A 56,045-nucleotide genomic window follows, 5' to 3' on the forward strand; every position below is an offset into this window, starting at 1 on the left:
GCGAGGGCGGCCGGATCTCCCACGACGCCGTCGGGCTGGGGCAGAGCGGGCGGCGGGGCCGCGCAGACGCGGCGGAAGGCGTCGAGCGCCGCCTCCGTCCCCGCACCGGGGAAGCCCGGCAGGTCGGCCGCGGCCACGGGGGTCAGCACCGCGCCGCCGACCGCCGTCGGCGCGGCGGACACGGCCTGACTCAGGAGGGACGCGAGGAGGGCGGCCGGGACTGCTCCGGACCGGGCGCGGGACATCGGCACGGCAAGATCGTCACGGAACGCCGGTCACGGACTCAGGCGCCGGCCTCGGTGGCCACGAGCTGCCAGTTCGGGTCCCGCGAGCCGAGCGTGCGGGCGAAGGTCCAGACATCCGGCACCTCGACCACCGTCTCGGCGCTGCCGTCCACCACCTTGCCGTCGGCGTCGCGGGTGGCGGTGATCAGGTTCGACAGGAAGCGGACGGTGACGTGCGCCACGCGGTTGCGCACCTCGACGGCGACGATCTCGGCCTTGTCGATCGACACGAAGGTGGTCTCGAGCGTCTGCCGGTTGCGCTCGCGCTCCGCGATCGCCCGCTCGAACGCCTCGCCGACCTCTTTCGAGAGGAGGCCGCGCAGGGTCTTCCGGTCGCCCTTGGCGAAGGCGATCATGATGGCTTCGTAGGCCGACTTGGCGCCCTCGATGAAGGCGCGGGGGTCGAAGCTGGGCTCCGCCTGGATGCAGGCCTCCAGGCCGCGCGCGACCTCGGATCCCGGCTCGGCGATCCCGCGCCAGTCCCGCGGGGCGGCGGCGGGCTGCGGCGCGGCCTGGACCCGGTCGGCGCCGGGCAGGCGAACGACGTTGTCGCCGTCGGAGCGCGCCTGGGGCTCAGTCCGGCTGCGGTCGACCGGCTTGAACGGCGAGCGCTCGGCCCCCGTCTTCTGACCGAGCACCGAGCGCAGACGCCAGATCACGAAGACGGCCAGCGCGAGGAAGATGATCGTCGTAACGTCGAAACTGTCCTGCATCACCGATCCGATGGTGGCCGCGGCGAGACCCTGTGCCCCTTGCTCAGGTCGCGCGCGGTGCGGCGCCGGCTAAGCGCGCAGAGGTCTGGCCGACTCATATCCGACCAACGCGTCGGGAGCGAGCCGGTTGTGTCGGCCGGACGATCGAAACCACGCGTCAATTGCGATCCGGTCGATATGGGTCGTGGGGGCCGCCGGCGCCAGCGCCGCGCCCGCTCGCTTGTCCAGGCCCGGCCCGCGTGTTAGCGGCCCTGCCGTTTGGGCAGTTCCGCGGCGTGATCCAGCCGCTCCCGCCGCGACAACAACCCGCGCCGGCCCTGCCGGTCGATCGAGAAGGATGATCCGCATGGCCGATTCCCCGGCAGCGAACGGCAACGGCGGCGGCATGCCGCAGGGCGATGCGCCGACCATCAACGCCCTGGCGCAGTACACGAAGGACCTCTCCTTCGAGAATCCGAACGCACCGCGCTCGCTCCAGCCCAAGGAGGGTCAGGGGCCGCAGATCAACATCCAGGTGAACGTCAACGCGCAGCAGCTCTCCGAGACCGATTTCGAGGTCGAGCTGAAGCTCGAGGGTGACGCCAAGATCCAGAACGAGGTGCTGTTCGCCTTCGAGGTGACCTATGCCGGCGTCTTCCGGCTTCTCAACATCCCGGCCGACCAGATCCATCCGGCGGTTATGATCGAGTGCCCGCGCCTGCTCTTCCCCTTCGCCCGCCAGATCGTGGCCGAGGCGGTGCGCAACGGCGGCTTCCCGCCCCTGTACATCGACCCGATCGACTTCGTCGGCCTCTACCGGCAGAAGGTGATGGAGCAGCAGGGCGCCCAGGGCCCGCTCGCCTCCTGAGGCAGGACGAGCCGGCGGCCGCTCAGCGGCCGCCGGGACCGCGATAGGCCGCCGCCAGGGCGCGCAGCGCCTCGGCGGGGCGCCCGGCCAGGCGGCGGGCGCGCAGCACCACGAAGGTGCGCGGCAGTTCCGGCAGCCCGAACCGGCCGCCGACCTCCACGGCACCGGCCGGGGCCGTGCTCGGCGCCAGGGCCGCCACCGCCAGCCCCGCCATCACGGCCGCCCCCACCGCCAGCACGCCGCCGCCGACGAAGACCTCGGTCCAGGGGAGCCCGGCCGCGTCGAGAACCCGCGTCGCCGCGCTCCGGACCGTGCAGGGGCCCGCGAGCCCCGCCAGACGCAGCGTCTCGCCAGGCCGGGGCGCCGGGAAATCCGGTGCGGCGAACCAGCCCAGCCGCTCCTCTGCCAGGACCGCGCCGCCGTGGCCGGCCTCGTCCTCCGTCCGGAAGATCACCGCGTCGTAGCCGCCCTCGCCGGAGGATCCGAACGCGGCCGCGAGGTCGCGCGACGGGACGATCCGCACCTCCGTGATCAGCCCGGCCCGATCCAGGCCCAGGCGCCGCAGCAGCACCGGCAGGTCGGGGCCGGCGACGTGGTCGCTGATCCCGAGGCTGAGCCGGGCGGGCTGCGCCGTCGCCGCGTCGGCCACGGCGCTGTCATGGGCGTCCAGGAGGCGCCGGGCCGCCGGCAGGAACAGGGCGCCCTGGCGCGTCAGGTCCACGTGCCGCGGGGTCCGGTCCAGGAGGCGCGTGCCGAGCCGGTCCTCGAGCCGCTTCAGCCGCAGGCTGATCGCCGCCTGCGAGGTGGCGAGCGCCTCGGCGGCCCGGGTGAAGCTGCCGAGATCGACCACGCGCACGAAGGCCAGGACGCCTTCGAGGTCGAGGGGACGGTCGGCAACCATAACGCACTCTTATCGTAGATATCGATACAGATATGTCGCCGTTATCGATGCGGCGTGCAAGCCTGTGGGCCTCTTCGGGAGTGCCCCATGCTGATCACCCGCTACCGGCATCGTCTGCCGGCCGACTACGCCATGGACAGGATCCGCGCGCGCGTCGCCACCCGCGCACCGGCCTGGGACGCGGTGCCAGGCCTCGTCTTCAAGGCCTTCACGGTCGAGGACCGGGCTCGCGGGGCCGCCGCCAACGCCTACAGCTCTCTCTATCTGTGGCAGGATGCCGGCGCCGCCGCCGCGTTCCTGGCCGGGGCCGGGTTCGGCGCCGTGATCGCGAGCTTCGGCCGGCCGCGCATCGAGACGTGGCTGGCGGTCGCAGCCGCGTTCGGGCCGGGCGACGCCGCGGGCGCCCTCTCGGAGGAGACGCGTCTCGTCGGGCCCGCGGAGGATCTCTCCGCCCTGCGCGACGACGAGCGGGGACGCGGGCACGACATCGCGGCCGGGCGCGACGTCCTCGCCACCGTGGCCGGGCTCGATCCCGACGGATGGCGCCTCACCCGCTTCACCCTCCGCGCCGAGCCGGCCGCCGGGCTGTCCGGAACCGCGATCGCCCACCTCGCCGCGCCGGGCCTCGCCGCGGCGCGCGGCCGCTGATCTCGGACCGATCGAGGAGTGAGACCATGCCTCTGACCCGCATCTCCCTGCGTGCCGGGACGACCGAATCCTACAGGGCCGCCCTCGTCGCGGGTGTCTACGACGCCATGCGCGAGACCTTCGCGGTACCGGAGGGCGACCTGTTCGCCCTGGTGCACCAGCACGACGCGTCGGACTTCGTCTACGGTCCCGACTATCTCGGGATCCGGCGCAGCGACCGCCTCGTGATCGTCCAGATCACCGCCAACGCGACGCGCGGCACCGCGCAGAAGCGCGCCCTCTACGCCGCCGTGACCCGCAACCTCGCCCGCGATCCCGGCGTGGCGCCGGGGGACGTCTTCATCAACCTCGTCGAGGTCAACCCGGAGAACTGGTCGTTCGGGGAGGGACTGATGCAGTACGGGCCGCCGGAACCGTGAGGTCGGAGCCGTGAGGCCGGGGCCGCGAGGCCGCCGCGGGCGCGGTGCGGCGATGATGGCGGCGATCCGGGCTTGACCGTTCCGGGGGCGGAGTACAGGTCCGGGGCCCGAAACGGCTCCAGGATCGCATGGCCCCCACCGCAAACCTCGCCCTGATCAACCTGTTCATCGGGGACATCCAGGGCGGCCTCGGACCCTTTCTCGGGACCTGGCTGGCAGAATCGGCCTCGTGGAGCCCTGCGCGGGTCGGGTTCGTCATCACGCTGGTCGGCATCGGCACGCTGTTCCTGAGCGGACCGTTCGGTGCCCTGGTCGACCGGTTCCCGCGCCCGCGCCTGCTGATCGCGCTGGCCTGCGGGGCGATCCTGGTGGGAACGCTGCTGCTCCTGCCGGCCCGCAGCTTCCCGGCGGTGCTGTGCGCGCAGCTGTTCGCGGCGGCCGGCGGCACCCTGCTGCTGCCGGCCGTCGCGGCGCTGACCCTGGGTATCGTCGGCAAGGACCGGTTCCCTGCGCAGCAGGGGCGTAACCAGGCCTTCAATCACATCGGTATCCTGATCGCGGCGGGCGCCATCAGCCTTGGCACCGGCTATTTCGGCCCGGCGATCGCCTTCTGGGTGCTCGGCGGCATGGCGCTGGCGGCGATCGCCGCGACGGCGACGATGCCGGCCAAGGCGTGGAGCCGCCGCCGCGCCGTCGGCTGGAAGGAGGACGACTCGGACGAGCCGGAGCGCAGCGGCCTCCGCCAGGTCCTGGGGAACCGTCGCCTGCTGGTGCTGACCGTGGCGCTGACCCTGTTCAATCTTGGGAACGGCGGCATGCTCTCGCTGCTCGGCCAGAAGCTGGTCGCGACCGCGGCCGACGCCACGACCTGGACGGCCCGCTACGTCATGGTGGCCCAGCTGGTGATGGTCCCGGTGGCGCTGTTCGCCGGATCGCTCGCCGACAAGCGCGGGCGCCGCCAGCTGCTGATGGTCGCCTTCGCGGTCCTGCCGGTGCGGGCACTCCTGTCCGGCCTGATCGACGATCCGGTCTGGCTGATCGCCGCCGAGGTGCTGGACGGCGTCGCCTCCGGCATCGTCGGGGTGGCGGTGCCGGTCATCGTCGCTGACCTGACCTGGGGCTCCGGCCGGACCCAGACGGCCATCGGCAGCGTCAACGCCGTGCAGGGCGTCGGCGGCGCGCTGTCGGGCTGGTACGGCGGCCTGTCCTACGGCCTGTTCGGCTGGACCGGCGCCTTCCTGGCCCTCGGCCTGCCGGCGCTCGTCGCCCTCGCGCTGGTAATCTGGCTCGACGCGACGCCCGAGCCCGGCCGGCGCAGCCGCCGGCGGGAGCGGCGCAGCACCGCCGCTCAGGGAGCCTGAGCCGGCCGCGCGATCGGGACCCCGCGTCGACCCGCTATAGGACCCGATCGGGGCCGCCCCCGCGCGTTGCGGTGCCGCCGGACGCGGGGCCCTCTGAAACGCGAAAACCCGGCCTCGGGGCCGGGCTTCGCGTCGGTGTCGCTACCGTGTGGGCTCAGCCGATATGCGGGCTGCCGGTGGCGGCGGGGAAGCGGTCGGCCAGGGCGCGGCGCAGCTTCTCCAGGGCCCGGTTCTCGATCTGGCGGACGCGCTCCTTGGAGATGCCGAGCCTCTGGCCCAGGGCTTCCAGGGTCGCCTGATCCTCGGCGAGGCGGCGCTCGCGCAGGATGCGCAGCTCGCGCTCCGACAGCACGGTCAGGGCCTGCTGGAGCCAGCTCAACCGACGCTCGCCGTCGACCGTGGCGCTCACGGTCTCATCCGGCAGGTCGGCGCCGTCGACGAGGAAGTCCATCCGCTCCGACGAGGCGTCGCTGTCCTCGCCCACGGGGGCGTTGAGCGACATGTCGGGACCGGAGAGGCGCGCGTCCATCAAGGCGACGTCGTCCCGCGACACGCCGATGGCGCTGGCGATGCGGCGGTGGATCTCGTCGCCGACATGCTCCTCGGTGGATTGCATCAGCCGGGCGCGCAGCCGCCGCAGGTTGAAGAACAGGGCCTTCTGCGCGGAGGACGTGCCGCCGCGCACGATCGACCAGTTGCGCAGGATGTAATCCTGGATCGACGCGCGGATCCACCACGTCGCGTAGGTTGAGAAGCGGACGTCCCGCTCGGGCTCGAACCGGGCCGCGGCCTCCATCAGGCCGACATGCCCTTCCTGGACGAGGTCCGCCATGGGCAGGCCGTAGTGACGAAAACGCCCCGCCAGGGCGATGACGAGGCGCATATGGGCGGAGATCAGACGGTGGAGGGCCCGCTCGTCGCGCTCGTCCTTCCAGCGGACGGCGAGGCCGCGCTCTTCTTCCCGGGCCAGGAAGGGTGCCTCCATGGCAGTCCGTATGAACTGCCGTCGAATTCCCGCGATCTCAGCCATCCGCCTGCCTCTTGTTGTCGAGTGCTGTTGCGGCGTCGAACCGATAGCCCGACGCGCAGGCGCCACCGGGAGGCGACGCCAGGCAACCGACAACGGAAGGCAAAACGCGAAAGTTCCGTCCCGATGCCCCACAATGCGACAACCGGGCGGCCACGAAATCGTGTTCCATCCCGGTCAGATGGGATCCGGCCGCGCGCCGTCCAGCCCGGATGTCCCGAAACGACCGGGCCGGCGCGCCGGTTCGGACCGGTCCGGGCACAAAAAACCCGGCCACAGGGGCCGGGTTCGATGTCGTCCGCGGGGGAAGCGCGCCTCAGGCGGCCTCCTCCTGGATGTCGTCGCCCTCGCTGTCACCGTCGGCCTCGGCCTCGGGCTCCGCCTCGTTCTTCGCCCGGCGGGGCGACTTGGCGAGGCTCTGCTCGATCAGCTTCAGCGCCTCGGTCTCGGTGATGTGGTTCACCGACGAGATCTCGCGCACGATCCGGTCCAGGGCGGCCTCGTAGAGCTGGCGCTCGGAGTAGGACTGCTCCGGCTGAGCCTCGGACCGGAAGAGGTCGCGCACGACCTCGGTGACGGCGAGCAGGTCGCCCGAGTTGATCTTGGCCTCGTATTCCTGCGCGCGGCGCGACCACATGGTGCGCTTGATCCGGGCGCGGCCGGTCAGCAGGTCGAGCGCCTTCTTGACCAGCTCCGGCTCGGCGAGCTTGCGCATGCCCACGCTGTTGGCCTTCGCGGTGGGGACGCGCAGGACCATCTTGTCCTTCTCGAACGATACGACGAACAGCTCAAGCTTGTAGCCGGCGATCTCCTGCTCCTCGATCGCGGTGATGCGACCGACGCCGTGGGCCGGATACACGACAGCCTCGCCGGTCTTGAAGCCCTGCCGGCCTGCGGTCGTCGTCTTCTTGGCTGTGGTCATGCGAGAAGGGCCTCCACTGGCGCGCAGCGTTCGGCGCCGCGCGAAACCGTGTTCTTCCGGGCGGGACACCCGGTCTGCCTCGCCGCTCCCGGACCCGGCGCCGAGCGCACGAATCCGGGCGTTCCCCGGCGCGGCCGTGCGAACGCCTGGCCCGCCCGCCGAAGTCGCCTCCAGCGGTCGAGCGCGTACTACTCCTAACCCACGAAAAGCGAAGGCGTTTCAGCCGGAGGGAGCACGTCAGGCGCGAGCGACGGCAGGCGGATTGTCTACCACAATCCGGCGCGCAGATCAAAGCATCCCTGAAGACGCACGCGCGGACCAAGCGCGGCGTCAAAGAGTTTTACACTGGTGCGGCGGGACAGGAATGACCTGGCCGCGTATCAGGCCCTCGTATGACGCAGCCCCGCCGCGGGGTTCAGCGGCGGCACGGGCCCGACAGATCTTCCCGCAATCTGGGAAGCGGGCCGCGGGCCGGCGTCAGAACCTGCGGGGCCGGCGCGGGGTCAGTCGCCCGAGCCGGGGTTGGGCGAGAAATGCGCCTCGAGCTTCCCGCTCTTGCCGTCCCAATCCTTGGCGTCGGCCGGGGCTTCCTTCTTCTGCGTGATGTTGGGCCAGGACTTGGCGTAGTCGGCGTTCAGCTTCAGCCACGTGTCGAGATTCGACTCGGTGTCGGGCTTGATCGCCTCGGCGGGGCATTCCGGCTCGCAGACGCCGCAATCGATGCACTCGTCCGGATGGATGACGAGCATGTTCTCGCCTTCGTAGAAGCAGTCCACCGGACAGACCTCGACGCAGTCCGTGTACTTGCACTTGATGCAATTGTCGGTGACGACGTAGGTCATCGGATGTCTTCGTCCTAAAACTCGACTTGGCCCGGGCGGAGCCTGGAGACGGCCCGCGCGCCCGGAGGGTGCTGCGAGGGGAACGCCGGTGAGACCCGACACGGGGACGGATCTCGGAGGCCCACGGCTCTAGACGCTGCCTCCCGGACTGACAAGCGTGCGGGCGCCGCAAGGGTTCGCATCGGGTCGCTCGCGCGGCCGCTGTGGCGCGACCTCATCACTCGGAAGGCCCGTCCGGCCCGTCCTCGACCGACAGGGCACCGCCAGAGAGGTCGTCGTAGAGCAGCCGCGCCTCCGGCGCCGGGCCGCGACGCAGGCCGAGACCGAGGACCCGCACGGCCAGGGTCGCGTGGGGCGCCGCCACCGTGACCACGTCACCGATGCCGATGGCCTTCGCGGGGTTCTCGACCCGGCTGCCGTTCACCCGCACGAAGCCGTCGGAGGCCAGCCGCGCCGCGAGCGACCGGGTCCGCGCGAAGCGCGCGAACCACAGCCACTTGTCGAGGCGCTGCCGGTCCTCGCGCATCCGCCGCGGATCAGCGCTTCCCGCCGTCGCCGGCCTCGAGCTGCGCCTTCAGGGCCGCGAGCTTGGCGAAGGGCGAGTCCGGATCGGGCGCCCGCTCGCGCCGCGGCGGCCGCTGGTCGGGCCGCGGGCCGGAATGGCGCTGCTCGGCGCCGCGCTGGTCGTCGCGGCGTTCCGGACGGCCGCCCTCGAAGCGGTCGCGGCGCGGGCCGCGGTCCCGGCCGGGGCGCGGGCCACCGTCGCCCTCGGCCCGGCGCTGCTCCGGCCGGCCACCGTCGGGACGCCCCTGTCCCGAATGCTGGCCCTGCTGGCCGCCGTCGCGCCCCCGACCGGCCCCGCGGGGACGGTTCTGCGGGCGCTGGTGGGCCGGGCGCTGGTGGCGCTGCAGGCGCCAAACCTCGATCTGTGGGATCTCGGCTGCGCCCTCGCCCTCGGCACCAACGGCCTCGGCCGTCTCGGCCGCGTCAGGCTCCGCCTCGGCGGCCGCGTCGGGCGCGGTCTCCTCGGCGATGGCTTCGGCCGCCGGCGCGGCGTCCGCCTCGGCCGGCTGCTCCGCCTCGGCGTGGGGCGACTCGGTCGCAGATGTCTCGGTCGCTAGCGCCTCGGTGGCCGCGTCGACCGGCGTGCCGGCCAACTCGTCCGCAGTCTCGCCCTCGGCGGGCTCCGCCTCGGGGGCGGCCGGGGCTTCCTCGGCCGCGTCAGCGTGATCGGCGGTGGTCTCGACACCCTCGGCGGCCGGGGCCTCGTCGCCGACCGGCTCGGCGGCATCAGCCTGCGCGGCGACAGCCTCCTCGGAGGAAGCCTCGGCGGCGGTCGGCGCCGCCGGCGCGGTGGCGGCAGCGGGGACGAGCGGCACCGTGATGGCCGGGCCGGGGCGCGCCTCGGAATTGTAGCCGAGCGACTTCAGGATCGAGGCGAAATCCTCGCCCGAGCAGCCGACCAGCGAGGTCATGCCGACGGTGGCCACGAAGCCGTCGCCGTCGGCGGTGCCGTCCGGCGGGGCGCCCGGGGTGGTGCCGGGTCGGTAGGCGATCGCCGGGCGGATCAGGTCGGCGAGCCGCTCCAGGATGTCGACCCGCACCGCCCGCTCGCCGCTGACCCGGAAGCCGGCCGCGCGGTAGAGGCCCTTGGCGATCTCGCGGTCGACCTTGATCGAGGTGCGGCCGGAGCCGGCGAGATGCGCGATCTCGTCGAGGCCGCGCTGGTCGAGGCCGCCGTTGCGCAGGGCCCAGAGCTGGGCCGCGAGCGTGCGGGGCGCCGGCTTCAGCAGCGCCGGCAGGAAGATGTGGTAGGCGCCGAACCGGACGCCGTGGCGGCGGAGGGCGCCGCGGCCCTCCTGATCGAGGCTGCGCATCTCGTGCGCCACCTTCGAGCGCTCCAGCACGCCGAGCGCCTCGACGACTTGGTAGCCGATTCCCTTGGCGAGGCCGGTGAGGTCTGCCGCGGTCTCGATCTCCATCAGCGGCCCGAGCAGCCGCACGATGTAGGCCTTCAACCACGCGTCGAGGCGCGCCTCGACCTTCTCGCGATGCGCGCCGGTCAGGCTGTCGTCCGCCAGCAGACGGATCTGCGGGGCGAACAGCTTCTCGCCGGGGGTGAGCTTGGCGACGGGCGCGCCGGTCCAGCGGATCGTGCCGTCGTGCGAGAGCACGAGGGTCGAATCGGCCGTTGCCGAAAACCGCTCGGCCCGGGACTCGATCTCCCCGGCGAGCGCCTTCTCGGCGGCGCTCCTCAGGGTTTTGGCCTCGTGCCCCTCGGCGTTGGCATCGGGAACGAACAGGAATCCGTGAAGGTGGCCGACATGCTGACCCTCGACGGTGACGTCACCGTCGGCGGTGATCTGGGCTTCGAGCATCGTGTTCTCTCTCAGGCGCCGCATCAGGACGCTTGTGCGCCGGTCGACGAAGCGGCTCGCGAGGCGTTCGTGCAGGGCGTCGGACAGCCTGTCCTCTACCCGACGCGTCTCGCCCTGCCAATGTTCTGGGTCGCGCAGCCAGTCGGGACGGTTCGCCACGAAGGTCCAGGTGCGTCCCTGGGCAATCCGGCGGGACAGCGTGTCGATGTCGCCGTCGGTCCGGTCGATCATCGCGACCTGCTCGGCGAACCACGTGTCGGGGATGCGGCCCGCCATGCCCTTCATGAGGAACCGGTAGAGCTGCGCCACGAGATCGGCGTGCACCTGCGGGTGGACCTTGCGGTAATCCGGCACGCCGCAGACGTCCCACAGGCGGCGCACCGTGGCGGCGCTCCGCGCCATGTCGCGGATGTCGTCCTCCTTCATGAGGATCTCGAGGGCCTGCTGGTCCTCCCCCATGGGCGCGCGCGTCAGGCCCGATTCGCGCGGGTGCTCGTCGAGGCTCGCCTGCAGGCCCTCCAGGCTGCCGAAGCTGAGATCCGGATTGCGCCACTGCAGGATGCGCAGGGGATCGAAGTCGTGGCTCTCCAGCCGCTCCACCAGCTCGGCCTCGAAGGGCGGGCAGCGTCCGGTCGAGCCGAAGGTACCGTCCGCGAGGTGGCGGCCGGCGCGCCCCGCGATCTGGCCCATCTCGGCGGGGGTGAGCTTGCGGAAGCGGGTGCCGTCGTACTTCCAGTTGGCCGCGAACGCGACGTGATCGACGTCGAGGTTGAGGCCCATCCCGACCGCGTCGGTGGCCACGAGGTAGTCGACGTCGCCCGCCTGATACATCTCGACCTGGGCGTTGCGGGTCCGCGGCGACAGCGCGCCCAGCACCACCGCGGCGCCCCCGCGCTGGCGGCGGATCAGCTCGGCGATCGCGTAGACCTCCTCGGCCGAGAAGGCGACGATGGCGGTGCGCCGCGGCAGGCGCGACAGCCGCTTCTCCCCCGCGAAGGTGAGTTGCGAGAGCCGCGGCCGGGTCGTCGTGTGGACGTTGGGAATGAGGTCCTGGACCAGCGGCAGCATGGTCGAGGAACCGATCAGCAGGGTCTCCTCCCGGCCGCGCACGTAGAGCAGGCGGTCGGTGAAGACGTGGCCGCGATCCATGTCGGCGGCGAGTTGGATCTCGTCGATGGCGACGTACGCCACGTCGAGGTCACGCGGCATCGCCTCGATGGTGCAGATCCAGTAGCGCGGCCGGTCCGGCTTGATCTTCTCCTCGCCGGTGACGAGGGCGACCTTCTCGGGGCCCACCTTCGCGACGACGCGCAGGTAGACCTCGCGGGCGAGCAGCCGCAGGGGCAGCCCGATCATGCCGGTCGGGTGGGCGAGCATCCGCTCGATGGCGAGATGCGTCTTGCCGGTGTTGGTCGGCCCGAGGACCGCGGTGACGCCGCGGGCGCGGGCCTCGCGGGACAGCGAGCGGCTGGGCGTGGGGCGGAGCAGCGCGTCGATGGTCGGCGGTTCCTTCGAGCGGGAAGGCCGTCGCGGCGCCGTCGCGGCGCTGGCGGGGAGGCGGGTTCGACCGGCCGACCGCGTCAGGGACGCTAGGGCCGGTACGGTCCTCCCCCATATGGGATGCCGCCGCCGCCAGGTCCAATCTGCGGCGTGATCATCGGGTAGACGTCGATCTGCGTCGTCGGCGTGCCCGGCTGCGGCGCGAGGTCGGCGCAGAGCGTGTCGGGGGTCGCGACGAGGGGGCCGCGGCGGGGCGGCCTGTTCTCGACGACCTCGGCCGACGAGAAGGCGTCACCGCCGCACCCCGGATCGGCGGACCCGGCACTGAGGGACTGCGCCGCGGCCGGCCCCGCGAGCGCGGCCAGGGCGAGGGCGAGGGCGAGGGCGATTCGGAGGGCAGGCGAGCACATCCGGGCATTATCGCCGGGAACGTGAAGATTCCCTCCACCCGCGCGGCCGCGGTCCCCGCCGCGAGGGTTCCCACCGGCCCGGCGCCTCCCTGGGTCATCTCGCAGCACGCGCGCGGATGGCGCGGGCCGCGTCGAGCCCGGCTGCGACCGGTACGTCGATCAGTCGACGCCCTCGACGAGCACCACCTCGCCGATGCCCGCGGGCCGGCGCTTGGCTACGGCAGCCTGGTACTCGGGCGAGAAGTAGTAGGTGCGCGCCGCCTCGTAGGACTCGAATTCCAGCACGACGTTGCGCGGACGGCCCTCGCCCTCCAGCGCCTCGCAGCGGCCGCCGCGCACCAGCGGCTTGCAGCCGTACTTGCGCATCGCCTCGGAGGCCATGGCGGCGTAGTCCTTGTAGGTGTCCGGGTCGGTGACCGTCATCCGGACGATGATGTAGCCCTTGGGCACTGCTGACCTCCCCGCGCGGCTGCCGCGCCGCGCCGAGGTGCCGGGAAACCGGCCGCCGGTCAAACGCTCCCTGACGCGCCGCTACTGCCCGGACAGGCTCGCCTGCGCGACACTGTTGCCGGCGGCGCCGGCCGTGCCGGTGGTCGTCGGCGTGCCGCTCTGGCTCCAGCGTGTGGCCTCGATGATGTTGGTGCCGATCGTGGTGAGCACCGAGATGCGCAGCGGAATCAGGACGCGCGTCCCCTCGACGGGGGCGAGCCAGACCGACATCTCGCGGTTCTCCTCCATGAACTTGACGCCCGGCCGGTCCGGCCGGTGGCCGGCGACCGCTTGGTAGCGGGCGTTGCATACGAGGACTTGCCCCGCAAAGCCGGGCTTCTGCACCGGGCGGGTCTCGGCGTAGCTCAGCACCACGTTGAAGCGGGTGGCGCCGTCGAAGACCGGCAGGGTCCGGTTGCAGTTCTCCGGGTCGAGCGGCTCGCCGCGCCCCTGGGTCGGCATCAGCAGCGCGCTCACCGGGTCGATGATGCCGCGCTTGTTGGCCGGGGTGACCGGCACGCGGTCCTGCATGTCGACGAGCGGCGGCGTGATCTCGGCCTGGACGACGTTGCCGCGCGCCAGGGCCATGCGCACCGCGATGCCGGAACTCGCCGTCTGGGTCGCGATGGCGAAGGCGCCGGGCTGCGGCGCGGCCGAGAAGCTTCCCGAGGCCCGGGCGGAGCCCTTGCCGCCGGTGATCGCGCCGACGAGGCCGGTGAGCACGGCCGACACGTCCATCATGTAGCGGTCGCGGTCGAAGGAGCCGGCCAGGCGGGCCGTGCCGATCGGGAGACCGGCGAGGTTGATGCCGTAATCGACCGCCACGGTCGCGGCGGCGGGCGCGGCCCGCTTGGCCCGCGACGTCCGCGCGCCGGCATCGGTCGGGGCCGCGAGGACCGCGACCGCGAGGAGGCTGCCCGCGAGGCGCCCGGCAGCGTGCTTCTTCGACGGCTTGATCATTCGACGGATTGGCGTGGCGCTCATGATCCGGATCGCATCCCAGGGCGGGCGGGCCAAGACACTCGCTCGAACGCACCCTCTCGAACACACCCGCTCGCCGACGTCCTCTGCGACGCACGGAGCGGGGAGAGGCGCCTTCCTGCAGGTGGAAGAAGGCTATATCCCGGCATCGTGGTTAACAGACCGTTGGTCGTCCGGCGCGATGCTGAACCCCGCCGGCACCTTGACGCACCGCGCCTTCGTCGCCTATAGGCTCGCGCCTTCAACAGGACTCCGCCGGACCTGGAACACGCAATGGGCGCCGCCCGCTGCGACGATGATCGCGCCGGCCGCGATCGGGTCTTCACCGGGCGGAACGAGACGGGATCGTTTTTTATCATGGCGCGCCGCTGCGAACTCACCGGCAAGGCCGTTCAGGTCGGCCACCTCGTGAGCCACTCGAACCGCAAGACCAAGTGCCGGTTCCTGCCGAACCTGTGCAACGTCACCCTCCAGTCCGACGCGCTGGGCAAGCGCGTCCGCCTGCGGGTCACGGCGCACGCCCTGCGCTCGGTGGAGCACCGCGGCGGCCTCGACGCCTTCCTGATCAAGGCCGGCGAGGGTGACCTGTCGCAGACTGCCCGCCTCCTGAAGCGCGAGATCCATAAGAAGCTCGCCGAGACCCCGGCCGCCGCGGCCTGAGTCGTCGGGCTTCACGCCCCTATCGGACGGTTTGAACCGCCGTGGCCGTCGAGGCCGCGGCGGTTTCCGCTTGTTTGCGGCTGGCATGCCACTCCAAGCAATCCAGAGCTCGGCCGCAGGCTGCCGTCAATGTCCGGCCGATGCCCCTGCGCCGTCTTTGCGAGCGGAGCGAAGCAATCCAGGCGGCGCCACGTGGACAAGCCCCGCGCCGCCCTAGGTCACTTCGCTGCGCTCGTGATGACGGAGGGGGCTTCGCCGTCCAAGTTGCGAACACGAACCGTGTCGAGGTTCGGTCCGGATCTGCCAGCTTCCTCGACGCGGATCGTCTGTTGCGCGCGGCAGCGCGGGGCGTGATTACCGCCGCCCGCCCGCTGCGCGCAGCATCCGCCCCGTCGGCGCCGCGCCGTCCTCCTCGAACAGCTCGGCGAGCTTCTCGGTCATCGCCCCGCCGAGCTCCTCAGCGTCGATGATCGTCACGGCGCGGCGATAGTACCGGGTCACGTCGTGGCCGATGCCGATGGCCAGCAGTTCCACCGGCGAGCGCGTCTCGATCTCCTCGATCATCCAGCGCAGGTGCCGCTCCAGGTAGTTGCCCGCATTCACCGACAGGGTCGAATCGTCCACCGGCGCGCCGTCGGAGATCACCATCAGGATCTTGCGCTGCTCCGGCCGCCCAAGCAGGCGCTTGTGCGCCCAGTCCAGGGCCTCGCCGTCGATGTTCTCCTTGAGCAGCCCCTCGCGCATCATCAGCCCGAGGTTCTTCCGCGCGCGCCGCCAGGGCGCGTCGGCCGACTTGTAGACGATGTGGCGCAGGTCGTTCAGGCGGCCGGGATTCGGCGGCTTGCCGGCGGCGAGCCACGCCTCGCGGCTCTGGCCGCCCTTCCAGGCACGGGTGGTGAAGCCCAGGATCTCCACCTTCACGCCGCAGCGCTCCAGCGTCCGCGCCAGGATGTCGGCGCAGGTCGCCGCCACGGTGATCGGCCGGCCGCGCATCGAGCCCGAATTGTCGAGGAGCAGCGTGACCACCGTGTCGCGGAAATTGGTGTCCTTCTCCTGCTTGAAGGAGAGCGGCTGGTACGGGTCGATGACCACGCGCACGAGCCGCGCCGGGTCGAGCTGACCCTCCTCCAGATCGAACTCCCAGGCGCGGTTCTGCTGGGCGAGAAGGCGGCGCTGGAGCCGGTTGGCGAGGCGGCCGACCACGCCCTGCAGGTGCGAGAGCTGCTTGTCGAGGTAGGAGCGCAGGCGCGACAGCTCGTCGGCGTCGCACAGCTCCTCGGCGTGGATGACCTCGTCGAACCGCGGATTGAACACCTTGTACTCGGGCCCGCGCGCCTCGTTGCCCTGCCGCTGCGGCGGGCGAGAGGCCTCCGAGGCCTCCTCCGACTCCGCGTCCTCGGCCTCCTCGGGCAACTCACCGGACGGTGCGTCGGCGGATTCCTGGGCGCCCTCCTCGATCTCGTCGGAGGCCTCCTCGGAGGTCTCGATCTCGGCGCGCTCGCCCTGGCTCTTCTCCTCCGAATCGCCCTCGCTGGGGTTCTGCTCGTCGTCCTGGGCGTCGTTCTCGTCGTCGTTCTCGTCGTCCTCCGCGTCGAACGGCGTCTCGTCCGACATGTCGAGGGAGGTGAGGAGGTCGCGCACCGAGCGGGCGAACTTGCGCTGATCCTCGATCGAGCCGAGCAGCCCGTCGAGGTTCGGGCCGGCCTTGGCCTCGATATGCTCGCGCCACAGCTCGACGATCTTGGTGGCGGCCTCGGGCGGCTTCTGGCCGGTCAGGCGCTCGCGCACCATCAGGGCGACGGCATCCTCCATCGGAGCGTCGGCCCGGTCGGTGATGGACTCGTACTTGCCGCCGCGATGGTAGCGGTCCTCCAGCATCGCCGAGATGTTGCTGGCCACGCCCGCCATCCGGCGCGACCCGATCGCCTCGACCCGGGCCTGCTCGACCGCGTCGTACACGGCGCGCGCGGGTGCGTTCTCGGGGGCGAGACGGCGGTGGACGGCCACGTCGTGGCAGCCCAGCCGCAGCGCCATGGCGTCGGCATTGCCGCGCAGCACCGCGACGTCCTGCGCCGAGAGCTTGCGCGGGGGTTCGGGGAGGCGGGCCTTGTCGCCGGTGAGCGCCGGCCGGTCGGTCGCGTAGGTGACCTCGACCTCGGAGCGCCGGGCGATGGCGCGCAGGCACCCGGCCACCGAGCGCTTCAGGGGCTCGGCCACAGGTTCGCGGCGCTCGCCGGGCTTGCGGTTGGAGATGGACATCAGCGCTACCGGTCGTCCTCGAACGCGAAGGGGCGGTTCAGGATCTCGTCCCAGCTGTAGGGACAGTCCGCGGGCAGGGTTTCGGGCGATCGCTTCATCTCGCGAGCGGCTCGGATCCGACCGACCCGGTAGCCTTCGCTGGCGGCTTCGGCGATTCGCGGCTTGAGACCTGGATTTTTGCGCACCTGCCTGTCGATCCGCACGCGCTGTTCCGCAATCGTCAGCGACCCGCTTCGGCTGCGCCGCTCGGGCTGGTGATCCCATTTGAGGGCGTGGGCGAGAAGCACCTCGATCGCGCTCTCGAGCTTATCGTACTGCTCCGAACCCACGTCGCTCAGCTCCTCGGCGATGTTGTCGAGGTCGAGCGCGTCCACCCGGCCGGCGCGGAGCAGTGCCACCTGCTCCTGAACCCAGGTGTAGAGATCGTCCGCGTGGCGGGTCCGTCCCCGCGCGTGCGCAGTCGCCGGGGCGTCCTCGCGCGTCGGGGCCGTATGCGCCATCGCGTCCTCCATGCGGGTCAGCTCAGCGCGACGTTCACCGCGCTCTCGGGCAGCTCCTTGCCGAAGGCGCGCTGGTAGAACTCGGCCACCAGCGTCCGCTCCAGCTCGTCGCACTTGTTGAGGAACGTCACCCGGAAGGCGAAGCCGATATCCTTGAAGATGTCGGCGTTCTCGGCCCAGGTGATCACCGTGCGCGGACTCATGACGGTGGAGAGGTCGCCGTTCATGAAGGCGTTGCGGGTGAGATCCGCCACGCGCACCATCCGGTTGACGATGTCGCGGCCCTGGTCGCCCCGGTAATGCGTCGCCTTCGAGAGCACGATGTCGACCTCGCGGTCGTGTGGCAGGTAGTTCAGCGTGGTGACGATCGACCAGCGGTCCATCTGGCCCTGATTGATCTGCTGCGTGCCGTGATAGAGGCCCGACGTGTCGCCGAGGCCCACCGTGTTGGCGGTGGCGAACAGCCGGAAGGCCGGGTGCGGGCGGATCACGCGCTTCTGGTCGAGGAGCGTCAGCCGGCCCGAGAGCTCCAGCACGCGCTGGATCACGAACATCACGTCCGGGCGGCCGGCGTCGTACTCGTCGAACACGAGCGCGACGTTGTTCTGCAGCGCCCAGGGCAGGATCCCGTCCTGGAAGGCGGTGACCTGCTTGCCGTCCTGCAGGACGATGGCGTCCTTGCCGACGAGGTCGATGCGCGAGACGTGGCTGTCGAGGTTGATCCGGATGCACGGCCAGTTCAGCCGGGCGGCGACCTGCTCGATATGGGTCGACTTGCCGGTGCCGTGATAGCCGGTGACCATCACGCGGCGGTTGCGGGCGAAGCCGGCCAGGATCGCGAGCGTCGTCTCCCGGTCGAAGATGTAGTCCGGGTCGACATCCGGCACGTGCTCCTCGGGCTCGGCGAAGGCCGGCACCTTGAGGTCGAGGTCGATGCCGAAGACATCGCGGACGGAGACGGTGCGGTCGGGCAGCGCGGCGGGCGTAGCGTCAGAGAGCATTCGGAACCTCGTGAGGCGCGGGCGCTCCACTCCCAAACAGTGAAGCATCCGCGCGGAAGGACGTCGAGCCGGGCCTCCGCGGCGGGGCGGAGCCATCCTTAGACGGCGGCGCGCTCGCGCGCCACCGACCGGCATGGATCCCATATAGGGCCGCTCCGCGCGGTTTGCCCTATCCTGGGTGCGAACCGGCGTGCATCGTTCGTGCCGCTCAGCAGAGACCGGCCGCGCGGAGCACGTCGTGGGCGCGGATGATGTCGCGCAGGCGCTCCTCGAAGGAGCGGTCGCCGCCGTTGGCGTCCGGGTGGAAGCGCTTCACCAGCACCTTGTACTGCGCCTTGATAGCGGCCGTATCCGCGCCCTCCTCGAGGCCCATCACGTCGAGGGCGCGGCGCACCGCCGCCGAGTGCTTGGGCTTGCGCGGCTCCTCGGGCTGGCGGGCGCGCCGGCGCGCGTCGCCGACGCCCTCGCCGCGCAGGATGCCGAGCGGATCGACGTAGGCCCAGTCCCGAACCGGCTCGTCCGCCGGCTTGGCCTCGCCGGTCCGGTTCACGCCCATCGCCCAGGTTGGGCGATGACCGATGATCGCGTCCTTCTGGTAGGCCTGAACGGCGGCGTCGTTCATGCCATCGAAGTAATTGTAGGTGGCGTTGTAGGCGCGAACATGGTCGATGCAGAAGCGCCAGTACTGGCCCTCCGCCTTCCGCCCCTTCGGCGCCCGGTACAGGCCCGGATGGGTGCAGCCGGGGCTCTCGCAGCCGGCTTCCGCGGCGGGCTTCGGCTCGTCGCAGGTCGGCTTGATCCGGATGCTGTCGAACAGGCGCGAGTTGAGATCCATGACGGGCCGATTATGAGGGGGCGGACCTGAGACACAAGGGCACCGGGCCTGATGACGCATGCGCGGGATCGGGCTTGACGGCGCCCACGGACACGACGCGAGGGCACGATGACGGACGGTGCGGGCGCGGGCGGCACCCTGCGGGACTGGATGGAGGCGCGGCTGCGGGAGCAACTCGCGCCGGCGCGGCTCGACGTGATCGACGAGTCGCATCTGCATGCCGGCCACGCCGGAGCGCGGCCGGGGGGCGAGACCCATTACCGGCTCGACATCGTCGCGTCGGCGTTCGAGGGCAAGAGCCGCGTCGAGCGGCACCGCTTGGTGAACGCGCTGCTCGACGACGCGTTCAAGCGGGGTTTGCACGCCCTCGCGCTCCGCGCCCGCACGCCGGCCGAGGCGGCCTGAATCGGGCCCCCCCCTGGGGACGCGGGCGGGATCGCGCCGACGGGGTACGGGACGGGAGGCACGGGACAGATATGGTGACGGAGCCGCCGATCCGCATCCGCCCGCTCGCGGGCTGCGCACCCGACGCGGGGGCGCGGCGCGCCGTCGGCGCGCAGCCGGGGAGGGCGCCATGGCTCTGCGGGTGACGCCGCGCATCGCCATCGACGAGGACGAGATCGAGCTGTCCTTCATGCGCGCCTCGGGCGCCGGCGGACAGAACGTCAACAAGGTCGAGACCGCGGTCCAGCTGCGCTGGGCGGCGCTGGCCTCGCCCGCCCTCGACGAGCGGGTGCGGGCCAATCTGGTGCGGCTCGCCGGGCGGCGGATGACCAAGGACGGCGTTCTCGTCCTCGCCGGGCAGCGGCACCGGACGCAGGAGCGCAACCGGGCCGACGTGCTGCAGCGGCTCGTCGATCTGGTGGCGGAGGCGGCCAAGCCGCCGCCGCCGATCCGCCGGCCCACGAAGCCGACCCGGGGCTCGCAGGAGCGGCGCATTGGCGCGAAGAAGAGCCGCGCCGCGATCAAGCAGGGCCGGGGCAGCGTCCGGGATTCGGACGGCTGACCCCGATCCCGCCGCCGCGGCCGGGTCTCAGTGGATCGCGTCGATGACCTCGGCCTTCGGGCTGGCGTCGGGCGCCGGGGAGGAGCCCGCCACCAGGGTGCTGCCCGGCTTGGCGATGGTCAGGACGATCGCGATCATCGCCAGGATGGCGGCCAGCGCCGCCGGGAAGAGGAAGGCCGATTCGCCGTAGCGCATGTCGAGCAGGCCGCCGACGACGGCGCCGGTGCTGAGCCCGGCCCAGAGCGGCGCCTGGATCCAGAAGGACGGCGCCACCGTGCCGAGCAGCAGGTTGGCGCAGCCCGTGCCGAAACGCACCACGGCGCCCGTGACGTAGGTGAGCGCCAGGGAGCGGCCGCCCTCGTCCTGCAGCGTCGCGTTCTGGAGGCCCAGCGCCAGCACGATCGGGTAGGCGTGGAGCGGGTAAGCGAAGGTGCCCCAGGGCATCAGCAGGCCGCCGGCGAGCAGCAGGGCCTGGAGCGTCAGCAGCACGGCGAGGCGCCAGCGCCCGACCCAGGCGGCGATCAGCGTCCCGAGGAAGGCGCCGAAGCAGAACATGCAGATGGTGCTGGCGACGCGGCTGACGTTCTCCCAGTCGGCGTTGGCGACCGCCACGCCGAAGCGGGTCGTGTTGCCCGACATGAACGACATGAAGAGCTGCGAGAATTCCAGGAAGCCGATGGAGTCGGCGCAGCCCGCGAGCGCCGCGAGGGCGATCGCGAAAGGGATGCGGGTTCGCGGATCGGCGGGAAACGACTTGTCGGCCGGTGGCTCAGGTTTCCGCTCCGGTGCTGCACCACCTGTCCGACTTCCGTATTCCGCCATGCTGATCCCCCGATCGAGCCGCCGCGCCTAGTCGCGGTCGACTGACAATGGACGAATAGCGGAGCGGTTTCATGCCGATGTGCGCCGCAACACAACGACGCGCCCCGGCACCGGTCGTCCGCCCTCGCGCCGGACTTCCGCGGGGCGCGCCGTCAGCATCTCCAGGCCGCGAGACGCGGCCGTCGCCGCGAGATGGGCCTCCGCGTGGGCGTAGCGGCCGTCCGCGCCCAGGACGGAGCCGGGACCGTCGTGGGATTGCACCGTGAAGGCACCGAGCCCGCCCGTCCGCAGGACCCGCCCCACCCGCGCCAGGAACGTCGCGAGGTCCGCGACGTAGATCAGGACGTCCGCGGCGAGGCAGAGGTCGGCCGAGGCCTCCGGCAGGTCGGCCAGGGCGGCGCCGATGTCACCCTCGACGAGGCGCTCGTAGAGCGGCCGACCCCGCGCCGTCTTGGCCCGCGCCAGCGCCAGCATCCCGGGGGAGAGGTCGATCCCCGTCAGATGATCGACCCGGTCGCGCACGACCTCGCCCATGAGCCCCGTGCCGCAGCCGAGATCGAGACCGACCGCGAAGCGCTCCGGAACGCACGGCAGGGCGTCGCGGACGAGTTGCGGGCCGACATAGCCGAGGCCGTCCACGAGGTGGCGCTCGAAGCGCGGCGCGTAGCCGTCGAACAGGGCGCGGACATAGGCTGGCGACAGGACCGGGAGGGTGTCGCCGCCGCCCAGGCGGGCGAGGTGCGCGCGCACGCCCAGCCTGTCCTCGGGATCGATGGCGAGGGCGCGGGCATAGGCCTGCGCCGCCGCGTCGCGCAGGGCCGGATCGGGGCCGCCGGCGGCCAGGCCCGCGCGCGCCCGGCCCAGCAGGAGCCAGGCCGGCGCGTAGCGCGGGGCGCGTTCCAAGACCTGCTCGGCGAGATCGGCGGCGCCCGCGTGGTCGCCCTCGGCGAGGCAGGCCTCGGCGTAGCGGTAGCGGCGATCGGCGAGGAGGTCGCCGGAACTGAGCTGCGAGGCCATGCGTCTGCCCGGTCGGGGGCGCCTATATACCGGGGCCACCGGCGGACTCCACCGGCAGCACGGACCCGATGCCGATACGCGCCAGCGATCTCCTCACCCTGACCCGCGAGGGTCTCTACTGCCCCCTCGGGCGCTTCCACGTCGATCCGACCTGGCCCGTGGAGCGCGCGCTGATCACGCACGGGCACGCCGATCACGCCCGCGCGGGCCACGGCCGGGTGCTGGCGACGCCCGAGACCCTGCGGATCATGGCGGTGCGCTACGGCGCGGATTTCTGCCGCCAGCGGCAGGAGGCGCAGCTCGGCGCGGCGCTCCGCGTCGGCGACGTGACCGTGCGCTTCGCCCCGGCCGGCCACGTCCTCGGGTCGGCACAGATCGCCATCGAGCGGGACGGCGTCCGCGTCGTGGTGTCGGGCGACTACAAGCGCGCGCCGGACCCGACGTGCCTGCCCTTCGAGGTCGTGCCCTGCGACGTGTTCATCACCGAGGCGACCTTCGGACTGCCGGTCTTCACCCATCCCGATACGCGGGGCGAGGTCCGCAAGCTCCTCGAATCGGTGAAGCTGTTCCCGGAGCGCGCCCACATCGTGGGCGCCTACGCGCTCGGCAAGGCGCAGCGAGTGATGGCGCTCCTGCGCGAGGAGGGCTGGGACCGCCCGATCCACCTGCACGGCGCCATGGAGAAGCTGACGACGCTCTACAAGGAGGAGGGCGTGCCGCTCGGCGACACGCCCAAGGTCGTGGCCGCCGAGCGGAAGGACCTGCACGGGGCGATCGTGCTCTGCCCGCCCTCGTCGATCCAGGACCTGTGGTCCCGCAAGTTCCCCGACCCGGTGACCTGCTTCGCCTCGGGCTGGATGCGGGTGCGCGCCCGCGCCCGCCAGAAGGGCGTCGAGCTGCCGCTGGTGATCTCCGACCATTCCGACTGGCCGGACCTGTGCCGCACCATCCGCGACACCGGCGCCGGGGAGGTCTGGGTGACGCACGGCCAAGAGGACGCGCTGGTCCACTGGTGCGGGACCCAGGGGATCCGGGCGAAGCCGCTCCACCTGCTCGGCTACGGCGATGACGGCGAGGTCGAGGGGACCTCGGAGGCGGGCTCCGGGGCGGAGGCGGCGGCGTGAACGACTTCGCCCACCTGCTCGACCGCCTCGCCTACGAGCCGCGCCGCAACGCCAAGCTGCGCATGCTCCAGGACTACTTCGCGCGCACGCTCGATCCCGAGCGCGGCTACGCACTCGGTGCCATGACCGGCACGCTGAGCTTCCGCGAGGCCAAGCCGGCCCTGATCCGGGGACTGGTCGAGGAGCGGATCGACCCGGTGCTGTTCCGGCTGTCGCACAATTACGTGGGCGACCTCGCGGAGACGACGGCGCTGATCTGGCCGGGACCGGCGGAGGCGCCGCGGGAACCGGGCCCCGGCCACAACAACCCGCCGCCGCATGTCCCGACCCTGGCCGAGGTCGTGGAAACCCTCGCGACCATCCCCAAGCGCGATCTGCCCCGCCATCTCGCCGACTGGCTCGACGCCCTCGACGAGACCGGGCGCTGGGCGCTCCTGAAGCTGGTCACCGGCAACCTGCGGGTCGGCGTCTCGGCGCGGCTCGCCAAGACGGCGGTCGGTGCGCTGGGCGGCCACGACGCCGACGCCGTCGAGGAGGTCTGGCACGGGCTGACCCCGCCCTTCGAGACCCTGTTCGCCTGGGTCGAGGGCCGGGCCGAGCGGCCCGAGACCCTGAACCCCGCGCCGTTCCGGCCGCCGATGCTGTCGCACCCGATCGAGGAGGAGGCCGACCTCGAGAAGCTGGAGGCCGGGGCGTTCTCGGCCGAGTGGAAGTGGGACGGCATCCGCGTCCAGCTCGTCGGCGGTCTCGACCGGGCCGGCCAGCAGGTCGGGAAGGTCTATTCCCGCACCGGCGAGGACATCACCGGGGCGTTCCCGGACCTCGCCGAAGCCATCACCTTCGCGGGCGCCCTCGACGGCGAGCTGCTGATCCTCCGCGAGCGGCGGGTGCAGAGCTTCAACGTGCTGCAGCAGCGCCTGAACCGGAAGGCCGTGACGGGCAAGCTCCTGGAGGAGTTCCCGGCCCACGTGCGGGCCTACGACCTCCTCACCCTGGAGGGCGACGACCTTCGGGCAGAACCCTTCGCGGAGCGGCGGCGGAAGCTGGAGGCGCTGGTCACGCGCCTCGACCACGCGCGGATCGACATCTCGCCGCTCGTGCCCTTCGCGGACTGGGAGGCCCTAGCGGCCGCCCGGGCGGACCCGGCCTCGGTGGGCGCCGGCGCGGATGCCGACGCCATCGAGGGCGTGATGCTCAAGCGCCTCAACAGCCCCTACCTGCCGGGACGCCCCAAGGGACCCTGGTGGAAGTGGAAGCGCGAGCCGCACATCGTCGACGCCGTGATGATGTATGCCCAGCGCGGGCACGGGAAGCGCTCGTCCTTCTACTCGGACTACACGTTCGGGGTCTGGCGGGAGGCGCCCGAGGGCGGCGACGAACTGGTGCCAGTGGGCAAGGCCTATCACGGCTTCACCGACGCCGAGCTCGCCAAGCTCGACCGCTACGTCCGCAACAACACCACCAAGCGCTTCGGCCCGGTGCGCGAGGTCGCCCACGGCCGCGAGGCCGGGCTCGTCCTCGAGATCGCCTTCGAGGGCGTGCAGCGCTCGACCCGGCACAAGTCGGGTGTGGCCATGCGCTTCCCCCGGGTCAGCCGCATCCGCTGGGACAAGCCGCCCGCGGAGGCCGACCGGATCGACGTGCTGGAACGGATCCTCGCCCGGGGCGAGCGCGAGATCGCGCCGGGCGCGACGCTGATGGAGAAGTCCGCATGAGGCAGGGACACGGACGGGAGGGCAGGATCGGGCCGGTCGAGGCGCTGGCCTCCGGTCCGGTGGAGCGTCACGCCAGCGCGCGCCTCACCGTCGCGACCCCGGGACCGGGCTTCACGGACTTCACCGCCGCGGTGGCCGCGTTCGTGCGCGACAGCGGCGTCCGGGACGGGCTCCTCACGGTGTTCTGCCGGCACACCTCGGCCTCGCTGACCATCCAGGAGAATGCCGATCCCGACGTCCAGACCGACCTGATGACCGCGCTCGACGGCTTCGCGCCGCGCCACGCCGGCTACGTCCACGGCGCCGAGGGGCCGGACGACATGCCGGCCCATATCCGCACCCTGGTCACCGATTCGGCCCTGACCATCCCGCTGGTCGGCGGGGCGCTGGCGCTCGGCACCTGGCAGGGGATCTACCTGATCGAGCACCGCGACCGGCCGCACCGGCGGGAGATCGTGCTGAGCGCCCTCGGGGCGTGACGCGTCCGCCGGCGTCGCGCGGGCGGCGCGGGCCGGCTCAGCAACATGCGGTCACACACCGTCGGTTAACCATAGTGGGTCCTTATCGGCTTCCGTCGGATCGGGGACCGTGCCGCTCCGGCGAACGGAGACCCCGATGGGCCTTTACACCGCGCTCTCGAACTCGATTTCCGGCGCCTCGGCGCAGTCGCTGGCCCTGAACAATATCTCGGGGAACATCGCCAACACCCAGACGGTGGGCTTCAAGTCCACCGAGACGCGGTTCGCCGACATGCTGGCCGAGACCCGGGACGGCACGCAGCTGACCGGCGGCGTGCTGCCGAGCACGCGCAACAGCCTCAACATCCAGGGCACGATGCAGTCGACCGGTGTGGCGACCAACCTCGCGATCTCGGGCAACGGCTACTTCGTCGTCAAGAAGAACACCGGGACGCCGGACAGCCCGGCCTTCGCCGGCGACACCGGCTACACGCGGCGCGGCGACTTCGCTCCGGACGCCAGCGGCTATCTCGCGAACGGCGCGGGCTACTACCTGTTCGCCGGCCCCTCGGCGACGACCCCCGTCCAGGTTCCGACCGGGGCGAGCACCCTGGCGAGCCTCGCGGTCTCGCCCGCCGGCACCCTCACGGGCACGGCCGCGGACGGCAGCACCCTGGCCCTCGGCACGCTGCAGCTGGCGCAGTTCGGCATGCAGGACAACCTCGCCTCGCTCGATGGCGGCACTTACGTGGCCACCGGCCAGTCCGGGACGCCGAGCTACGGCCTCAACGGCGCGACCATCACGGCCGGCTCGGTGGAGCAGTCCAATGCCGGGATCTCGGATCAGTTCTCGAAGATGATCGAGACCCAGCAGGCCTACACGGCCAACACCAAGGTCATGAGCACCACTGACCAGATGCTGCAGGACGCCATCGCGATGTACACCTGAGGCGGCCCCGTCAGAGGAACTTCAGCGGGTCCTTCTCGGGTGGGGGCGGCGCCACGTCGGCGCGGTTCCACCAGCCGCCGCCGAGGGCCACGAACAGCGCGGCGGTGTCGGCGTACTGGGTGGCGCGCGCCGCCGCCGAGGTCACCAGCGCCGAGAGGTAGCCCTGCTGGGCGATCAGCACCTGCGAGGAGGTGATCGCCCCGGCCGTGTACTGCTTGCGGATCAGCGCGAGGCTCTGGTTCGTGGCGCTCACCGCTGCGTCGGCGGCGGCCACGGCCTTCGCGTCGGCCTGGAGCGCGCGCAGCGCGTCCGCGACGTTCTGGAAGGCGGTGATCACCGTCGCCTTGTACTGCGCCTGCGCCTCCGTCAGCGATTCCTCGGCGGCCTGCTGGCGCCGGAACAGGGTGCCCGCATCGAATATCGGCGCCGTCGCCTGCCCGATGATCGTGAAGAACGCCGCGCCCGGATTGGCGATCTGGGCGATCCGCGTGGCGCTGGAGCCGCCCGTGGCGGTCAGGCTGAACTGCGGCAGGCGGTTCGCCACCGCGACGCCGACATTGGCACTCGCCTGCTGCACCAGGGCCTCCGCCGCCTTCACGTCGGGGCGCTGCTGCACGAGCCGCGAGGGCAGGCTCACCGGGAGCCGGGTCGGCAGGCGCAGGGCGGCGAGGTCGAAGGTCTCGGAGACCTCGTCGGAGGGCAGGCGCCCCACCAGGGCGGTCAGCAGGTTGCGCTGCTGGGCGAGCGCCTTCTCCAGCGGCGGCAGGAGCTGCTGTGACAGCGCCAGCGCGGCCTGCTGCTGCACCACGTCGGCCCCGGCGATCTGACCCAGCGAGAGCTGCTTGTTGTAGAGCTGCAGGACCTCGGTCTGCGCCTGGATCACCTTGCGGGTCGCGTCGATCTGCGCGCGCAGGGACGCTTCCTGGATCGCGGCGGCGACGACGTTGGCGGTCAGGCTCAGGTAGGCCGCCTCCAGCTGGAAGCGCTGGTTCTCGGTGGTGGCCTCCAGCGACTCGATCTGCCGGCGATTCCCGCCGAACACGTCGGGATTGTACGAGACCACCGCCTGCGGCGTGGACAGGCTGTAGAGGTACCGGCTCTGATTGTTGAGGGGCGATTGCAGGTCGAGGCCGGGCGCCAGCGCCCCCTGGACCTGCGGCGTCGCGGTCAGGCTCGGGTAGAGGGTGCCCTTCTGGGCCAGCACGTTCTGCTGCGCCACCCGCAGGGAGGCCTGCGCGGCCTCCAGCGTTGGGTTGTTGGCGAGCGCCTGCTCGACGACGCGGTTCAGGGCCTTCGAGTGGAACAGCCTCCACCACTCGCCCGGGATGTCGGCGCCGGACACGAAGCTCTGGTCGGCCGAGCCGCCCTGCCGGGTCCGGATGTTGTCGGCCGCGGAGGGGTTCTGCAGCGGCTCCTTGGTGTAACGGCCGACCGGCGGAGCCTCGGGCGCCACGAAGTTCGGGCCGACCGCGCAGGCCGACAGGCCCAGGGAGGCCGCCAGCCACGCGGTCGCCCGTCCGCACCGTCTCGGCGCAAAGCTCACCATCCCGCCCCCGAAAACCTCACCTCGGTAGAGCGGCGCGACCCGCTGCCAAGTCAATCCGACCATCCCCGGGCGGCGCGCGCGGCGCGGCCGTTGTGGCCCCCCTGCAACGGGCCGCGCGCCGGCCCGCGTGGTCGTGAGCCGGCTCACGCGGCGGCCCGGTGCGCGGGCCGCGCCTGGGCGTCCGGGTTCGGGCGGCGTCGGGAGAACAGTGAGATCAGCACCGGGACGATCACGAGGATCAGGTTCGGCGCCAGGATGATGCCGCCCACCACCACGAGCGCCAGCGGCTTCTGCACCTGCGAGCCGATGCCGGTGGAGACCGCGGCCGGCAGCAGGCCGACGCAGGCCGCCACGCAGGTCATCATCACCGGGCGCATGCGGACCACGGCGGCGTGCCAGACCGCCTCCTGCCGCTTCCAGCCCTCGTCGAGCAGCTGGTTGTAGTAGGCGAGCAGGATCACGCCCTCCATGGTCGAGATCCCGAACAGCGCGATGAAGCCGATCGCCGCCGAGATCGAGAACGGCGTGCCGGTCAGCGCCAGGGCGAAAATGCCGCCGATCATCGCCATCGGGATGACCGACAGGGTCAGCAGCATGTCGGCCACCGATGAGAAGTTGATGTAGAGGAGCAGCGCGATCAGCAGCAGCGTGATCGGCACCACGAGGCTGAGGCGGGCGGCCGCCTCCTTCAGGTTGGTGAACTGGCCGACCCATTCCAGCCGGTAGCCTGGCGGGAGGTCGACCGCGTCGGCGACCTTGCGCTGGGCCTCGAGCACGGCGCTGCCGAGGTCGCGGCCGCGCACCGAGAACTTCACCGGGATGTAGCGCTGCTGGTCCTCGCGGTAGATGAACGAGGCGCCGGAGACGAGGTCGACGTCGGCGATCTCGGAGAGCGGCACCTGGATCACGCCGCCGTTCGGGTTCTGGGCGCCGACCGCGATGTTGCGGATGCCGGCGAGCGAGGAGCGGTACTCCTTGGCGAGCCGCACCCGCATCGGGAAGTGCCGGTCCGAGCCGTACTCGTAGAGGTCGCCCGCGGTCTGGCCGCCGATCGCCGCCTGGATCGTGGTGTTCACGTCGCCGATCGAGAGGCCGTAGCGGGCGGCCTTGTGGCGGTCGACGTCGATCCGCACCGTCGGCTGGCCGAGGGATTCGAACACCGACAGGTCGGTTACGCCCGGGACGGTGGCGAGCGCGGCCTTGACGGCGTTGGCGGTCTTGGTGAGCTGCGCGAGGTCGTTGCCGTAAATCTTGACCGAGTTCTCGCCCTTCACGCCCGAGGCCGCCTCCTGGACGTTGTCCTCGATATACTGCGAGAAGTTGAACTCGATACCGGGGAATTCGGCCTCCAGTTTCTTGCTGAGGTCCTGGATCAGGGTCTCCTTGTCGAGGCCCTTGCGCCACTGATCGATCGGCTTGAGCGGCGCCAGGATCTCGACGTTGAAGAAGCCGGTGGCGTCGGTGCCGTCGTTCGGGCGGCCCTGGTGCGACAGGACGGTGGTGACCTCCGGAACCTCCTGGAAGATCTTGCGCATGCGCTGGACGTAGCCGTTGCCGGCCTCCAGCGAGATCGAGGACGGCATCGTGCCGCGCACGTAGAGGTTGCCCTCCTCGAGACGCGGCAGGAATTCGAGGCCGAGGTTGCGGGCCGTGAGGCCCGAGACCAGCAGCACCGCCAGCATCACGGCGATCGCCAGGACCCGGTTGCGCAGGCCGAAGCGCAGAGCCGCCTCGTGGCCGACGCGCAGCACCCGCACGATCAGGGTGTCGCGCTCCTCGAGCTTCTTCGGCAGCATGAGGGCCGAGAGCGCTGGCGAGACGGTGAAGGTCGCCAGCAGGCCGCCGAGCAGCGCGTACGCGTAGGTCTTGGCCATCGGGCCGAAGATGTGGCCCTCGACGCCGGTCATCGTGAACAGCGGCAGGAAGCCGACGATGATGATCGTCGCCGAGAAGAAGATCGCCCGGTTCACCTCGCGCCCGGCGATCGCGATCGTGCCGAGCCGCCCGGTGAGGCCGTCGGGCGGATCCTCGCCCTTCACGTGATCGGGCTCGGCGATGTGGCGGAAGACGTTCTCCACCATGATCACGGTCGCGTCGACGATCAGGCCGAAATCGATCGCGCCGAGCGACAGCAGGTTGGCCGAGTCGCCGCGCACCACCAGGATCAGGATCGCGAAGCCGAGCGCGAACGGGATCGTGGCCGCCACGATGATCGCGCTCGTGAGCGAGCCGAGGAACAGCCACTGCACCACGAACACCAGCACCACGCCGAAGACGAGGTTGTGCATCACCGTGTGGGTGGTGGTGTGGATCAGGCCCGAGCGGTCGTAGATCCGCTCGATCTTCACGTCGGGCGGCAGGATCGTGGAGCTGTTGATCTTGTCGATCTCGGCCTCGACCCGCTCCAGCGTCGGCAGGCTCTTGCCGCCGCGGGTCATGAGCACGATGCCTTCGACGATGTCGGGCTGGTTGTCGTGCCCGACGATGCCGAGGCGCGGGGCGTTCGACACGCGCACCTCCGCCACGTCTCGCACCAGCACCGGGGTGCCGTTGACGAGGCTGATCATCGTGTCGCGAATGTCGTCCATGTCGCGGATCAGGCCGATGCCGCGCACCACCGCCGATTGCTGCCCGACGTTCAGCGTCTGGCCGCCGACGTTGATCGAGGCGTTGTTCAGCGCGTTGGTCAGCTGCACCAGGGTCAGGCCCTGGGCCTGGAGGCGATTCAGGTCGACCGCGACCTCGTACTCCTTCGCCTTCCCGCCGAAGGCCGTGACGTCGACGACGCCGGGGATCGCCTTGAACCGGCGCTGCAGCACCCAGTCCTGCAGGGTCTTCATGTCCATGGGCGAGTAGCCCGCCGGGCCGACGAGCTTGTAGCGCATGATCTCGCCCACCGGGCTCGTCGGCGAGATCTGCGGCGTGGCGCCGTTGGGCAGCGTCGGGGCCTGCGACAGGCGGTTGAGCACCCGCTGCAGCGCCTGCTCGTACGTGTACTCGTAGTTGAACTGGACCTTCACGTCCGAGAGGCCGAACAGCGAGATCGTCCGGACCACCTGGGCGTTCGGGATGCCGGCGAGCGCCACCTCCAGGGGGATGGTGATGTAGCGCTCGATCTCGTCGGCCGACTGGCCCGGATTCTGGGTGATCACGTCGACGAGCGGCGGGACCGGATCCGGGTAGGCCTCGATGTTGAGCTGCGTGTAGGCGCCGTAGCCGACGCCGAGCATCACGACGAACAGCAGCACCACCAGCACGCGCTGGCGCAGCGAGAAGGCGATCAGGGCGTTCATCGGATCCCCGCTCAGGACGCCTTGTCGCCGGTGGCCGCCCGGTCGATGAACAGGGCCCCGCGCGTGACGACCTGCTCGCCCGCGCTCAGGCCCTGGACGACCTGGGCGTTGTCGCCGTTGATCAGGCCGAGCTTGATGTCGCGCGCCTCCACGGCGCCGTCGGGCCGCGCCACCCAGACGTGGGTGCGGTCGCCCTCGTAAACGATGGCGGCCACCGGCACGCTCGGGCTCGGCTCACCCTTGCCGGTGATGATCGTGTAGGTGGCGAACATCTCCGGGCGCAGCACCCGGTCCGGGTTGTCGACCTCGCTGCGCACCGCGAGGCGCCGCGTCGCCGGGTCGAGGCTGGAGGCCATGTAGTTCACCCGGGCCTTGAACACCCGCGCGCCGAAGCCCGCCACCTTCGCCTCGACCTCCTGGCCGATGCGGATCTTGGGGATTTCGCTCTCGCGGACGTTGGCCACGAGCCAGACCGTCGACAGGTCGCCGATCACGAAGACCGGGTCGCTGGAGGCCGAGAGGTACTGCCCGATGCCGACCTTGCGCTGGACGATCGTGCCGGCGATCGGCGCCCGGATCTGCGTCTCGGCGCTCATCGTGCCGTTCTTCTCGAAGGCGGCGATCTCGGCGTCCGTCTTGCCCAGCAGGCGCAGGCGGCTCCGCACCGCGTCGAGGGCGCCCTCGGCGGTCTTCAGGTCGCTCTGGGCGGCGATGACGTCGTTCTGGGCCGACTGGTAGTCCTTCAGTGCCGTCGCGCGGGCCTGGAACAGCTCCTGCTGGCGCTGCGCGATGGTCTGGTCGAGCTTCAGGAGCGCCTGCTGCTTCTGGAGGTTATTCACGGCCGCCTGATAGTCGTTCTGCGCCTGGACCATGTCGGTGGCCTCGAGCGTCAGCAGCACGTCGCCGGCCTTCACGTCGTCGCCGGCGCGGACCAGGACCTTCGTCACCCGGCCGGCATAGGGCGAGACCACGGGGACGTTGTCGTCCTCGTTGAGGGCGATCCGTCCCTCGGCCGAGCCCTCGGGCCGGAACACGAGGTTGGCGACCGGCAGGATCTCGAAGGCGGCCCGCTGCTCCTTGGAGGGCCGGAACACCCGCTCCACCGGGCCGGCCTTCTCTACGTCGATGCCCGGGTCGGGGTTGCCCGGGGCGAACAGCCCGGTCACGGCCGCGACGAGGTGCGCGGCGGCCTCGCGGGTCCGGTCGGGAAACGCGATGGCGGCGCCCAGGGCGGCCGCGAGCAGGACGGCGGCGATCAGCAGGCCGGGCCACCGGCGCCCGCGCGCGGGGACGGCGACGGCCTCGTCCTGGTCCAGCGGATTTCGGGCGTCCATGCGGATGATCTTCTAGGTCCGGACCGAGAGTCCGGGCTGGGTGACGAGAGTACGATACGTGCCCGGACGACGCCTGCATCAATGCGGTCGCTGGTGCTTTTCTATGGCGCGCCGCGGGAAGATTCGGGCGGTACGGCGTGCCTAGAGCAAAGCTTGTCCGACAGGCAATCGATCCGGCGCCCCGGTCGCGAAACCGTGTGGCCCCGTCTTCCTTTGACGGGATTTGTTACAATATGACAACGCTCGCGGGTCCAGGCCCGCGCGATCCCGCACCCGTCACCGAAGAAGCCGTCATGTCCGATACGAGCAACGCTTCCGCCCCGGCCGCTCCCGGTTCCGCCGCCGGCAAGATCCCGGTCACCGTGCTCACCGGCTACCTCGGCGCGGGCAAGACCACGCTCCTCAACCGGATCCTCACCGAGAACCACGGCAAGCGCTACGCCGTGATCGTCAACGAGTTCGGCGAGATCGGCATCGACAACGACCTCGTCGTCGGCGCGGACGAGGAGGTGTTCGAGATGAACAACGGCTGCGTCTGCTGCACGGTGCGCGGCGACCTGATCCGGATCATGGACGGGCTGGTGAAGCGCCGGGGCAAGTTCGACGCGATCATCGTCGAGACGACCGGCCTCGCCGACCCGGCCCCTGTGGCGCAGACCTTCTTCGTCGACCAGGATGTCGGCGAGGCCGCCCGCCTCGACGCCGTGGTGACGGTGGCCGACGCCAAGTGGCTGTCCGACCGCCTGAAGGACGCGCCGGAGGCGAAGAACCAGATCGCCTTCGCGGACGTGATCCTGCTCAACAAGAGCGACCTCGTCTCCCCGGCCGACCTCGACCGCGTCGAGGCCGAGATCCGCACGATCAACCCGCTGGCCAAGCTCCACCGCACGCAGAACTGCGCCGTGCCCCTCGACGCGGTCCTCGAGCGCAACGCCTTCGACCTCGACCGCATCCTCGACGTCGAGCCCGACTTCCTCGAGGCAGGGCACCACCACCATCACGATTCCGACATCCGCTCGATCTCGGCCAAGATCGAGGGCGCGGTCGACCCGGACAAGTTCATGCCGTGGATCTCGAACCTCACCCAGTCGCAGGGTCCGGACATCCTGCGGTGCAAGGGGATCGTGGCCTTCCCCGACGAGCCGAAGCGCTTCGTCTTCCAGGGCGTGCACATGATCCTCGACGGCGACGTGCAGGGCGACTGGGGCCAGGACGAGGAGCGGGTCTCGCGGGTGGTGTTCATCGGCCGCAACCTCGATCCGGCGGCGATCAAGGAGGGCTTCGAGGCCTGCCGCGCCTGAACGGGCGCCGCCTCCCCGGCGCCCCGCGCCGGGAAGGCGATTCTCAACGTTTCCGTGGCATCACGGACGGCGCGGGCCCGCGTAACCGGCCCGCGGAGCCCGCGTATCCATGGCCCACACCGCAGCGCCCGCAGGCCCGGTCCCGTCCGGGTCGGCGGGCGGAATCCCGCTCATCGCGGCCGTCGAGGGGCTGGGCAAGGCGCTGTTCGCGGCGTTCGTATTCTTCGCCTGCTTCGCCTTCTCGGAGACCTCGCCCTACGACGCGGTCGCGATCCCCACGATCCTGCTCTGGCTCTGCCTCGGCGTCCGGCTGCACCGCGGGGCGGTGCCCCTGGTGGCGCTCCTGCTCCTCTACCTCGCGGGCATCGTCACCGCGCTGCTGCCCTACCTGAACGAGGAGTTCCCGGTCACCTGGACGGTGCAGCTGGTCTACCTCTCGATCACCTGCATCTTCTTCGCGATGTTCTTCGCGGACGACACGCACGCCCGGATGGAGCTGGCGCTCAAGGCCTACACGGCGAGCTGCGTGTTCTCGGCGGCGCTGGGCATCGTCGGCTACCTGCAATGGCTCGGGATCGAGGACCTGTTCTACAAGTACGACCGGGCCTCGGGCACGTTCCAGGACCCGAACGTCTTCGGCTCGTTCCTGACGCTCGGCGCGCTCTACCTGATGCACGGCCTGCTCACCGGCTCCACGCGCCGGCCGCTCGTGTCCCTCGCCGGCCTGCTGATCATCGTGGCCGGCATCTTCCTGTCGTTCTCGCGCGGGTCCTGGGGCGGGAGCGCCGTCGCGGTGCTGCTGATGGTGGGATCGGTCTACGCCGGCAGCGACTCCCCGCGCCTGCGCCGCCGCATCGTGCTCCTGACCCTGGCGACCATCGTTCTCGGCACCGTCGCGGTGATCGGGCTGCTCTCGGTCGACCACGTCCACAAGATGTTCGAGACCCGGGCGGCCCTGACCCAGGACTACGACCAGGGCGAGACCGGCCGCTTCGGCAACCAGATCCGCGGCTTCGCCATGCTGCTGGAGCGGCCGTTCGGGATGGGGCCGATGCACTGGCGGCTGATCTTCGGGCTCGAACCGCACAATTCCTACATCGGCTCCTTCGCCAACGGCGGCTGGCTCGGCGGGGCCGTGTTCATCGGCCTCGTGGTGGCGACCGGCCTCGTCGGCTTCCGGCTCCTGGCGCGGCCGTCGCCGGTCCGGGCGCACGCCCAGATCGTCTGGCCGGCGCTGCTGATGTTCTTCCTGCAGGCCGTCCAGATCGACATCGAGAAGTGGCGCCACGTCTACATGATGCTGGGCATGGTCTGGGCGCTGGAGGCCGCGCGGTTGCGCATGGGCACGCGGCCGCAGGCGGGCGCGCTTGAAACGCGGCGCTAGGCGCGGCATCGCTCTGTCGCGGCCGATCGGCACCCGGAGACGGTACGTGAGCACACAGCCGGACAACGAGCGCGACCGGCTCGCGGCCCTCGAGGCCCTCGCGATCCTCGGGACACCACCGGAACCGCATTTCGAGGCCGTCTGCCGGACCGCCCGGCGCCTGTTCGGCGTGCGCAGCGCGTTCGTGGCCTTCCTGGGCGACACGCACCAGTGGCTGAAGACGCCCTGTGCCGGGGTGCCGACCACGATGCGGCGGGACGAGAGCTTCTGCCAGCACACGATCCGCAGCGACGCCCTCGTGGTCGTCCCCGACGCGCGGCTCGACGCGCGCTTCCGCGACCTGCCCGTGGCCGCCGCGCCGGACGGGATCCGGTTCTACGCGGGCGTCGCCCTGAGCCTCCAGCCGGGCCTGCGGGTCGGAACCCTCTGCCTCGCCGATCCCGAGCCCCGCTCCGACTTCTCGCCCGAGGACGCGGCCGCCTTCCGCGACCTCGCCGAGATCGTCGTGGCGCATCTGCGCCTCACGGAGGCCAACGCGCGGCGCGACCGGGAGATCGCGCAGGCGGCGATCCGCGAGGCGCTGATCCGCGAGCAGCACCGGGAGATCAACGCCCGGGCCCGCGCCCAGGAGGCGGCGAACCTCCAGCTCACCATGGCCGAGCAGCTCGCCAGCGTCGGGAACTGGCGCGTGGAGCTCGCGGACGGGCAGCCGGTCTGGTCGGCGAGCCTCTACGCCATCGCGGGCCGCGACCCGGCGACCCCGCCGCCGCATCTCGACGCCTTCGCGCAGATCTACCATCCCGACGACCGCGCCCGGCTCGAGGCGATCGTCGCCGACGCGATCGCCCGCGGGGTCCGGTTCGATTTCGAGGCCCGGCTGCTGCGGCCGGACGGCGCGCTGCGCGACGTGGTCGTGCGCGGCATGGCCCGGGGGGAGGGGGCGGGCGCCGGCCTGTTCGGCGTCCTGATCGACGTGACCGAGCGCCGGCGCGCCGAGGACGAGGTTCGCCGCAGCGAGCTGCGCTACCGGGGCCTCGCCGAGGCGCTGCCGCTCCTGGTCTGGACCATGCGGGTCGGGGACGGTCAGGCGACCTACGCCAACGCGCAGTTCCAGTCCTATTACGGGCCGATCGGGCCCGAGCGCGCGGAGCGCCTCGTCCGGAACCACCCCGAGGATGCCGCCGCCATGGAGGCGGCCTGGATCCGGGCGGTCGAGACCGGCACGGGCTACAGCGGCCAGTGGCGGATCCGGCGCCAGGACGGCGTCTACCGGTGGCACAAGCTCTCGCTGATCCCGATCCGCCTCGACCCGGCGGACGGCGCGGTGGCGGAGTGGCTCGGGACCGCCCTCGACGTCGACGACATCGTCACGGCGCGGCTCGCCGTCGAGGAGGCGAGCGGCCTGCTCGACATCGCCCTCGACGCCGCGGAGGCCGGCACCTGGGACTGGGACATGCGCACGGGGCTCGCCGTCCTCAGCCCGGAGAGCGCGCGGATGCACGGCCTGCCGGAGACCGGCGGCGCCCACACGATCTCGGCCTCCGCGTGGACGGCGCTGATTGATCCGGACGACGTCTCCGACGTCTGGAACGAGATCCGGCGGGCGGTCGAGTCCGGCACCCCCTACGCGGCCGAGTTCCGGGTCGGCGCGCGCTGGCTCTACGCGCGGGGCCGGACTCTCGGCGGCACCGACGGGCAGCCCCAGCGGATGGTCGGCCTCCACCTCGACATCACCGAGCGCAAGGCGGTCGAGGCGGCCCTGCGCACCGCCACGCGCGACGCCGAGGCGGCCCGCACCGAGGCGGAGCGGGCGAGCGCGGCCAAGAGCGAGTTCCTGGCCGCCATGAGCCACGAGATCCGCACCCCGCTGAACGGCATCCTGGGCTATGCCGAGCTGCTCCTCGACGGCGACGCGATCCAGAACGAGGACCGGCGGCGCCTCGAGCTGATCCAGAGTTCCGGCGCGGCCCTGCTCACGGTCGTCAACGACATCCTCGACTTCTCGAAGATCGAGGCCGGCGAGCTGACCCTCGATCCGGTCACCTTCCCGCTGGCCTCGACCGTCGACAGCACGGTCTCGATCGTGCGGGGCAGCGCGCTCCGCAGCGGACTCGCCATCGAGGCCCGGATCGACCCGGCCCTGCCGACCTTCGTGGTCGGCGATGCCGGGCGCCTGCGACAGGTGCTGCTCAACCTGCTGAACAACGCCGTGAAGTTCACGCCCGAGGGCTCGGTCACGGTGACCGCGGAGCGGGAGGGCGACGGCGTCGCCCCCGACGGGCGCCCCGGCGACGCGGTCCGGTTCTCCGTGGTCGATACCGGCATCGGCATCGCGCCGGCGCAGCAGGACCGGCTGTTCAAGCGGTTCAGCCAGGTCGACGGCTCGATCAGCCGGCGCTTCGGCGGCACCGGCCTCGGGCTGGCGATCTCCCGGCACCTCGTGTCGCTGATGGGCGGCGAGATCGGGGTCGAGAGCCGCGAGGGGGCGGGCTCGACCTTCTGGTTCCGGCTGGTGCTGCCCCGCGGCGAGCGGGACACCGCGGCCCCGGGCGCCGCGGCCGACGCGGGTGGGCCGTCGCGGCCGCCCCCGGCCGCGGCTCCGGCGGCCGGCGAGGTCCCGGGCGCGCCGCTGCGGCTGCTCCTCGTCGAGGACGTGCCGCTCAACCAGGAACTCGCCTGCGCGGTGCTCGAATCCCAGGGCTACGCGGTGGACGTGGCCGGGGACGGCGCCGAGGCGATCACGGCGGTCGGGTCGTCCGTCGCGGCCGGCCGGGCCTACGATCTCGTGCTGATGGACGTCCAGATGCCCCGCGTCGACGGGCTCACGGCCACGCGCCGCATCCGCGCCCTCGCGCCGCCCGCCTGCGACATCCCGATCGTCGCCATGACCGCCAACGTCCTGCCGTCGCAGATCGAGGAGCTGCGCGAGGCCGGTATGGACGACCATGTGGGCAAGCCGTTCCGGCGGGCCGACCTCTTCGCCACGATCAGCCGCTGGACGGCGCCGGGCGCGCGGCGGCCGGCGCGGGCCGAGGTGCCGCGCCGCCTGCCACAGGTCGATTCGGCCGTGCTCGACGCGGCGGTCCTGACCGAGATGGAGGCGAGCTTCGGCACCGATCGCGTCGGGGCGCTGCTCGATCTCCTGGCGAACGAGCTGTCCGAGCGGTTCCGACCGAGCGAGACCGACCGCCTGCAGATCGCCCACGACGCGCACGCCCTGGTGGCGGCGGCCGGGCTGCTGGGCTTCGTCGGCCTGTCGAGCCTGTGCCGGGAGGTCGAGGCCGCCGCCCACGCGGGCGCCGACCTGATGCCGCTGATCCGGCGCCTGGAGATCCAGCGGGCGACCGCGCTGCGCGCCATCCGGCAGCTGCGCGCGGCGTGAGTCCGCGCGCGGTATCGAGGACCCTTTCCGTCGTCGCGGGCGGAGCGAAGTGACCCAGGGTCGGCGCGCCGCCGGTGAGCGCCGCGCTGCCCTGGATCGCCTACTCCGCTCGCAGAGACGGCGGCTCCGGAGCCGTCAGTCGGGAAGAGAGTCCCCCGGCTCCTCCGGCAGCGGGTCGCCGGTCCAGGTCGTCGCGAAGGCGGCGAGCTCCCGCGCGTCGGCGAAGGCCGCCACGGTGACCTCGCGCGCGGCCGGCTCCGCCCCCGGATAGGGGGCGAGCAGGACGCGCACCCGGGCGAGCCGGCCGCTCGGCGCCTTCTCGGCGATCCAGGCCTGCGCCTCCGGCGTGAACCGCTCCGGGCCGTCGAGGGCCCGGGCGTCGGTCCGCAGCACGACCACGTAGGTGCCGAGGCTCGGATCGGCCTCCTGCACCGCCTTGACGATGTCGATCACGGGTTTTCTGCGAAGTCGTTGATCTGCACCTGGGCCTGCGCCGCGGTGAAGTTCGGGATGTCGGCGAAGATCTCCTCGCCGTGGGCGGCGACGGCCTTCTTGAAGGCGTCGACCGACTCGAAGGTCAGGAGGGCCATCACCTGGAACGGGGCGGCGCCGCCGTCCGGCGTGCCGGCGCCCTTGACGACCTTCGCGTCGTGGAGGCCGAGGGACGACCAGCGCTCGCGCACCAGCGGCATGTGGTGGCCGAGGTAGTAGCCCATGTCGAAGCTCGGGCCGGCCGGGTACATCACGCTTACCAGGATCATGGCGTTTCCTTCCTGTGTCGCGCCCGGTCGATCCGGGCGCCCGTCCTCGGGTCGTACGGCGACGGTCAGTGCAGCTTCACCCGCGGCTCGGTGCGCCGGGTCAGCGCGCGGGCCAGGGTGTCGAGGGCGGTCTTGGCCGTGCCGTGCAGCGCCCGCTCGTGCATCTTGTAGAGCGAGCGGTACATCATCCGGGCGAACAGACCGGCGATGAGCATGTTCTTGCCGCGCACGAACCCCATCAGGCTGCCCACGGTCGAGTACTCGCCCAGCGAGACCAGCGAGCCGAAATCCTTGTACCGGAACGGCTTCAGCGGCTTGCCGTCGATCTTGGCCGGGATCTGGGCGATCAGGTGGCTCGCCTGCTGGTGGGCCGCCTGCGCGCGGGGCGGCACCGGCGTGTCGGAGCCGGCCTCGACCAGGTAGGCGCAGTCGCCGATGGCGAAGATGTCGGGGTCGCGGGTGGTCTGCAGCGTCGGCGTCACCACCAGCTGGTTGGTCCGCGTCGTCTCCAGGCCGCCGATGCCCTGCAGGAAGGGCGGCGCCTTCACGCCCGCCGCCCAGACGACCAGCTCGGACGGGATGAAGGTGCCGTCGGCGAGCTGCACGCCGTCCGCGCGGACCTCGGTGACCCGCGCCTTCACGCGCACGTCGACGCCGATCTTGCTGAGCAGCTGCATCACCTCCGCCGAGAGGCGCTGCGGCACCGCCGGCAGGATCCGGTCGGCGGCCTCGACCAGGGTGATGCGGATGTCCTTGCCCGGGTCGATCTTGTCGAGCCCGGTCGAGACGACGTGGCGCAGGGTCCGGTGGAGCTCGGCGGCGAGTTCCGTCCCGGTCGCGCCCGCGCCGATCACCGTGACGTGGAGCTGGCCGGGCCGGACCGGGCCGGCCTGCGTGTGCGCGCGCAGCGAGGCGTTCACGAGGCGCTGGTGGAAGCGCACCGCCTGGTCCTGGGTGTCGAGGGCGATGGCGTGCTCGGCGACGCCCGGCGTGCCGAAATCGTTGGTGGTGGAGCCCACCGCCATCACCAGCGTGTCGTAGGGGACGGCGCGCTCGGGCGTGATCTCGCGCCCTTCCGCGTCGTGGCTCGCGGCGAGCTGGATCGTGCGCGCCTCCCGGTCGAGCCCGGTCATCCGCCCGATCCGGTAGCGGAAGCCGTGCATGTGGGCGTGGTGCAGGTAATCCACCGCGTGGTGGCCGACGTCGAGGCTGCCGGCCGCCACCTCGTGGAGCAGCGGCTTCCAGATATGCGTCCGGGCGCGGTCCACGAGGGTGACGTGCGCGCGCTTGCCGCGCCCGAGCTTGTCGCCGAGCTTCGTGACCAGCTGCAGTCCGGCTGCGCCGCCGCCGACCACCACGACGCGATGAAGGCCCGACTCGTTCTCGACGGATGCCATCGACACTCTTTCTCCCCCCGGACCGGGATCAGTCGCCGGCCTCCTTACACGGCCTGGGTTGCCGAATACCACATCGCCGGCCGCGACCCCCGGTCACGAGTGCGACGTCGCGCACCGGACGGGCGGCGCGCGGAGCCCGGTCACGCCGGCGGGGCGCCCGGCTGGCGCAGCGGATGCGCCTCCGCGACCGCCGGCAGGGCGAGGCAGGCCTCGGCGATTCGCGCGACCGTCGGGTAGGCCGCCGTGTCGATGCCGAAGATGCCCGTCCCGACCCAGAGGCTGACGAGGCAGAGGTCGGCATGGCTCACCGAATCGCCCTGGCAGAACCGGCCCGTCCCCGGCTCGGTGGCGAGGCGCGTCTCCAGGGTCCGGAGGCCGGTCTCGAAGGCGTTGCGCAGGAAATCCAGCATGCGCTCCCGGGGCAGGCCGTAATGCTCCATCAGGAAGGTGCGCACCCGGGGCACGTAGAGCGGGTGGGTGTCGCACGCGACCACCTGCGCCAGCGAGCGGGCCCGGGCCCGCGCCCGGGGCTCCTCGGGCAGGAGGCGGACGCCGCCGCGCGTCTCCTCCAGGTAGTCGAGGATCGCCAGCGACTGGGTGAGCGGCGGCCCGTCGCCGTCGAACAGCGCCGGCACCGCGCCCTGCGGGTTGATCTTCCGGAACGCCGGCTCGTGCTGGTCGCCGGCGTCGAGGTCGATGAAGGTCTCCTCGTAGGCGATGCCCTTCAGCTTCAGGGCGATCCGCACCCGGAAGGCGGCGGCCGAGCGCCAGTTGCCGTACATGTGCATGGGTCAGCGGTCTCCGACGGGGTCGAGCGAGCACAGCCGACTTCGCTGCGGCCCGCAAGGGGGCTGCGCGCGCGGCGGCCCGGGGGCGACAAGCGGTCCCGCCGGGCCCATATCGGTCTCCCGCCCCGGAGAGCCCGCACGATGGCCGATCAGACCGACGCCCGCCGCTTCATCCCCCTGAACATCGCGGTCCTGACCGTCTCCGACACGCGCCGCCCGGAGGACGACCGGTCAGGCGACACCCTGACCCAGCGCCTCACCGCGGCGGGGCACGCTCTGGCGGCCCGCGCGATCGTCCCGGACGAGGTCCCGGCGATCCGCGCGCGGGTGGAGGCGTGGCTGCGCGACCCCGGCGTCGACGTGGTAATCACCACCGGCGGGACCGGCTTCACCGGCCGCGACGTCACCCCGGACGCGCTGGAGCCGCTGTTCGAGAAGCGCATGGACGGCTTCTCGGCCGTGTTCCACCGGATCTCGTACGACAAGATCGGCACCTCGACCCTGCAGTCCCGCGCCACCGCGGGGGTCGCGCGGGCGACCTACGTGTTCGTGCTGCCGGGCTCGCCCGGCGCCTGCCGCGACGCCTGGGACGGGATCCTGGCCCAGCAGCTCGACTACCGGCACCGGCCCTGCAACTTCGTGGAGATCATGCCGCGCCTCGACGAGCACCTGCGGCGCGGCGCGAGCCTCACGGTGTGAGGCCGCGCGCTACGCGAGGTTCCCCTCCTTGCGGCGCAGGACCGAGTGCTTGCGGCCGTAGAAGAAGTACACGACGAGGCCGATCGCCATCCAGATCACCAGCCGCAGCCACGTGTCGAGGGGCAGGCTGATCATCAGGAGCAGGCAGGACAGGATGCCGAGGATCGGCACGACCGGCACGGCGGGCGCCCGGAACGGCCGCTTCATGGTGCGCTCGGCCCGCCGGAGGTAGAGCACCGAGCCGCAGACGAGGATGAAGGCGGCCAGCGTGCCGATGCTCACCATCTCGCCGAGGATGTGGATCGGCACCAGGGCCGCCACCACGGCGACCGCGGCGCCGATCATCGCCTGGCTGCGATACGGCGTCTGGTAGGTCGGGTGGACGTGGGAGAACATCTTCGGCAGCAGGCCGTCCTGCGCCATGGTGAAGAAGATCCGGCTCTGGCCGTAGAGCAGGACGAGGATCACCGTCGTCAGCCCGGTCAGCGCCCCGAGCTTGATCAGGAACGCGAACCAGCCGATGCCGATCACGTCGACGCCCTTGGCGATCGGGTCCGGGACGTTCAGGTCCTTGTAGGGCACGAGCCCAGTCAGCACGGCGGCGACCAGCACGTACAGGATCGTGCAGACCGCGAGCGAGCCCAGGATGCCGATGGGCATGTCCTTCTGGGGCTTGCGCGCCTCCTGGGCGGCGGTGGAGACCGCGTCGAAGCCGATGAAGGCGAAGAACACCACGCCCGCGCCGCGCAGGACGCCGCTGTAGCCGAAATGGCCGAAGGTCCCGTCGTTGTCCGGGATGAGCGGGCTCCAGTTCGCGGCGTTCACATGGCCCCAGCCCAGGGCGATGAAGGCGACCACGACGGTGAGCTTCACCGCGACCATGATGTTGTTGAAGAGCGCCGATTCCTTCGTGCCCCGCATCAGCAGGATCGTGATCAGCGCCACGATCAGGACCGCCGGCAGGTTCAGCAGCGCGGTCCCGCCGCCCTCGATCGGCGTGCCCGGCGCGTTGGCGAACTGCGCCGGGATCACGATGCCGACGCTCTTCAGGATGCTCGTCACGTAGCCCGACCAGCCGACCGCCACGGTGGCCGCGCCCATGGCGTATTCGAGGATCAGGTCCCAGCCGATCAGCCACGCGAAGAACTCGCCGAGCGTCGCGTAGGTGTAGGTGTAGCTCGATCCGGCGACCGGGATCAGGGCGGCCATCTCCGAGTAGCAGAGGCCGACGAAGGCGCAGGCGATGCCGCCGAGCACGAAGGACAGCATGATCCCCGGCCCGGCATACTGAGCCGCGGCCGTGCCGGTCAGGACGAAGATGCCGGCGCCGATGATCGCCCCGATGCCCATCGCGGTGATCGAGAGGGCGCCCAGCGACTTCGAGAGCTGCTGCTCGCCCTCGCCGCTCTCGACGATGTCCTCGACCGACTTGCGCCCCATCAGGCCCGACGAATCCATGGCACCATCCTTCCAGATCGGGGTGGCTCAGCGCGCCTCATCATGTCCGGAGACGGCGACGATCCTGCCGCGCTTCAAGAGTTGTAGAGGCGGATCGACCGACAACAACGTGAGCGGGCGCAAGATTCTTCCGAGCAAGATTCTCCCGAGCAAGATCTTTCCGGTCAGGCGCGCTCGATCCGAGCGATCAGCGGCCTGACCTTGAGGCGACCCGTGAACGCGCCCTCGGCACGCAGGGCCTCGCGCCGGACGACGTCGCCGGCCCGGGCCTGCCGGGCGCCGACGACGGTCTCCGCCCGTCTGACGAGCCGGCCGAGCCAGCGCCCGGCCGGGCGATGCAGGCGGCCGAGCGCCGTCTCCGGCCGCGCGGTCCCGACGAAGCGGTCGAGGGTGCGGATCCAGCCCTCGGCCGGGACGTCGCCGGCCTCCAGGCACAGGATCCAGTCCCGCCGGGCCGCGGCGGCGCCCGCCGCGTAGGGATTGCCGCCCCGGTGCAGCACGAGGGTCGCGCCCGTGGCCTCCGCGACGGCCGCCACGGCCTCGCTCTCGCGGCCCGCGACGATCACCGCGTCGCCGACGAGGCCGCCGGCCACGCCGGAGACGAGCACGCTGAGCGTGTCGGCCAGGCGATCGATCGCGTCCGGATCGGTCGGTTCGGCCAGATAGGTCACGGCGGAGAGCATTAGCGCGCGCATAGACGATTCTGCGGCGCCGTAAACTGCCCCGCGGCCCGCGCGCCGACGCGCCGTCGCCCGGACGGGCTGCAGAACCGCATTTGCCTGAAAAAAAGGCGCCCGTCGCCGTCGCGTTCGCTCTATGTTCTTATATGGATGCGTGAGGGAGGCGAGTCGTCATGGGGGACACGCGCGACGGGACCGCATCCGGGGCCGCGCCGCGACTCGGGCCGAGCGTCGCGGAACCGGCCGCCCGGCGGGGGCGCGGCGCGACGGCCAACCCGACGGGCCGGTACGAATCCGCCCGGCGCGAGGCGTTCCACGACGAGACCTGGACGGCGGACGCTCCGGCACCCCTGCGCACGCAGGTCACTCCGGAGCGGTCCGCCCGGATCATCGCGCACAACAGCTCGCCCGACATCCCGTTCGACCGGTCGATCAACCCGTACCGGGGCTGCGAGCACGGCTGCATCTACTGCTACGCGCGCCCGACCCATGCCTGGCTCGGCCTGTCGCCGGGGCTCGACTTCGAGTCGCGGATCTTCACCAAGCCGGACGCCGCCCGGCTCCTCGCCCGCGAGATCGCCGCGCCGGGCTACAGGCCCGACACGATCGCCCTCGGCACCGCCACGGATCCCTACCAGCCGGTCGAGCGGGAGCACCGGCTCACCCGCGCAGTTCTGGAGGTGCTGCGGGAGGCCCGCCACCCCGTCAGCATCACCACCAAGTCGGACCTCGTGCTGCGCGACCTCGACCTCCTGGCCGAGATGGCGGCGGAGAACCTCGTGCTGGCGGCGATCTCGCTGCCGACGCTGGATCCGGACCTCGCCCGCCGCCTCGACCCGCGGGCGCCGCGGCCGGGCAAGCGGCTCGCGGCGATGCGGGGCCTGAGCGCGGCGGGCGTGCCCGTCATGGTCAACGTCTCGCCGATCATCCCCGGCCTGACGGACCACGAGATCGAATCGATCCTGGCCGAAGCGCGCGCGCACGGGGCGAACCGGATCGGCCACGCGCTGCTGCGCCTCCCGGGCGAAGTCGCGGACCTCGTGGCGGACTGGTTCACCGAGCACTATCCCGAACGCAGGGCGCGGGCCTTCGCACTCCTGCGGGAAGCCCGGGGCGGGCGCGAGAACGACCCGCGCTTCGGCCACCGCTTCCGCGGGGAGGGCGCCTACGCGGCGATGATTGGCCAGCGGGTCCGGCTCGCCGGCACGCGTCTCGGTTTCGCCTTCGGGCGCATCGCGCTGAATCGCGACGCCTTCCGGAAGCCCGGCGCGCAGCTGGCGCTGTTCTGACACGCGACCGACGCGGCGGCGCGCGCGAGGCGGCGGACCTGTCCCACAGTACGGTTCAGCGAAAATTCCAGTCATTTTGGCCGGAAACGGCGTGAGAAGATAATTCCAAAGATTGAAAACGGCTCAAATGTTGCTCCCAAAGTCGATTATCGGATGTCTAAGGTGTGAGGAAAATCGCAGAACGTAAGATTGACATCTGTGTCATTGTGGTTCAAATGCCTGAGATCGCGAGGTTTACTGCGGAATTTTGACCAAGTTTGATTGAGTTATCGCATTTCAGTTCTATATTGAGGGTCGTTCTGTGTGTAAGAGCGCGATTTTGTCCGGCGTCCGTGTCCGCAGATCCCGCCAATGGACGCTGTGCGCCGTGATCCGGTCGCGGGCGAGCCGCGCGCCGCGGCCCGGCTCGGTTCTGCCGGTCGCGACTGCCGGCCTTCCTTGAGACGGTAGCGTGTCGGGGTTTCGACCTCCGATGCCGACCGGGCGAACTCCCGGTCCGATGACCGGACCGGGAGCGCCGGTGGGCCCCCGGACTCGCCGCGCCCTCGCCGCGCCCTCGCCGCGCCCTCGCCGCGCCCTTCGAGCGAACCGGGCCGGCGCCGCGTCGGAGTGCCTGTCGCGTCGCTCAGCCTTTCCGTCGACCGAGGCCGACCGGCCGCCCTGCTCGAACCGGGCAGCCCGGCGGCGGGCCGCGCGCCTCGACGCACCGCGAAGAGAGATCCCGACCCTCATGCTGCGTCTTCCGCGTCCGTCCATCGGCACGATCCTGTGCGCGATCCTGTTCTCACTCAGCGCCATGCTGCTGGCCGCGGGCGCCCGGACGGCGCTGGAGGCCGGGGCGCAGGAGCGGGAGAGCCGCCGCGTCGTCGCGCTCACGGAAGGCAGCCGTATCCTCCTCGAGATCCTGCTCGCCGTGCGCCTCGAGCGGGGGCGGACCCTACAGGCGCTGATCGCCGCGGGCAGGATCCCGCCCGCCGACGCGGCCCTGATCGCTCGACAGCGCGCGACCCGAATCGATCGTCTGGAAGCGCTCCTGAGGCTGGTGCGCGCGGTCGACACCGCCGCGGTGGCGAAGACGGTTGATCCGCTCCGACGGGCGCACGAGGCCGTCACCGGCCTGACGTCGCGGATCGACGCGGCCCTCGCGGTCCCGGTCGCGGAGCGCGACGCCGCGACCGAGGGGGTCGCCGCGACCGCCTTCCGGGATCTGCTCGACGCGCTCACGGCGACCAGCGGGGCCGTCGACGTCACGATCCCGCGCCGGGACGCGGCGCTGGCCCGCGCCCTGGACATCAAGCGCGCCGCCTGGATCACGCGGGTCGCTATCGGCGGCAACGTGGCGCGGGCCGAGACGGCCGTGACGCGGGGCACGGGCTGGTCCGAGGAGGAGCGCCTCGCGGAGGCCGAGGAGCGCGGCCGCGTCGCGGCGAGCTGGGCGAATCTCGTCGATCACATGGACGACACGCTGCCGCGGGCGGTCCAGGACGCCTTCGTGAGGGCGGGCAGCAGCAACTTCGAGGGCGAGGTCGCGGCGCGGCGGCAGGCCTTGCGGGCGGCCCTGAGCCGGGGCCAGCCGCCGGGCGTCGCGATCCAGGACCTGCGCGACCGCAACACGCGGGAGGTCAACACCATCGCCGACCTCGCCGAGGCGGCGCTGAACGCGATGGTCGCCCGCGCGCAGGCACTCTTCGCTGAGGCGGGGGCGACGCTGCTGCACACCGGCCTGTTCCTGGCCGCATCGGTGCTGCTCGCCGGTGCCGGCGCCGTCGTCGTCGTCCGCCGCGTGCTCGGGCCGCTCCGGGCCATGATCCAGGCGATGCGGGCGCTCGCCTCCGGCGACGTCGCCGTGGAGATCCCGGCCCGCGGGCGGCGGGACGAGATCGGCGCGATGGCGGCGGCCGTGGAGGTCTTCCGGGACAACCTCGTCCGCACCCGCGCCCTGGAGGCAGAGGCGGACGAGGCGGCGCGCGCCGCGGAGGCGCAGCGCCGGACCATGACGCACACGATGGCGCAGACCTTCGAGGCGGCGGTGGCCGGCATCGTCGGGCAGGTCTCCGCCGCCGCGGCCGAACTGCAGACCACGGCCTGGGAGATGACCACCACAGCCCAGGAGACGGCCAGCCAGTCCGATACCGTGGCCGCGGCCGCCGAGGAGGCGTCCGCCGGCGTCAGGACGGTGGCCGCCGCGGTGGAGGAACTCGGCACCTCCGTCCAGGAGATCGGGCGGCAGGTCCAGGGCTCGTCCGAGCTGGCCCGGAGCGCGGTCGGCGAGGCCGACCAGACGGCTGCCCTGGTGGCGGCGCTCAACGCGTCCGTCGCCCGGGTCGACGCCGTCGTCGAGTTGATCGCCCGCATCGCCGCGCAGACGAACCTGCTGGCGCTCAACGCCACGATCGAGGCGGCGCGGGCCGGCGAGGCCGGGCGCGGCTTCGCGGTCGTCGCAACCGAGGTCAAGGAACTGGCCGCCCAGACCGGTCGGGCCACCGACGAGGTCGGCCGGCAGATCGGCGAGATCCGGACCGTGACCGGTCAGGCGGTGCGGGCGATCGGGACGATCACCGGCCGGATCGGGGAGATCGACGCCGTGGCCGCCGCCATCGCGGCCGCGGTGGAGCAGCAGGGGGCGGCGACGCAGGAGATCGTCCGCAACGTCGCCCAGGCCAATGCCGGCACGCAGGAGGTCACCGGCAACATCGCCGGCGTGGCGCAGGCGGCCGACCGGACCGGTCGCGCGGCCGACCACGTGCTGACGGCCGCCACCGCGCTCACGCGTCAGTCGGAGGAGCTCGCCGCGGAGGTCGAGCGCTTCCTCACCGGCGTCCGGGCCGCGTGACCCGTCGCCCGGCTCAGTCGAAGCCGCGGGTGAAGCTGAGCCGGTGGTGGGGGCTGCGCCCGAGCTGCGACAGGCCGGCGCGGTGGACGGCCGTCCCGTAACCGACGTTGCGCTCCCAGCCGTAGCCGGGATGGCGCCGGGCGAGCCGCCGCATCAGCTGGTCCCGGAGCACCTTGGCGACGATCGACGCGGCGGCGATCTGGGGCACCAAGCGGTCGCCGCCGATGACGGCGCGGCCGGGCAAGCCCGGCAGGGCGTCGCGCCCGTCGACCAGCACGGGCGCGGCGAGGCCGAGCCGCGCCACCGCCCGCGCCATGGCGTCGAGGGTCGCGCCGCGGATGTTGATCCGGTCGATCAGGGCGCGCGACCCCGCCGCCACCGCGACCCGCGCGTGCGCGCGGATCAGGGGGGCCAGCCGATCGCGCACGGGCTCGGGGACGCGCTTGCTGTCGTCGAGGGCCGCGAGCAGGTCGGCCGGGATCGCCGCCGGATCGAACCAGACCGCGGCCACCACCACGGGTCCGCAGAGCGCGCCGCGCCCGACCTCGTCGCAGCCGATCGCCGCCGGATACGCGGCGGCCCGGGCGGGGTCGAACGGCCCGGCGACCGGGGGCCGGGCTCTGGCGGACCCGGCCGGTCCGGCGGGCGATCTGACTGGCGATCTGACTGGCGGCTTGGCGGGCGGCTTGGCGGGCGGCTTGGCGGGCGGCATCGCGCCCTCCTGCCATTCCGCGCGGACGCCGTCACGCGTCAGGCGGCGTCGCGGGTGCTCCGGGCGCCGCCATGCGCCTCGACGATGTTGCCGAAGAACTGCCGCGCGCTCACGTCCCAGCCGCGGCGCAGGGCCTCGGCCCGGCACTCGGCGCGCGACAGGCGCAGCGCCGCCAGCGCGGCGACCCGCAGATCCGGGTCGAGCACGCCGACCCGCGTGCCGCCGACGACGTCGTTGGGACCCGGAACCGGGAAGGCCGCCACCGGGAGCCCGCTGGCCAGGGCCTCCAGGAGCACGATGCCGAACGTGTCGGTGAGGCTCGGGAAGACGAAGACGTCGCAGGCCGCGTAGACCGCCGAGAGGTCCGCGCCGGTGCGGGTGCCGAGGAAGTGCGCCGCCGGCGCGAGCGCCTGCAGCCGCGCGCGGTCCGGCCCGTCGCCGACCACGACCTTCGTGCCGGGCAGATCGAGGGCGAGGAAGGCCGCGACGTTCTTCTCCACCGCCAGCCGCCCGACGTAGAGGAACAGCGGCCCCGGCAGGCCGGCGAGTTCCGCCGGCACGGGCGTCCCGGGCTCGGCCGGCCGGAACCGCTCCGTGTCCACGCCCCGGGTCCAGCGCATCAGCCGGCCGAAGCCCCGCGCCGCGAGCTCGCCCTGGAGCGAGGCGGTGCTGACCATCGTCCCGCGGGCGGCGCCGTGGAACCGGCGCAGGTACGCGTAGGACCACGCCTCCGGCACCGGGGCGCGGGCGGCGAGGTATTCCGGGAAGCGCGTGTGGTAGCTCGTCGTGAAGGGCAGGTCGTGCGCGAGGCAGTGCCGGCGCGCCGCGAGGCCGACCGGCCCCTCCGTGGCGATGTGCACGTGGCTCGGCCGCTCGGCCCGCCAGCGCGCCGCCACCCGCTCGCGCCCGGCATAGGCGAGGCGGATCTCCGGGTAGCCCGGCAGCGGCAGCGAGCGGAAATCCGCCACGGACAGCAGCGTCGTGGCGAAGCCGTGCTCCGGCGCGCGCCGGACCATCTGCTCGAGGGAGCGCACGACGCCGTTCACCTGGGGGTGCCACGCGTCGCTGGCGATCAGGAGCTTCACGGCGGCGCCCTCACGCCACCGCGCGCCGGCCCGGCAGGGGCTGCGGCACGACCTCGGCCTCCCGCGCCCGCAGGAGGCTCGGGTAGTGCAGCACCTCGATGCGGCCGTCGTAGTGCTCCACGAGCCCGGTGCAGGATTCCACCCAGTCGCCGGTGTTGAGGTAGCGCAGGTCGCCGATCGGCCGGTCCGCGGCGTGGTGGATGTGGCCGCAGATCACCCCGTCGGCGCCCTGGCGGCGGGCCTCCTCGGCCAGGATCGTCTCGAAGCGGCCGATGAAGCTCACCGCGTTCTTCACGCGCAGCTTCGCCCAGGCCGACAGCGACCAGTAGGACAGGCCCAGACGCCGCCGCACCTTGTTGATCAGCGTGTTGAGGGAGAGCGCCAGCGTGTAGGCGCCGTCGCCCAGATGGGCGAGCCACGGCGAGTGGCGCACCACCATGTCGAACTGGTCGCCGTGGATGACGAGGTAGCGCTTGCCGTCGGCCGCCTCGTGGATCGCGGTCTCGGCGAGCTCGATGCCGCCGAAGCTCGTGCCCACGTAGTCGCGCAGGAACTCGTCGTGGTTGCCGGGCAGGTAGACGATCCGCGCGCCCTTGCGGACCTTGCGCAGGAGCTTCTGCACCACGTCGTTGTGCTCCTGCGGCCAGTACCAGCCCGAGCGCAGCTGCCAGCCGTCCACGATGTCGCCGACGAGGTAGATCGTGTCGGCGTCGTAGTCCTTCAGGAACGACAGCAGCAGGCCGGCCTGGCAGCCGCGCGTGCCGAGATGCAGGTCGGACAGGAACAGCGTCCGCACGCGGACCGGCATCTCCTCAACCTCGGCCACGGCATCCTCTCCCGGCGGCTGAACGGTGCCGGGATCCAGAGCGCGATCCGATCTCAGTTTGATGACGCGGGTTCCGACGGGGCGGAAAGACTTCGGTGTGCGGTGCCGCGAAGCCTCTCAACCGGAGCGTAGCTTCGTTGCGTCGCACAAAAAATTTTTTTGGCAAGTTCCGGAAGTTTTTCCGGTTTTCCTTTCGAGCTTCACCGCCTCATAATACCAAGAACCGGCCGCTCGGCACGAGCACGGCCGGACCTTGACAGGAAGGCGGCGAGGACGGCCCTGGAGCCGTTGGACGGGACGGCAATTCGGAGGCGACCGGCGCGCGGGGGCGCGCCGCGACGCGAGCGGCGTGAGGCCGCCTGCCGCTCCGCGGAGACCCCCCGATCACGGCAGAGGATGGCGTTCGTGGGGGTGCGGCGCGAGCCGCTCTCGACGGCGCCGGACCGACTCCCTGAGGACGCTTGGACAACCCGGCGCGGGTTCACGCCCGCGCGCAATGGACTTTTCGGAGGAAACATCATGGCCGCAACCCGGCGCCCCGGTCGCAACCACCTCTTCATCCCGGGCCCCACCAACATCCCGGAGCGCGTCCTGCGCGCCATGCACGTGCCGTCGGAGGATCACCGCTCGCCGAGCTTCCCCGAGCTGGTGAAGCCGCTCCTGCAGGACTCCAAGATGGTGTTCGGCTCGACCGCCGGGACGGTCATCCTGTTCCCGTCCTCGGGCACCGGCATCTGGGAATCGGCCCTGTCCAACACCCTCTGCCGCGGCGACACGGTGCTGACCTCGCGCTACGGCCAGTTCAGCCACCTCTGGGTCGACATGGCCCAGCGCCTCGGCCTCGACGTGGTCGTCCAGGAGGAGGAGTGGGGCACCGGCGCCGATCCGCAGAAGATCGAGGAGGCCCTGCGCGCCGACAAGGACCATAAGATCAAGGCCGTCATGGTCGTCCACAACGAGACCGCCACCGGCGTCACCAGCGACATCGGCGCGGTGCGGAAGGCGATCGACGCCGCTGGGCACCCGGCTCTGCTGTTCGTGGACGGCATCTCGTCGATCGGCTCTCTGCCGTTCGAGATGGACGCGTGGAAGGTCGACTGCGCCATCGCGGGCTCGCAGAAGGGCTTCATGCTGCCGGCCGGCCTCGGCCTGATCTGCATCAGCCCGAAGGCGCTCAAGATCGCCGAGAGTGGCACCGGCCGCAACGACCGGCTCGGCCACGCCTACTTCGCCTGGAAGGATCAGCTGGCCGCCAACGCCACCGGCTACTTCCCCTACACCCCCGTCCTGCCGCTGCTCTACGGCCTGCGCGAGGCCCTGGCGGTCGTGAAGGAAGAGGGGCTGGAGAACGTCTACCACCGCCACCACGTCCTCGCCGAGGCGACCCGCCAAGCGGTCGCGGCCTGGGGCCTCAAGCCCTGCGCCAAGGAGCCCAAGTGGAACTCCGACACGGTCACGGCGATCGTGGTGCCGGAGGGCGCCGACGCCGCCAAGGTGATCACCCACGCCTACGAGCGCTACAACCTCTCGCTGGGCGCCGGCCTGTCGAAAGTCGCCGGCAAGGTGTTCCGCATCGGCCACCTGGGCGACCTGAACGAACTGTCGCTGCTGGGCGCCATCGCGGGCGCCGAGATGGCCATGCTCGATTGCGGCATCAAGGTCACGCCGGGCTCGGGAGTCGCCGCCGCCTCCAGCTACCTGCGCGAGAATCCGCTGCATAAGGCGTGATCTGCGCCCGCGATAGGGGCGGGACCGGGTTGCCGGGCCCGCCCCGACGCGCAAGTAAGAACAAGACTATCGAGGAAACCGCCCGTCGTACGAGAGGGGTCCTATGACCAAGAAGATCGTGTTCCTGGATCGCGAATCCCTCGATGCCAGGGTCCGACCGTTCAATTTCCCCCACGAATACGTCGAGCACGAGTCGACCTGGACGCCGGAGGAGATCGTCTCCCGCCTCCAGGGCGCGGAGATCGCGCTGATCAACAAGGTCCCGATGCGGGCCGAGACGCTGAAGCAGCTCCCCGACCTGAAGCTGATCGCGGTCGCCGCCACTGGCACCGACGTGGTCGACAAGGCCCAGGCCAAGGCCCAGGGGGTCACGGTCGTCAACATCCGCAACTACGCGTTCAACACCGTGCCGGAGCACGTGGTCGGGCTGATGTTCGCCCTGCGCCGGGCGATCGTGCCCTACGCCAACTCGGTGCGGCGCGGCGACTGGGCGAAGTCCAAGCAGTTCTGCTACTTCGACTACCCGATCTACGACATCGCCGGCTCGACGCTCGGCATCGTCGGCTACGGGGCGCTGGGCAAATCGATCGCCAAGCGCGCCGAGGCGCTGGGCATGAAGGTCATCGCCTACGACGTGTTCCCGCAGGACGGGCTGGTCGATTTCGAGACGATCCTGACGCAGTCCGACGTGATCACGCTGCACGTGCCGCTGACCCCCGACACCAAGGGGATGATCGGCGCCGCCGAGCTCAAGAAGATGAAGAAGAGTGCCATCCTCATCAACACGGCCCGCGGCGGCCTCGTGGACGAGGCGGCCCTTCTCGAGGCGCTCAAGGACGGCACCATCGCGGGCGCCGGGTTCGACGTGGTGGCGCAGGAGCCGCCCAAGGACGGCAACATCCTGTGCGACGCCGACCTGCCGAACCTGATCGTCACGCCGCACGTCGCCTGGGCGAGCAAGGAGGCGATGCAGATTCTGGCCGACCAGCTCGTCGACAACGTCGAGGCCTTCGTGGCGGGCAAGCCGCAGAACGTGGTGGAAGCCTAAGCTCAAAATCAGCGACGGGCGTTTCCCTCCCCCTTGGGGGGAGGGGCCAGGGGTGGGGGTGGTGCAGGAGGCACTGCTCCGCTCAATTCTGCACTACCCCCACCTCCGGCTCCTCCCCGCAAGGGTGAGGAGAGGGGGCTGCGTCCACGCATCGACCCAACCAACATCAGCGCCGGCGCCCCACGGGCGCGACGGAAAGGTCCCAGGAAAATGACGAAGAAGCTGCTGTTCCTGTTCGACACCGATGCCGTGCCGAACGTGTTCGACACGGTCGTCGGCTACGACGGCGGCGCCGACCACATCACCGGCTACGGCGGCGTGAATCCCGACAATGTCGGCGCCCTGGTCGACGGCACGATCTACACCCGCGGCGGCTCCGAGAAGAAGTCGACGGCGATCTTCGTCGGCGGCGGCAGCATGGCGGCGGGCGAGGCGCTGTTCACCGCCGTCAAGAAGCGGTTCTTCGGCCCGTTCCGGGTCTCGGTGATGCTCGATTCCAACGGCTCCAACACCACGGCCGCCGCGGGCGTCGCGCTGGTGGCCAAGGCCGCGGGCTCGCTCCAGGGCAAGAAGGCCGTCGTGCTGGCGGGCACCGGCCCGGTCGGCATGCGCTCGGCCGCTCTGCTCGCCGGCGAGGGCGCCGAGGTCACCATCGCGGGCCGCGCCCTCGACAAGACCCAGGCCGCCGCGGACCAGATCAACACGCGCTTCAAGGTCAACGTGAAGGCCGCCGCGACCCCCGACGAGGCCTCCCGCGTCGCTCTGGTGAAGGGCACGAACCTCGTGTTCACGGCCGGCGCCATCGGCGTCGAGCTGCTGCCGGAAGCCGCCTGGGCGCAGGAATCGTCGATCGAGTTCGTCGCCGACTACAACGCCCAGCCCCCGACGGGCATCGGAGGCATCGACGTGATGGACAAGGGCAAGGAGCGCAACGGCAAGCAGGCCTTCGGGGCGCTGGGCATCGGCGGCCTGAAGCTCAAGCTGCACCGGGCCTGCGTCGGCCAGCTCTTCGAGAGCACCGACAAGGTGCTCGACGCCGAGGAGATCTACGCCCTCGCCAAGACGATGGCCTGAGGAGGCGCCGGTGACCGAGACGCATCGCCCCGAGACCGACAGCATCGAGAAATTCCTGACGGAGCTGGCGAGCGCTGCCCCCACCCCCGGGGGCGGCGGCGCGGCGGCGATCTCCGGCGCCATGGGCGCGGCCCTGGTGTCGATGGTCTGCAACCTCACCATCGGCAAGAAGAAGTACGTCGAGGTCGAGGCCGAGCTGAAGGAGGTCCTGGCCAAGTCCGAGGGCCTGCGGGTCGTGCTCACCGGCATGATCGGCGAGGACGTCCAGGCCTTCGACGCCGTCATGGGCGCCTACGGCCTGCCCAAGAACACCGACGACGAGAAGGCGGCCCGCGCCGAGAAGATCCAGGCGGCGCTCAAGACCGCCTGCGACGTGCCGCTCGCCTGCTGCCGGGCCTGCCGCGCGGTGATCGACCTCGCGGCCATCACCGCCGACAAGGGCAACCTCAACGTCGTGTCGGATGCCGGCGTGGCGGTGCTCTCCGCCTATGCCGGCCTGCGCAGCGCGGCACTGAACGTCTACGTGAACGCCAAGGGTCTCGAGGACCGCGCGTTCGCCGAGGAGCGGCTGAAGGAGCTGGCGGATCTGCTCGGCGAGGCCGGCGCACTCACCGAGAAGGTCTACGCGGTCGTCAAGGACAAGGTGAACTGAACCGGCGACTTGGGTCAGCACCGCGCGTCACAGCGCGCCCGGTCGGCCCCGTCGACGCCGCCGTCTCTGCGAGCGCAGCGAAGCAATCCAGTCGGCGCCACGATCTCAGAGGTCGCGCTGCCCTGGGTCACGTCGCTGCGCTCGCGATGACGGACAGAGCGTCCTGAACGAAGCGTTCCGGCGTACTTTGTAGCGATTCAACAGTCGAGGCCGGGTGCATCGTGCTCCCGGCCTCGCTGTTTTCCTGTATGCTGCATCGCAATATGAAATACGATCTGTGTTGCGACCGCGAAAAAGTCGCGGTCAATCAGGAGCTTAAAAAATTTGACGGGCGTAATCTTTCGACTCAACTAAAGTAGAGGGCGTCAACGGCGGCAACGAACCGCGGAGGAGGCGCCGAATGGACGTCCACGAGTATCAGGCCAAGGAGCTGCTCGCGAGCTTCGGCGTGGCCGTCCCGAAAGGCGCGATCGCCTTCAGCCCGGACCAGGCGGTCTACGCAGCCACCGAGCTCGGCGGCTCGTTCTGGGCCGTGAAGGCGCAGATCCACGCCGGCGCCCGCGGCAAGGCCGGCGGCATCAAGCTGTGCCGGACCTACAACGAGGTCCGCGACGCCGCGAAGGATCTCCTCGGCAAGCGCCTCGTCACGCACCAGACCGGCCCCGAGGGCAAGCCGGTGCAGCGGGTCTACGTCGAGACCGCCGACC

The 56,045-nt window shown here is 71.5% G+C and carries 51 protein-coding genes (2 of these 51 cut by a window edge); 22 read left to right on the forward strand and 29 right to left on the reverse strand.

Annotation, left to right across the window (positions count from 1 at the left end; genetic code table 11):
• Positions 1–245, reverse strand: the beginning of a protein-coding gene (locus tag BM419_RS08180) for a murein transglycosylase A (protein ID WP_175556287.1). Its footprint begins 934 nt before the window's first position; 245 of the gene's 1,179 nt are visible here — the first part of the coding sequence; its start codon is at positions 243–245; the stop codon falls past the left edge of the window.
• Between the two features lie 38 nt (positions 246–283).
• Positions 284–997, reverse strand: a complete 714-nt coding sequence (locus tag BM419_RS08185; RefSeq protein ID WP_020092701.1) for a Tim44/TimA family putative adaptor protein — start codon at positions 995–997, stop codon at positions 284–286.
• A 346-nt stretch (positions 998–1,343) separates the two neighbouring features.
• Here BM419_RS08185 and secB point away from each other — a divergent pair, with 346 nt between their 5' ends.
• Positions 1,344–1,844 (forward strand): protein-export chaperone SecB, encoded by a 501-nt coding sequence (gene secB, locus BM419_RS08190; protein WP_026604852.1) that lies wholly within the window; start codon positions 1,344–1,346, stop codon positions 1,842–1,844.
• A gap of 22 nt (positions 1,845–1,866) precedes the next feature.
• Here the strand turns inward: secB and BM419_RS08195 are convergent, their stop codons facing one another.
• Positions 1,867–2,745, reverse strand: coding sequence for a LysR family transcriptional regulator (locus BM419_RS08195; protein WP_091926102.1), 879 nt, complete (start codon positions 2,743–2,745; stop codon positions 1,867–1,869).
• 87 nt (positions 2,746–2,832) lie between these two features.
• On the opposite strand from BM419_RS08195, the gene BM419_RS08200 reads away from it, so the two are divergent.
• The 3 genes from BM419_RS08200 (at position 2,833) to BM419_RS08210 (ending at position 5,173) form a co-directional block, all read left to right on the forward strand.
• Positions 2,833–3,393 carry a DUF4865 family protein gene (locus BM419_RS08200; protein ID WP_091926104.1) on the forward strand — a complete coding sequence of 187 codons (561 nt, stop codon included), beginning with the start codon at positions 2,833–2,835 and terminating at the stop codon, positions 3,391–3,393.
• Positions 3,394–3,419: 26 nt separating this feature from the next.
• On the forward strand, positions 3,420–3,812 hold the full coding sequence (locus tag BM419_RS08205) for a tautomerase family protein (protein ID WP_091926105.1): 393 nt from the start codon (positions 3,420–3,422) through the stop codon (positions 3,810–3,812).
• A 128-nt stretch (positions 3,813–3,940) separates the two neighbouring features.
• On the forward strand, positions 3,941–5,173 hold the full coding sequence (locus tag BM419_RS08210; protein ID WP_091926107.1) for an MFS transporter: 1,233 nt from the start codon (positions 3,941–3,943) through the stop codon (positions 5,171–5,173).
• A 154-nt stretch (positions 5,174–5,327) separates the two neighbouring features.
• Here the strand turns inward: BM419_RS08210 and BM419_RS08215 are convergent, their stop codons facing one another.
• From BM419_RS08215 to BM419_RS08250, 8 genes are all read right to left on the reverse strand, one after another.
• Complete coding sequence (locus BM419_RS08215) at positions 5,328–6,203, reverse strand: RNA polymerase factor sigma-32 (RefSeq protein WP_012320644.1); 876 nt, start codon at positions 6,201–6,203, stop codon at positions 5,328–5,330.
• Between the two features lie 313 nt (positions 6,204–6,516).
• Positions 6,517–7,122 carry a CarD family transcriptional regulator gene (locus BM419_RS08220; protein ID WP_091926108.1) on the reverse strand — a complete coding sequence of 202 codons (606 nt, stop codon included), beginning with the start codon at positions 7,120–7,122 and terminating at the stop codon, positions 6,517–6,519.
• 503 nt (positions 7,123–7,625) lie between these two features.
• A complete protein-coding gene (fdxA, locus tag BM419_RS08225) occupies positions 7,626–7,964 on the reverse strand; it encodes a ferredoxin FdxA (protein ID WP_020092693.1) in 339 nt (112 codons plus the stop codon).
• Between the two features lie 217 nt (positions 7,965–8,181).
• Entirely contained in the window at positions 8,182–8,490 is a 309-nt protein-coding gene (locus BM419_RS08230; RefSeq protein ID WP_091926110.1) for an RNA-binding S4 domain-containing protein, read from the reverse strand.
• A gap of 10 nt (positions 8,491–8,500) precedes the next feature.
• Positions 8,501–11,719, reverse strand: coding sequence for a helicase-related protein (locus BM419_RS08235; RefSeq protein WP_091926112.1), 3,219 nt, complete (start codon positions 11,717–11,719; stop codon positions 8,501–8,503).
• Between the two features lie 212 nt (positions 11,720–11,931).
• Positions 11,932–12,252: a hypothetical protein gene (locus tag BM419_RS08240; protein WP_091926114.1), complete on the reverse strand. Its 321-nt coding sequence runs from the start codon at positions 12,250–12,252 to the stop codon at positions 11,932–11,934.
• Between the two features lie 159 nt (positions 12,253–12,411).
• Positions 12,412–12,702: a DUF1330 domain-containing protein gene (locus BM419_RS08245; RefSeq protein ID WP_020092689.1), complete on the reverse strand. Its 291-nt coding sequence runs from the start codon at positions 12,700–12,702 to the stop codon at positions 12,412–12,414.
• 81 nt (positions 12,703–12,783) lie between these two features.
• Entirely contained in the window at positions 12,784–13,725 is a 942-nt protein-coding gene (locus BM419_RS08250; RefSeq protein WP_244540725.1) for a DUF3108 domain-containing protein, read from the reverse strand.
• Between the two features lie 354 nt (positions 13,726–14,079).
• Here BM419_RS08250 and rpmB point away from each other — a divergent pair, with 354 nt between their 5' ends.
• Positions 14,080–14,382 carry a 50S ribosomal protein L28 gene (rpmB, locus tag BM419_RS08255; RefSeq protein ID WP_012320636.1) on the forward strand — a complete coding sequence of 101 codons (303 nt, stop codon included), beginning with the start codon at positions 14,080–14,082 and terminating at the stop codon, positions 14,380–14,382.
• 354 nt (positions 14,383–14,736) lie between these two features.
• On the opposite strand, the gene cobT is transcribed toward rpmB, so the two are convergent.
• The 4 genes from cobT to BM419_RS08275 all read right to left on the reverse strand — a co-directional run bounded on the left by cobT (position 14,737) and on the right by BM419_RS08275 (position 18,977).
• Positions 14,737–16,641 carry a cobaltochelatase subunit CobT gene (gene cobT, locus BM419_RS08260; protein ID WP_020092686.1) on the reverse strand — a complete coding sequence of 635 codons (1,905 nt, stop codon included), beginning with the start codon at positions 16,639–16,641 and terminating at the stop codon, positions 14,737–14,739.
• A 5-nt stretch (positions 16,642–16,646) separates the two neighbouring features.
• A complete protein-coding gene (locus tag BM419_RS08265) occupies positions 16,647–17,153 on the reverse strand; it encodes a DUF29 domain-containing protein (RefSeq protein ID WP_091926118.1) in 507 nt (168 codons plus the stop codon).
• Between the two features lie 5 nt (positions 17,154–17,158).
• A complete protein-coding gene (gene cobS / locus BM419_RS08270) occupies positions 17,159–18,142 on the reverse strand; it encodes a cobaltochelatase subunit CobS (RefSeq protein WP_012320633.1) in 984 nt (327 codons plus the stop codon).
• 208 nt (positions 18,143–18,350) lie between these two features.
• Complete coding sequence (locus BM419_RS08275) at positions 18,351–18,977, reverse strand: J domain-containing protein (protein ID WP_091926119.1); 627 nt, start codon at positions 18,975–18,977, stop codon at positions 18,351–18,353.
• 108 nt (positions 18,978–19,085) lie between these two features.
• On the opposite strand from BM419_RS08275, the gene BM419_RS08280 reads away from it, so the two are divergent.
• A complete protein-coding gene (locus tag BM419_RS08280) occupies positions 19,086–19,382 on the forward strand; it encodes a BolA family protein (RefSeq protein ID WP_020092683.1) in 297 nt (98 codons plus the stop codon).
• Between the two features lie 169 nt (positions 19,383–19,551).
• A complete protein-coding gene (gene arfB / locus BM419_RS08285; RefSeq protein WP_091926121.1) occupies positions 19,552–19,983 on the forward strand; it encodes an alternative ribosome rescue aminoacyl-tRNA hydrolase ArfB in 432 nt (143 codons plus the stop codon).
• A gap of 27 nt (positions 19,984–20,010) precedes the next feature.
• Here the strand turns inward: arfB and BM419_RS08290 are convergent, their stop codons facing one another.
• Together BM419_RS08290 and BM419_RS08295 are read right to left on the reverse strand one after the other, a co-directional pair.
• A complete protein-coding gene (locus BM419_RS08290) occupies positions 20,011–20,805 on the reverse strand; it encodes a YoaK family protein (protein WP_056525824.1) in 795 nt (264 codons plus the stop codon).
• A gap of 69 nt (positions 20,806–20,874) precedes the next feature.
• On the reverse strand, positions 20,875–21,822 hold the full coding sequence (locus BM419_RS08295; protein WP_091926123.1) for a methyltransferase domain-containing protein: 948 nt from the start codon (positions 21,820–21,822) through the stop codon (positions 20,875–20,877).
• Between the two features lie 68 nt (positions 21,823–21,890).
• On the opposite strand from BM419_RS08295, the gene BM419_RS08300 reads away from it, so the two are divergent.
• The 4 genes from BM419_RS08300 to BM419_RS08315 all read left to right on the forward strand — a co-directional run bounded on the left by BM419_RS08300 (position 21,891) and on the right by BM419_RS08315 (position 26,068).
• Positions 21,891–22,946: a ligase-associated DNA damage response exonuclease gene (locus BM419_RS08300; protein WP_091926125.1), complete on the forward strand. Its 1,056-nt coding sequence runs from the start codon at positions 21,891–21,893 to the stop codon at positions 22,944–22,946.
• Entirely contained in the window at positions 22,943–24,661 is a 1,719-nt protein-coding gene (locus tag BM419_RS08305) for a cisplatin damage response ATP-dependent DNA ligase (protein ID WP_091926127.1), read from the forward strand. Before BM419_RS08300 ends, BM419_RS08305 begins: the two co-directional genes overlap by 4 nt.
• Complete coding sequence (locus BM419_RS08310; protein ID WP_091926129.1) at positions 24,658–25,140, forward strand: secondary thiamine-phosphate synthase enzyme YjbQ; 483 nt, start codon at positions 24,658–24,660, stop codon at positions 25,138–25,140. Before BM419_RS08305 ends, BM419_RS08310 begins: the two co-directional genes overlap by 4 nt.
• Positions 25,141–25,276: 136 nt before the next feature.
• Positions 25,277–26,068 carry a flagellar hook basal-body protein gene (locus BM419_RS08315; protein ID WP_020092676.1) on the forward strand — a complete coding sequence of 264 codons (792 nt, stop codon included), beginning with the start codon at positions 25,277–25,279 and terminating at the stop codon, positions 26,066–26,068.
• A gap of 10 nt (positions 26,069–26,078) precedes the next feature.
• Here the strand turns inward: BM419_RS08315 and BM419_RS08320 are convergent, their stop codons facing one another.
• From BM419_RS08320 to BM419_RS08330, 3 genes are all read right to left on the reverse strand, one after another.
• Positions 26,079–27,614: an efflux transporter outer membrane subunit gene (locus BM419_RS08320; RefSeq protein ID WP_020092675.1), complete on the reverse strand. Its 1,536-nt coding sequence runs from the start codon at positions 27,612–27,614 to the stop codon at positions 26,079–26,081.
• A gap of 143 nt (positions 27,615–27,757) precedes the next feature.
• Positions 27,758–30,907, reverse strand: coding sequence for an efflux RND transporter permease subunit (locus BM419_RS08325; RefSeq protein ID WP_091926131.1), 3,150 nt, complete (start codon positions 30,905–30,907; stop codon positions 27,758–27,760).
• A gap of 11 nt (positions 30,908–30,918) precedes the next feature.
• Entirely contained in the window at positions 30,919–32,241 is a 1,323-nt protein-coding gene (locus BM419_RS08330; protein WP_091679652.1) for an efflux RND transporter periplasmic adaptor subunit, read from the reverse strand.
• A gap of 293 nt (positions 32,242–32,534) precedes the next feature.
• Between BM419_RS08330 and BM419_RS08335 the strand changes: the two genes are divergently transcribed.
• The 3 genes from BM419_RS08335 (at position 32,535) to BM419_RS08345 (ending at position 38,308) form a co-directional block, all read left to right on the forward strand.
• Positions 32,535–33,542, forward strand: coding sequence for a CobW family GTP-binding protein (locus tag BM419_RS08335; protein ID WP_091679649.1), 1,008 nt, complete (start codon positions 32,535–32,537; stop codon positions 33,540–33,542).
• A gap of 109 nt (positions 33,543–33,651) precedes the next feature.
• On the forward strand, positions 33,652–34,926 hold the full coding sequence (locus tag BM419_RS08340) for an O-antigen ligase family protein (protein ID WP_091926133.1): 1,275 nt from the start codon (positions 33,652–33,654) through the stop codon (positions 34,924–34,926).
• Positions 34,927–34,972: 46 nt separating this feature from the next.
• Entirely contained in the window at positions 34,973–38,308 is a 3,336-nt protein-coding gene (locus BM419_RS08345) for a GAF domain-containing hybrid sensor histidine kinase/response regulator (RefSeq protein WP_091926135.1), read from the forward strand.
• 135 nt (positions 38,309–38,443) lie between these two features.
• On the opposite strand, the gene BM419_RS08350 is transcribed toward BM419_RS08345, so the two are convergent.
• The 4 genes from BM419_RS08350 to maiA form a co-directional block, all read right to left on the reverse strand.
• On the reverse strand, positions 38,444–38,761 hold the full coding sequence (locus tag BM419_RS08350; RefSeq protein WP_020092669.1) for a hypothetical protein: 318 nt from the start codon (positions 38,759–38,761) through the stop codon (positions 38,444–38,446).
• Entirely contained in the window at positions 38,758–39,069 is a 312-nt protein-coding gene (locus tag BM419_RS08355; RefSeq protein ID WP_020092668.1) for an EthD family reductase, read from the reverse strand. Before BM419_RS08355 ends, BM419_RS08350 begins: the two co-directional genes overlap by 4 nt.
• Positions 39,070–39,134: 65 nt before the next feature.
• Entirely contained in the window at positions 39,135–40,466 is a 1,332-nt protein-coding gene (locus BM419_RS08360) for an NAD(P)/FAD-dependent oxidoreductase (RefSeq protein ID WP_020092667.1), read from the reverse strand.
• A gap of 140 nt (positions 40,467–40,606) precedes the next feature.
• Positions 40,607–41,254: a maleylacetoacetate isomerase gene (gene maiA, locus BM419_RS08365; protein ID WP_091679640.1), complete on the reverse strand. Its 648-nt coding sequence runs from the start codon at positions 41,252–41,254 to the stop codon at positions 40,607–40,609.
• 141 nt (positions 41,255–41,395) lie between these two features.
• On the opposite strand from maiA, the gene moaB reads away from it, so the two are divergent.
• Positions 41,396–41,953 (forward strand): molybdenum cofactor biosynthesis protein B, encoded by a 558-nt coding sequence (gene moaB, locus BM419_RS08370; protein ID WP_091926136.1) that lies wholly within the window; start codon positions 41,396–41,398, stop codon positions 41,951–41,953.
• A 9-nt stretch (positions 41,954–41,962) separates the two neighbouring features.
• Here moaB and BM419_RS08375 read toward each other — a convergent pair whose 3' ends face one another.
• A complete protein-coding gene (locus tag BM419_RS08375; protein WP_091926138.1) occupies positions 41,963–43,411 on the reverse strand; it encodes an amino acid permease in 1,449 nt (482 codons plus the stop codon).
• A gap of 164 nt (positions 43,412–43,575) precedes the next feature.
• Positions 43,576–44,106: a hypothetical protein gene (locus BM419_RS08380; protein ID WP_091926140.1), complete on the reverse strand. Its 531-nt coding sequence runs from the start codon at positions 44,104–44,106 to the stop codon at positions 43,576–43,578.
• Positions 44,107–44,264: 158 nt separating this feature from the next.
• Between BM419_RS08380 and BM419_RS08385 the strand changes: the two genes are divergently transcribed.
• Both BM419_RS08385 and BM419_RS08390 read left to right on the forward strand, forming a co-directional pair.
• On the forward strand, positions 44,265–45,380 hold the full coding sequence (locus BM419_RS08385; RefSeq protein WP_091926142.1) for a PA0069 family radical SAM protein: 1,116 nt from the start codon (positions 44,265–44,267) through the stop codon (positions 45,378–45,380).
• 730 nt (positions 45,381–46,110) lie between these two features.
• On the forward strand, positions 46,111–48,213 hold the full coding sequence (locus tag BM419_RS08390) for a methyl-accepting chemotaxis protein (protein ID WP_091926143.1): 2,103 nt from the start codon (positions 46,111–46,113) through the stop codon (positions 48,211–48,213).
• A 13-nt stretch (positions 48,214–48,226) separates the two neighbouring features.
• Here the strand turns inward: BM419_RS08390 and BM419_RS08395 are convergent, their stop codons facing one another.
• From BM419_RS08395 to BM419_RS08405, 3 genes are read right to left on the reverse strand one after another with little or no spacing between them, the layout of a single operon-like run.
• The gene (locus BM419_RS08395; RefSeq protein ID WP_091926146.1) at positions 48,227–48,925 is read right to left on the reverse strand and encodes a ribonuclease HII; all 699 of its coding nucleotides are present in this window, start codon (positions 48,923–48,925) and stop codon (positions 48,227–48,229) included.
• 38 nt (positions 48,926–48,963) lie between these two features.
• Positions 48,964–50,010, reverse strand: coding sequence for a glycosyltransferase family 4 protein (locus BM419_RS08400; protein WP_020092659.1), 1,047 nt, complete (start codon positions 50,008–50,010; stop codon positions 48,964–48,966).
• Positions 50,011–50,020: 10 nt separating this feature from the next.
• Positions 50,021–50,836, reverse strand: coding sequence for a UDP-2,3-diacylglucosamine diphosphatase (locus BM419_RS08405; RefSeq protein WP_020092658.1), 816 nt, complete (start codon positions 50,834–50,836; stop codon positions 50,021–50,023).
• Positions 50,837–51,355: 519 nt separating this feature from the next.
• Between BM419_RS08405 and BM419_RS08410 the strand changes: the two genes are divergently transcribed.
• From BM419_RS08410 to BM419_RS08430, 5 genes are all read left to right on the forward strand, one after another.
• On the forward strand, positions 51,356–52,564 hold the full coding sequence (locus BM419_RS08410; RefSeq protein WP_091926147.1) for an aminotransferase class V-fold PLP-dependent enzyme: 1,209 nt from the start codon (positions 51,356–51,358) through the stop codon (positions 52,562–52,564).
• Between the two features lie 103 nt (positions 52,565–52,667).
• A complete protein-coding gene (locus BM419_RS08415; protein WP_020092656.1) occupies positions 52,668–53,612 on the forward strand; it encodes a D-2-hydroxyacid dehydrogenase in 945 nt (314 codons plus the stop codon).
• Between the two features lie 210 nt (positions 53,613–53,822).
• Complete coding sequence (locus tag BM419_RS08420; RefSeq protein WP_042673897.1) at positions 53,823–54,686, forward strand: NADP-dependent methylenetetrahydromethanopterin/methylenetetrahydrofolate dehydrogenase; 864 nt, start codon at positions 53,823–53,825, stop codon at positions 54,684–54,686.
• Positions 54,687–54,696: 10 nt separating this feature from the next.
• Positions 54,697–55,338 (forward strand): methenyltetrahydrofolate cyclohydrolase, encoded by a 642-nt coding sequence (gene fchA / locus BM419_RS08425; protein ID WP_091926149.1) that lies wholly within the window; start codon positions 54,697–54,699, stop codon positions 55,336–55,338.
• Positions 55,339–55,738: 400 nt separating this feature from the next.
• Positions 55,739–56,045 carry the beginning of a malate--CoA ligase subunit beta gene (locus tag BM419_RS08430; RefSeq protein ID WP_020092653.1) on the forward strand. The gene runs 872 nt beyond the window's last position, so only the first 307 of its 1,179 coding nucleotides appear in the window; its start codon is at positions 55,739–55,741; its stop codon lies off the right edge, out of view.

The organism is Methylobacterium sp. yr668 (assembly GCF_900116245.1).
Taxonomy (GTDB): Bacteria; Pseudomonadota; Alphaproteobacteria; order Rhizobiales; family Beijerinckiaceae; genus Methylobacterium.

What these genes read in the sequence shown, in the direction of transcription:
- cobT (WP_020092686.1), bottom strand. Translation starts at nt 16,641, where the DNA reads ATGTCCATCTCCAACCGCAAGCCCGGCGAGCGCCGCGAACCTGTGGCC.
- BM419_RS08320 (WP_020092675.1), bottom strand. Translation starts at nt 27,614, where the DNA reads ATGGTGAGCTTTGCGCCGAGACGGTGCGGACGGGCGACCGCGTGGCTG.
- BM419_RS08235 (WP_091926112.1), bottom strand. Translation starts at nt 11,719, where the DNA reads ATGCTCGCCCACCCGACCGGCATGATCGGGCTGCCCCTGCGGCTGCTC.
- BM419_RS08220 (WP_091926108.1), bottom strand. Translation starts at nt 7,122, where the DNA reads ATGACCACAGCCAAGAAGACGACGACCGCAGGCCGGCAGGGCTTCAAG.
- BM419_RS08310 (WP_091926129.1), top strand. Translation starts at nt 24,658, where the DNA reads ATGAGGCAGGGACACGGACGGGAGGGCAGGATCGGGCCGGTCGAGGCG.
- BM419_RS08215 (WP_012320644.1), bottom strand. Translation starts at nt 6,203, where the DNA reads ATGGCTGAGATCGCGGGAATTCGACGGCAGTTCATACGGACTGCCATG.
- BM419_RS08385 (WP_091926142.1), top strand. Translation starts at nt 44,265, where the DNA reads ATGGGGGACACGCGCGACGGGACCGCATCCGGGGCCGCGCCGCGACTC.
- BM419_RS08340 (WP_091926133.1), top strand. Translation starts at nt 33,652, where the DNA reads ATGGCCCACACCGCAGCGCCCGCAGGCCCGGTCCCGTCCGGGTCGGCG.
- BM419_RS08240 (WP_091926114.1), bottom strand. Translation starts at nt 12,252, where the DNA reads ATGTGCTCGCCTGCCCTCCGAATCGCCCTCGCCCTCGCCCTCGCCCTG.
- BM419_RS08290 (WP_056525824.1), bottom strand. Translation starts at nt 20,805, where the DNA reads ATGGCGGAATACGGAAGTCGGACAGGTGGTGCAGCACCGGAGCGGAAA.
- BM419_RS08325 (WP_091926131.1), bottom strand. Translation starts at nt 30,907, where the DNA reads ATGAACGCCCTGATCGCCTTCTCGCTGCGCCAGCGCGTGCTGGTGGTG.
- BM419_RS08315 (WP_020092676.1), top strand. Translation starts at nt 25,277, where the DNA reads ATGGGCCTTTACACCGCGCTCTCGAACTCGATTTCCGGCGCCTCGGCG.
- BM419_RS08185 (WP_020092701.1), bottom strand. Translation starts at nt 997, where the DNA reads ATGCAGGACAGTTTCGACGTTACGACGATCATCTTCCTCGCGCTGGCC.
- BM419_RS08375 (WP_091926138.1), bottom strand. Translation starts at nt 43,411, where the DNA reads ATGGATTCGTCGGGCCTGATGGGGCGCAAGTCGGTCGAGGACATCGTC.
- BM419_RS08205 (WP_091926105.1), top strand. Translation starts at nt 3,420, where the DNA reads ATGCCTCTGACCCGCATCTCCCTGCGTGCCGGGACGACCGAATCCTAC.
- BM419_RS08300 (WP_091926125.1), top strand. Translation starts at nt 21,891, where the DNA reads ATGCCGATACGCGCCAGCGATCTCCTCACCCTGACCCGCGAGGGTCTC.
- BM419_RS08390 (WP_091926143.1), top strand. Translation starts at nt 46,111, where the DNA reads ATGCTGCGTCTTCCGCGTCCGTCCATCGGCACGATCCTGTGCGCGATC.
- BM419_RS08275 (WP_091926119.1), bottom strand. Translation starts at nt 18,977, where the DNA reads ATGGATCTCAACTCGCGCCTGTTCGACAGCATCCGGATCAAGCCGACC.
- BM419_RS08355 (WP_020092668.1), bottom strand. Translation starts at nt 39,069, where the DNA reads ATGATCCTGGTAAGCGTGATGTACCCGGCCGGCCCGAGCTTCGACATG.
- BM419_RS08330 (WP_091679652.1), bottom strand. Translation starts at nt 32,241, where the DNA reads ATGGACGCCCGAAATCCGCTGGACCAGGACGAGGCCGTCGCCGTCCCC.
- BM419_RS08195 (WP_091926102.1), bottom strand. Translation starts at nt 2,745, where the DNA reads ATGGTTGCCGACCGTCCCCTCGACCTCGAAGGCGTCCTGGCCTTCGTG.
- secB (WP_026604852.1), top strand. Translation starts at nt 1,344, where the DNA reads ATGGCCGATTCCCCGGCAGCGAACGGCAACGGCGGCGGCATGCCGCAG.
- BM419_RS08410 (WP_091926147.1), top strand. Translation starts at nt 51,356, where the DNA reads ATGGCCGCAACCCGGCGCCCCGGTCGCAACCACCTCTTCATCCCGGGC.
- moaB (WP_091926136.1), top strand. Translation starts at nt 41,396, where the DNA reads ATGGCCGATCAGACCGACGCCCGCCGCTTCATCCCCCTGAACATCGCG.
- BM419_RS08200 (WP_091926104.1), top strand. Translation starts at nt 2,833, where the DNA reads ATGCTGATCACCCGCTACCGGCATCGTCTGCCGGCCGACTACGCCATG.
- BM419_RS08395 (WP_091926146.1), bottom strand. Translation starts at nt 48,925, where the DNA reads ATGCCGCCCGCCAAGCCGCCCGCCAAGCCGCCCGCCAAGCCGCCAGTC.
- maiA (WP_091679640.1), bottom strand. Translation starts at nt 41,254, where the DNA reads ATGCACATGTACGGCAACTGGCGCTCGGCCGCCGCCTTCCGGGTGCGG.
- BM419_RS08360 (WP_020092667.1), bottom strand. Translation starts at nt 40,466, where the DNA reads ATGGCATCCGTCGAGAACGAGTCGGGCCTTCATCGCGTCGTGGTGGTC.
- BM419_RS08250 (WP_244540725.1), bottom strand. Translation starts at nt 13,725, where the DNA reads ATGAGCGCCACGCCAATCCGTCGAATGATCAAGCCGTCGAAGAAGCAC.
- BM419_RS08415 (WP_020092656.1), top strand. Translation starts at nt 52,668, where the DNA reads ATGACCAAGAAGATCGTGTTCCTGGATCGCGAATCCCTCGATGCCAGG.
- BM419_RS08210 (WP_091926107.1), top strand. Translation starts at nt 3,941, where the DNA reads ATGGCCCCCACCGCAAACCTCGCCCTGATCAACCTGTTCATCGGGGAC.
- BM419_RS08230 (WP_091926110.1), bottom strand. Translation starts at nt 8,490, where the DNA reads ATGCGCGAGGACCGGCAGCGCCTCGACAAGTGGCTGTGGTTCGCGCGC.
- BM419_RS08295 (WP_091926123.1), bottom strand. Translation starts at nt 21,822, where the DNA reads ATGGCCTCGCAGCTCAGTTCCGGCGACCTCCTCGCCGATCGCCGCTAC.
- BM419_RS08265 (WP_091926118.1), bottom strand. Translation starts at nt 17,153, where the DNA reads ATGGAGGACGCGATGGCGCATACGGCCCCGACGCGCGAGGACGCCCCG.
- cobS (WP_012320633.1), bottom strand. Translation starts at nt 18,142, where the DNA reads ATGCTCTCTGACGCTACGCCCGCCGCGCTGCCCGACCGCACCGTCTCC.
- BM419_RS08380 (WP_091926140.1), bottom strand. Translation starts at nt 44,106, where the DNA reads ATGCGCGCGCTAATGCTCTCCGCCGTGACCTATCTGGCCGAACCGACC.
- fdxA (WP_020092693.1), bottom strand. Translation starts at nt 7,964, where the DNA reads ATGACCTACGTCGTCACCGACAATTGCATCAAGTGCAAGTACACGGAC.
- BM419_RS08280 (WP_020092683.1), top strand. Translation starts at nt 19,086, where the DNA reads ATGACGGACGGTGCGGGCGCGGGCGGCACCCTGCGGGACTGGATGGAG.
- arfB (WP_091926121.1), top strand. Translation starts at nt 19,552, where the DNA reads ATGGCTCTGCGGGTGACGCCGCGCATCGCCATCGACGAGGACGAGATC.
- BM419_RS08335 (WP_091679649.1), top strand. Translation starts at nt 32,535, where the DNA reads ATGTCCGATACGAGCAACGCTTCCGCCCCGGCCGCTCCCGGTTCCGCC.
- BM419_RS08420 (WP_042673897.1), top strand. Translation starts at nt 53,823, where the DNA reads ATGACGAAGAAGCTGCTGTTCCTGTTCGACACCGATGCCGTGCCGAAC.
- rpmB (WP_012320636.1), top strand. Translation starts at nt 14,080, where the DNA reads ATGGCGCGCCGCTGCGAACTCACCGGCAAGGCCGTTCAGGTCGGCCAC.